We start from the raw sequence: 51,954 nt of genomic DNA, 5'->3' as shown, positions 1-51,954 counted from the left end.
CAGGGTGACGCCCTGGGGGACCGCCAACTGCGCCTGGGGTGCTATTGAAATTGTGGCTCTTTGCGCATACATGGCAAGGGTGAGCGCGGATTTTTCCTCGGCATTGGCCACACACAGGGCCTGCAAGGCGGATTGACGTAATTCCATCCCTACAATTATGAGGCTGGTACGCATGTGGCGGCGTGCTGCCCGGCGGGGCGTCTCTGATGCCTGTGAGGCCTTGGCCCGGAACCATAAACCGATGGAGACATGATGGCAAAGTATGAACTCGATGGCGTGCAGCCGCAGGTTGCAGCGTCGGCTTGGATTGCAGACAGCGCGCAGGTGATCGGCCGGGTGGAGATGGCTGCAGACAGCAGTGTGTGGTTCGGCGCCATCCTGCGCGGGGACAATGACCCGATCCGCATCGGCGAGGGCAGCAATATCCAGGACGGCAGCGTGCTGCACACCGACAAGGGCAAGCCCTTGGACATCGGCAAGCATGTCACTATCGGCCATAACGTCATCTTGCATGGCTGCACGATCGGTGATGAATCGCTGATCGGCATGGGGGCCATTGTGCTCAACGGCGCCAAAATCGGGCGCCACTGCCTCGTAGGTGCTGGTGCGGTCGTGACCGAGAACAAGGAGTTTCCGGAAGGCAGCTTGATTGTGGGCAGCCCTGCCAAGGTGGTGCGCACGTTGAGCCCGGAACAGATCGATGGGCTGCGGCGCAGTGCAGAGGGCTATATGGCCAACGCCCGGCGTTTCAAGGCGGGTCTGCGAAAATTGCCCGATTGAGGCGCTGTTGCGCCGGGCAGCATGCCCGGGCGCTGCCGGCCTGCATGTATTGAATGGGAAGAATCACAGTGTCTGAACTGCATAAATTTTTGTTTGATGGGCTGCCCGTGCGGGGCGCCATTGTCCGACTGACCGATGCCTGGCAAGAGATCTTGCAGCGCCGCGCAGTCAATACCAGTACCGGCCCGTACCCACTGCCGGTGCAGGAGATGCTCGGCGAGATGACCGCCGCCGGCGTGCTGATGCAGTCCAACATCAAATTCAATGGCGCGCTGGTGTTCCAGATTTCGGGCGATGGCCCGGTGAAGCTGGCCGTCACCGAGGTGCTGACCAACCTGAGCGTGCGCTCCACCGTCACGATGATCGGTGATCTGCCAGCTGACGCGACCCTGACCGACATGGTCAATGTGCATGGCAAGGGCCGCTGCGCGATCACGCTGGACCCCAAGGACAAGCAACCCGGCCAGCAACCCTACCAGGGCGTGGTGCCGCTGGTCGATGTGGATGGCCAGCCGCTGGAGAGCATGGCCGCGATCCTGCAGCAGTACATGCGCCAGTCCGAACAGCTCGACACCGTGCTGGTGCTGGCGGCCAACGACAAGGTGGCTGCTGGCCTGATCGTGCAGCGCATGCCGATCAAGGGCGAGGCCAACCTGGCAGCCGGGGCCCAGAATACCGAAGAGGTCGACCAGATCGGCCTGAACGAAGAGTACAACCGCATTGCCCATCTGGCTGCCAGCCTGACCCGCGATGAGCTGCTGAACCTCGATGTCGAGACCATCCTGCACCGCCTGTTCTGGGAGGAAAAGCTGCTGCGCTTTGTGCCCGAAGACGGCGAAGGCGGCCCGCACTTTGCCTGCACCTGCAGCCGCGAGCGCGTCGGCAACATGCTGCGCAGCCTGGGCCAGGAAGAGTCCGACAGCATTCTGGAAGAGCAGGGCATGATCGAGGTCGGTTGCGAATTCTGTGGCCAGCAATACCGCTTCGATGCCGTTGATGTGGCGCACCTGTTTACCGAACGCGGCAATGACCCGCCAGCCTCCAACCTGGTGCAGTGACGCCGGGCGCCCTGGCGGCGCCTAGCTGGCCGAGGGGGTGATCAGGCCCTGGAACAGGCGCAGCTCGCAATCGGGATCGCTGCATTTTTCGCAGTTCCAGCGTGCACGCGCGCCGGGGTTGGCCTGGCGCAAAGCCGTGCGCAAGGCCTGCAGGCCCGGCGCCTCCGGGAACCAGTTGCACAGTGCCGCCAGCGCCTCTTGCTCCAGCCGGTGCCCCTGGCTGAACAACAATTGAAACGCCTGCCCCTGGGTCACCAGGTGCAGGCGTGCCTGCATCAGCAGGGTCTGGGCGGGATCGGCTCCGCTTGCACTGTCACGCATCGGTGGCGCCAGCAGCAGCACCGCGTCATGCCGGGCCAGGAACGCGGCTGGCAGCTCTGCCATGGGCGAGGCGGTGAGTTGCGCAAGGCTGCAGGCCTGCAGCACAAATGCGGGTGGCGATGCCCTATTGCACTGCGCCAGGTAATGCGCCAGTTGCTGCGCGAGCTGCTCTGCATCCGCGCAGGCTGCCGAGGCCAGGTAGACCGCCGGTGGCGAGCCCATGGGGCGGGGTGTGATGGCGGAGAAGGGCAGCGCAGGCATGGCGGCGATGATACGGCCTAAGGCAGGCCAGGGCGAAAAAAAAGCGCCTCCTGGGAGGCGCTTACTGGGGCTGGGGGCCGCGCTGTCTTATTTGCGCGTGTACTGCACAAACACTTCATTGGGCTTGACCATGCCGAGCTCATTGCGGGCCTTGCCCTCAACCATGTCCATGCCCTGCTTGAGGTCGTTGACCTCGGTCTCCAGGCGCACGTTCTCACGCGTGGCCGCTTCGTTCTCCGTTTTCTGGGTGGCAATTTGCTGCTTCATGTCCTTGACGTAGGGCACGCTGCCGCGCCCACTCCAGAGCTGGGCATGGATGCTGACCAGGATGGCCAGCAGCACAAAAGGAACAATGCGAGAAATCATGGCAAACAGAAGTCCGGGAGGCAGTCAGGACACGGCTGTCAGCCATGCCCCGAGACAAGCTTAGCGCAGATTGTAGAAGGCGGCGCGGCCTGGATACACTGCCACTTCGCCCAGGTCTTCCTCGATGCGCAGCAGTTGGTTGTACTTGGCCATGCGGTCCGAGCGGCTCAGCGAACCGGTCTTGATCTGGCCGGCGTTCAAGCCCACGGCGATGTCGGCGATGGTGCTGTCTTCGGTTTCGCCCGAGCGGTGCGAGATCACGGCGGTGTAGCCGGCGCGCTTGGCCATCTCGATGGCGGCAAAGGTTTCGCTCAAGGTGCCGATCTGGTTGATCTTGATCAGGATCGAGTTGGCGATGCCCTTGTCGATGCCTTCCTTGAGGATCTTGGTGTTGGTCACGAACAGGTCGTCACCGACCAGCTGCACCTTCTTGCCCAGGCGCTCGGTCAGCACCTTCCAGCCATCCCAGTCGCCTTCGTGCATGCCGTCTTCGATGGAGATGATCGGGTACTTGTCGCACCAGGCGGCCAGCATGTCGGTCCACTGCTCGGCCGTCAGGCTAATGCCGCCTTCGCCTTCGAGCACGTACTTGCCGTCCTTGTAGAACTCGGAGGCAGCGCAGTCCAGCGCCAGCGCGATCTGGTCGCCAGCGGTATAGCCCGCCTGGTCGATGGCTTCGAGGATCAGCTGAATGGCCGCTTCATGGTTCTCGACCGATGGCGCGAAACCGCCTTCGTCGCCCACGGCGGTGGGCATGCCACGGCTGTCGATGATCTTCTTCAGCGCGTGGAACACTTCGGCACCCCAGCGCAGCGCTTCACGGAAGCTCGGCGCACCGACGGGCACGATCATGAACTCTTGCAGGTCCAGCGAGTTGTTGGCGTGTGCGCCACCGTTGATGACGTTCATCATCGGCACTGGCAGTTGCACACCGCCCATGCCGCCAAAGTAGCGGTACAGCGGCAGGCCGGCTTCTTCGGCAGCGGCGCGGGCCACGGCCATCGACACGGCCAGCATGGCGTTGGCGCCCAGGCGGCTCTTGTTGTCGGTGTTGTCCAGGTCGATCAGGGTCTTGTCCAGGAAGGCCTGCTCGGCGGCATCCAGGCCCAGGATGGCTTCGGAGATTTCGGTATTGATGTGCTCGACGGCCTTGAGCACGCCCTTGCCCAGGTAGCGGCTCTTGTCGCCATCGCGCAGCTCGATGGCTTCACGCGAACCGGTGGAGGCGCCCGATGGGACGGCCGCGCGGCCCATCACACCCGATTCCAGCAATACATCACATTCCACAGTGGGGTTGCCACGCGAATCCAGAATTTCGCGGCCAACGATATCAACAATTGCACTCACTTTAGAGCCTTTCAGAGATTGAGAAACGGGATGGTGCGCTGCAAACGGGTGGACTGCAACTGCACGGAATCAAAAGGGGTGGGCAGGGCGAGGCAGCGCTTAAACGCCTTCGACCAGTACCATGCGCATGATGGCGGCACCGGCACGCGCTTCGCGCGCCTTGCTGTACTCGGGGGAGTCGTAGAAACGGCGGGCCTGCTCGCTGTCCTTGAACTTCAGGATCACGGTGCGGCCGGGGTTCCAGTCGCCCTCGATCACCTCGACCTTGCCACCGCGCACGCAGACTTCGGCATCATAGGCCTGCATGGCGATGGTGCTGAACTTGCGGTACTCCTCGTACTGCTCCGGGTCGGTGACGGTGACCGATGCAATGATGTATGCGCTTGGCATTTAAGCTCCAAAATTGTTTTCCAGGAAACCGTTCTTCTTGGTGATGCCGTCGAGCGCCACCATGGTTTCGAGCAAGGCCTTCATGTGCTTGAGCGGTACCGCATTGGGGCCATCGCTCAGCGCATTGCAGGGGTCAGGATGGGTTTCCATGAACACGCCGGCGACGCCTACGGCAATTGCTGCGCGGGCCAGCACGGGAACCATCTCGCGCATGCCGCCGCTGGAGGTGCCATTGCCGCCGGGCAGCTGCACGCTGTGGGTGGCATCGAACACCACCGGCGCATGGGTCTCGCGCATAATGGCGAGCGAGCGCATGTCGCTCACCAGGTTGTTGTAGCCAAAGCTGGCGCCGCGTTCGCAGGCCATGAAGCTGTCCTCGGGCAGGCCCACTTCCTTGGCGGCAGCGCGGGCCTTGTCGATGACATTCTTCATGTCATGCGGGGCCAGAAACTGGCCCTTCTTGATGTTGACTGGCTTGCCGGATTGGGCGACCGCACGGATGAAGTCGGTCTGGCGGCACAGGAAGGCCGGTGTCTGCAGCACATCGACGATGCTGGCGACGTAGGGCACTTCGGCTTCGGTGTGCACATCGGTGAGGATGGGTACATTCAGCTCTTTTTTCACCTTGGCCAGAATCTCCAGGCCTTTTTCCATGCCAGGGCCGCGAAAGCTCGTGCCCGAGCTGCGGTTGGCCTTGTCAAAGCTGCTCTTGAAGATAAAGGGGATGCCCAGGCTGGACGTCATTTCCTTGAGCTGTCCGGCCACATCCATCTGCAGCTGCTCGGACTCGACCACGCAGGGGCCGGCGATCAGGAAAAACGGTTTATCAAGCCCGATATCAAATCCGCACAATTGCATGGACGGTGTTCCTTAAGGATGGGGTGAAAGCAAAGACGCCATGAGAAACGCAGCGTTGGTGGGTGCTTTGTTTGTCATGGCTTCAGTATGTGCCGCAGCGTGGCCGCAATTTTACTTGGCTGCCTGCTTCTTGCGATCGACTGCTGCCTTGATGAAGGCATTGAACAGCGGATGGCCGGCCCAGGGGGTGGACTTGAACTCGGGGTGGAACTGCACGCCGATGAACCAGGGGTGTACCGCCTTGGGCAGCTCGACGATCTCGGTCAGGTGCTCGCGCTGGGTCAGCGCGGAGATCACCAGGCCCGCGTTGCGCAGCTGGTCCAGGTACTGGGTGTTGGCTTCGTAGCGGTGGCGGTGGCGTTCGGTCACCACATCGCCGTAGATGCTGTGGGCCAGCGTGTCCTTTTGCACATCGGACGATTGCGCGCCCAGGCGCATCGTGCCGCCCAGGTCCGAGTTCTCGTCGCGGGTCTTGATCGTGCCGTCGGCATCCTTCCACTCGGTGATCAGCGCGATCACGGGGTGGGGGGTCTGGCGGTCGAACTCGGTGGAGTTGGCATTGTCCAGCCCTGCCACATGGCGGGCGTATTCAATGGTGGCCACCTGCATGCCCAGGCAGATGCCCAGGTAGGGCACCTTGCCTTCACGGGCAAACTTGGCCGTGGAGATCTTGCCTTCCACGCCGCGCGAGCCAAAGCCGCCGGGCACCAGGATGCCGTCATAGCTCTTGAGCAGCTCGGCTGCATCGCTGTCATGGATGGTTTCCGAATCCACGTGCGTGATCTTGACGCGCACATGGTTTTGCATGCCGGCGTGCTTGAGCGCTTCGTTGACGGACTTGTAGGCATCCGACAGCTCGACATACTTGCCCACCATCGCAATGGCCACTTCGCCCTTGGGGTGCTCGGTCTCATAGACCAGGTCATCCCAGCGCTTGAGGTTGGCCGGAGGTGTGTTCAGGCGCAGCTTGTCGCAGATGAGGCCGTCCAGGCCCTGCTCGTGCAGCATGCGGGGCACCTTGTAGATGGTGTCCACATCCCACATGCTGATGACGCCCCAGGATTGCACATTGGTGAACAAGGAGATCTTGTCACGCTCTTCCTCGGGGACGGCATGCTGGGCGCGGCACAGCAGCGCATCGGGCTGGATACCAATTTCGCGCAGCTTCTGCACCGTGTGCTGGGTGGGCTTGGTCTTGAGCTCGCCGGCCGCTGCGATGTAGGGCAGGTAGGTCAGGTGCACAAAGGCCGAGTTGTTGGGGCCGAGCTTGAGCGACAGCTGGCGCACCGCTTCGAGGAAGGGCAGCGACTCGATATCGCCGACCGTACCACCGATTTCGCAGATGGCGACATCGACAGCGTGGTCGGTGCCGATGCCGGCGCCGCGCTTGACGTACTCCTGGATCTCGTTGGTGATGTGGGGAATGACCTGCACGGTCTTGCCCAGGTAGTCACCACGGCGTTCTTTTTCAAGAACACTTTGGTAGATGCGGCCGGTCGTGAAGTTGTTGGACTGGCGCATGCGCGTTTCGATGAAACGCTCATAGTGGCCCAGGTCCAGGTCGGTCTCGGCGCCATCGTCCGTCACAAACACTTCGCCGTGCTGGAAGGGGGACATGGTGCCTGGATCCACGTTGATGTAGGGATCCAGCTTGATCAGGGTGACTTTGAGTCCGCGCGATTCCAAAATCGCTGCAAGGGAGGCTGAGGCGATTCCCTTGCCCAGGGAAGACACCACACCGCCAGTAACGAAGACAAATTTGGTCATGTCTTTTAGGGAGGTGGGAAATTCTGATTATAAAGGCGTATGCCAGCCCTTGCGGACAGCTGCGACAAATGGGCTTCAACGGCCACGGGTTTGCGTGCGATGGCGCGCGGCAAAGATAGCCGTTCTGGCGCTGCTCTCTTGTCTGCTGCAGTGCAGCGGTGGCGCTGTGCCTCTGCTACATTGGCGGGCATGAACCAGCTCCACGGAAAACATATTGTCCTCGGCATGTCGGGCGGCGTTGCTGCCTTCAAATCGGCCGAGCTGTGCCGCCGATTGATCAAGGCCGGAGCGACCGTGCAAGTGGTCATGACCGAGTCGGCCACCCAGTTCATGACCCCGGTCACGATGCAGGCGCTCTCCAACCGCCCGGTCTATACCTCGCAGTGGGATCCGCGCGAGCCCAACAACATGCCGCACATCAACCTGAGCCGCGAGGCCGATGCGGTGGTAGTGGCGCCTTGCAGCGCCGACTTTATCGCCCGCCTGGTGCAGGGCCGGGCCGATGAGCTGCTGAGCCTGTTGTGCCTGGCGCGTCCCATCGACCGCGTGCCCCTGATCCTGGCCCCCGCGATGAACCGTGAGATGTGGGCCCACCCTGCGACGCAGCGCAACCTGCGCCAGGTGCAGGCCGATGGCGCCGTGGTGCTGGGCGTGGGCAATGGCGACCAGGCCTGTGGCGAGACCGGGGACGGCCGCATGTTGGAAGCCGCCGAGATCGAGGAGGAGCTGCAGTACTTTTTCAGCGCCAAGGCACTGGCAGGCAAAAGGCTGTTGATCACCGCAGGCCCCACGTTCGAAGCGATTGACCCGGTGCGGGGCATCACCAACCTGTCCAGCGGCAAGATGGGCTTTGCGATTGCGCGTGCGGCGCAGGCGGCGGGCGCCGAGGTCACCCTGGTCGCCGGTCCGGTGCATCTGCCCACGCCGCGTGGCGTGCGCCGCATCGATGTGCAATCGGCGCAAGACATGCTGCAAGCGGTGCTGGCCAGCGTGGAAGGCGCCGATGTGTTTGTAGCCACCGCTGCGGTGGCCGACTGGCGCCCCGCCCGTGCGGCGGACCAGAAGATCAAGAAGGACGGCAGTGGCGAGGTGCCCCATCTGGCTTTTGTCGAAAACCCGGACATTCTGGCCACCGTCGCGCAGCTGCCGCGTGCCAAAAGCGGCGATCTGTACTGCGTGGGCTTTGCCGCAGAAAGCGAAAACCTGCTGGCCAACGCCCAGGCCAAGCGCCTGCGCAAGCAGATTCCGCTCCTGGTCGGCAATATTGGCCCCGCCACCTTTGGCAAGGACGACAACGCCTTGCTGCTGGTGGACGCGCAGGGCCACCAGGAACTGCCCCATGCCAGCAAGGCGGTCTTGGGCGAGCAACTGGTGGCCGAGATCGCCAAGCGCATCGCGCGCTAGTTCGCAAACGCCGCGCCCTGCAGCCGTCAGCATCGGCGGCTGTTTGCCTGGCGTCAGTCCAGCAAGGCCAGGATTTCGTCGTGCAGCTGGCGTGGCAGGCGGATGCCTTGCTGCGCACTCAGCGCCCGCGCCGCATAGCGCCGCTCGGACGGCAATCGTGCACCCTGGCCTTTGATGGCAGCAAACATCGCCTCGGCACGCGCCTGGTGGCCAGGCCAGTCTTCACCGGCAAAACGCTGCGGATCAAAAGCCAGCACCAGATGGCCATGGCAGGGCATGCCGCCTGCACCGGCGTCCAGCGCCATCGATTCCTGGCTGCCCAGATCGCCAATCAGCATGCCGGCCATCAACTCCACCATGGTAGCCAGCGCCGAGCCCTTGTGGCCGCCAAAGGTGCGCATCGCGCCCAGGGCGACGGCTTCCGGGTCGGTCGATGGCTGGCCTTGCGCATCAATGCCCACGCCTTCGGGCAAGGGGGTGCCGGCGCGCCGGTGCAGGTCCAGATCGCCGCGCGCTATGGCGCTGGTGGCAAAGTCAAACACATAGGGGAAGGGCCCGGGCCGGGGCCAGCCAAAGGCGATCGGGTTGGTGCCAAACACCCCCTTGGTGCCGCCGGCCGGCGCCACCCAGGCATGGCTGGGTGTCATCACCAAGGCGGCCAGGCCCTGGTCGGTGAGCATCTCCACCTCCGGCCACAGCGCCGTGAAGTGGACGCAGTGGTTGATCACCAAGGCGCCCATGCCCAGCTGGCGGGTGGTTGCCACCAGCGGCGGCAGGCCCATTTCCAAAGCCCAGGGCGAGAAGCCGCGCTGGGCGTCGACCCGGGTGATCGCGCCTTGCGTAGGCTGCAGCAGTGGCCGGGCTTGCAGATCCACCATCCCGGTGCGGATGGTGTGGGCTGCGCTCAGGATGCGGTAGGCGCCATGCGATTGGCAGGCATCGCGCTGCCCAGCGACGACGATGCGGGCAATGGCCTGGGCATGGGGTTCGCTCAGGCCCAGGTGCTGCAATACCTGCAGCGCCAGGCGCTGCAAGTCGCTTTCGCTGACCAGCAGGCTGTCTTCTGGTGCGTGGTCCATTCTTGACCCGTCTCAGGCCTTGCTGCGGGGGATGCGGCCCATCAGATAAAACTCGTCATTGGGCTGCATGCCGGCAAAGCTGGCCATGCGGTTGCTCAGGCCAAAGAAGGCGGTGATGGCCGCTATGTCCCAGATGTCCTCGTCATCAAACCCATGGGCATGCAAAGTGCTGAAATCGGCTTCTTCAATCTCCTGCGAGCGGGTGCAGACCTTCATCGCAAAATCCAGCATTGCGCGCTGGCGTGCCGAGATGTTGGCCTTGCGGTAGTTGACGGCCAACTGGTCGGCCAGCATCGGGGCCTTGTCGTAGATACGCACCAGCGCGCCATGCGCGACCACGCAGTACAGGCACTCGTTGTGTGCGCTGGTGACGGTGACGATCATCTCGCGCTCGGCCTTGCTCAGGCTGCTTTCCTCGCGCTCCATCAGCGCATCGTGGTAGGCAAAGAAGGCGCGCCATTCCGCTGGGCGGCGCGCAAAGGCCAAAAACACATTGGGGATGAAGCCCGCCTTTTCCTGCACCTGGGCAATGCGGGCCTGGATGTCTTCAGGCAGGCTCTTGAGATCGGGCAGGGGGTAGCGCGCAGTTGCAGCCATGGTCATGTCTCCACAGGGTTGTTCTGCGGGCCATCATAGAGGCAAGCCCTGCGCCGGGCCTGCCTGTTGGTGACTGGCTGCTGATGGCTACGTCCGGGTGTCTACGAAAAGTGATCGCCCTTCAGCGCCCACTCATTGCGCGCTGAAGGGGCGGCCGCGCAGCTTGGTGCCGGCTGCAATGCCTTTTTGCTTGAACCAGCCCTGGTTCATCTCCAGCACATAGCGCACCGGCTTGCTGGAGCAGTGCGAATCCTCCGTCATCGGCTGCATATCGGCCAAGTTGACGATGGTGCCGTCGTCGCTGACAAAGGCGGCGGTCAGCGGCAGGAGGGTGTTCTTCATCCAGAAGCACTGGGTGCCGGGGCGGTCAAACACAAAGAGCATGCCTTCGTTGGCTGGCATGTCCTTGCGGAACATCAGGCCGATTTCCTTCTCGCGCGCCGTCTGGGCCACCTGTGCATGGATGCGGTGCATGCCGGCCGTCAGCTCGGTGCGGGCCAGCTGCATCTGGGGCTCCCCGGTGGGCGCCGCCTGCTGCGCCGCAGCCGGCAAGGCAGCCGCCAGTGCGCAGGCCATGGCCGAGGCGGCGAGGCAGCGTTGAGCGAGGCGGGAAGAACGGGTTACCAAGGGGGTGGGGAACATAGCGGTCAAGACTCTCACAAAGCAGGGCGCACGAGATGTGCAGCAGCGGCGCGGCGCGCCATAGCCGGTTTTATACACCATGCCAGCGCAGCTGGGGGGCCGTTGTACCCTGCCCGGGGCCGGGTTCAGATGTCACAGTTTGTGCAGTCAGGCCGGGCCGGTATTTGTCGATAGAATCGTTGGCGGTAACACATGCGCCTGGTGCCTGGTGTGGGGCTGGGCGAAGAACCAGATTGGGAGATTTGTGACGATGCGTGCTCAACCTATCCAGCAGCCCGAAGGCGGACAGGCCATCACGGCCAATGCGGACCACAGCCTGTGCGTGCCAGACCGGCCCATCATCCCCTTCATCGAAGGCGATGGCGTGGGCCGGGACATCACCCCGGTGATGCGCAAGGTGGTGGATGCGGCAGTGGCCCAGGCCTATGGCCCGTCGCGCCGCATTGCCTGGATGGAAGTGTTTGCCGGTGACAAGGCGCTGGGTCTGTATGGCGAGGGCCAGAGCCTGCCGCAGGAAACCATGGACGCCATCGGCCAGTACCTGGTCGCCATCAAGGGCCCGTTGAACACGCCGGTGGGCGGCGGCATTCGCTCGCTCAACGTGACCTTGCGCCAGACCCTGGACCTGTACGTCTGTCTGCGCCCCGTGCGCTACTTTGAAGGCGTGCCATCGCCAGTGCGTGAGCCGCACAAGACGCACATGGTGATCTTCCGCGAGAATTCAGAAGACATCTATGCCGGGATCGAGTTTGCGGCGGGCTCGGACCTGGCGGTCAAGCTGATCGCTTTCTTGCAGCAGGAGATCGGCTCGCAGAAGATCCGTTTTCCGCTCAGCTCGGGCATCGGCATCAAGCCGGTATCGCGCGAAGGCACCGAGCGCCTGGTGCGCCAGGCCATCCAGTATGCGATCGACCATGACAAGCCCAGCGTGACCTTGGTGCACAAGGGCAACATCATGAAGTTCACCGAAGGCGCGTTCCGCGACTGGGGCTATGCGCTGGCAAAGCAGGAGTTCGGTGCCGAGGTTATCGACGGCGGGCCCTGGATGCGCCTCAAGAGCCCCAAGGATGGCTCCGAGATCATCATCAAGGATGTGATTGCCGATGCCTTCCTGCAGCAGGTGCTGCTGCGCCCGGCCGATTACTCGGTGATCGCCACGCTCAATTTGAATGGTGACTACATCTCGGACGCGGTGGCCGCGCAGGTGGGCGGTATCGGCATTGCGCCGGGCGCCAATCTGTCGGACCGGGTGGCGGTGTTCGAGGCCACACATGGCACGGCGCCCAAGTACGCCGGCAAGGACTATGTCAACCCCGGCTCGCTGATCCTGTCGGCCGAGATGATGCTGCGCCACATTGGCTGGACCGAAGCCGCTGACCTGATCATTGCCGCGATGGAGGCCACGATTGCCTCCAAGCGCGTCACTTACGACTTTGCGCGGCTGATGGAGGGGGCCACGCAGGTCAGCACCTCGCGCTTTGGCGACGAGATGATCAGCAACATGCAATCGGTTGCCTGACCTTCCAACGGCGGGGCTGCGGCTGAAGCCGCATCCCGGCCCTTACCTTGCTGCCCATGGCCATGGACACACCGCACATCATCGACACTGCGCGCCAGGTGCTGGAGATCGCGGCGACGATTGCATTTGCGCTGTCCGGCGTGATCAAGGCGGCGCACAAGAAACTGGATGTCGTCGGTGTCTGTGTGGTGGCCTTTGTGGCTGCTTTTGGCGGCGGCACCTTGCGTGATCTGCTGCTGGACCAGCGGCCGTTTTTCTGGGTGCGGCAGGAGACCTTTGTCTGGGTGATCCTAGGCATCAGCCTGCTGGCCATCGTATTTTTGCGGCAGCGCCACTTTGCTTTGACCGAGCGGGCCATGCTCTGGCCCGATATGCTGGGCCTGGGCCTGTTTGCTGCGGTGGGGGTGGACATGGCCGCCGAGCAGGGCCTGCCCGCACTCATCTGCGTGATGATGGGCGTGATCACCGGGGTGTTTGGCGGGGTGCTCCGCGATGTGATGTGCGGCGAGATTCCGCAGGCCTTCCGTGACCACCAGCCCTATGCTGTCTGTGCCTTCGTCGGCGGTTGGGTGGATCTGCTGCTGCGCAGCTCGCCCGTGCCCGAGATGGCGCCGATGCTCGGCTGTGTGCTGGTCACCGCAGGCTTGCGGGCGATTGCGCTGTGGCGGCATTGGCGGCTGCCCAGTTGGCGGGTGGAGTGAGCGAGATGGAAGCAACAGAAGGGATGCAGGCATGGGGAAAAAATGGACATGGTCACTGCTGGTGCTGCTGGCCTTGGTGGGCAGCGCGGTCATCTGGTACTTGGCGGGTAAAACCTACGAGATACGCATCAGCCAGGCGCAGTTGGAGCAGAAGCTGGCCGAGCGCCTGCCGCTGACGCAGCGCTATCCGCTGGTCTCTGTCACCATGGCACAGCCCCGGGTGCATTTGAAGGAAGACAGCGAGCGCGTCGACTTTGGTGTGAACATGACGGTCAACACCCATTCCAGCGGCACGCAGCTGTTGGGTGCGCAGATCGATGTGTCTTCCTCCCTGCGCTATGACGCCGAGCGCGGGGCGATCTTTCTGGACCAGCCGGTGATGGACAAGCTGGTAGTGCAGGGCCTTGATGAGCGGCGCACGGCGATGGCCCAGGTAGCGCTGGAAGCGGCGATGGCCTCGTACCTGGCCCAGCAGCCGATCTACACGCTCAATGCTTCCGACACGCGCCAGCGCCTGGCGCGCATGGCGGTGCGCGATATCAAGGTGGACAAGGGCGTGCTGGTAGTCATCCTGGGGCTGTGAGCCCGCCAGGTTCTGCACCATTGGCTGCACCGGGCTGAGCGCGGTGCCGGCGGATGGCGCGCAGGCCGCCTGGAGACCGGCGGCAAGACGCTTGCCTGATTTCTTTATTCTCAAAACACCATAAATTAACAATAATATATTCGTTTGAGTTTTAAGTACAAAAGTCCACAATTTGCAACATCACTTCATACGAACGGGTAGCAGAACATGAAACTGGGTGGATTGAAATCTTTGGTGGTTGCCGCAGCGGTGGTGGCCAGTGGCTCGGTGCTGGCACAAAACCAGCTGCTCAATGTTTCGTACGACGTCGCCCGCGAGTTCTACAAGGACTACAACGCGGCCTTTATCGCCCACTATAAGAAGACCAAGGGCGTGGATATCAAAGTGGACCAGTCCCATGGCGGCTCCAGCGCCCAGGCGCGTGCCGTGTCCGAAGGTCTTGCCGCCGATGTGGTGACCTTCAACACCACGACCGACGTCGAGTTCCTGGCCGAAAAGGGCGTGGTCGCCAAGGATTGGACCAAGAAGTTTCCCAACGATGCATCGCCCACCACATCGACCATGCTTTTTCTGGTGCGCAACGGCAACCCCAAGGGTATCAAGGACTGGGATGACCTGATCAAGCCCGGTGTGCAGGTGGTGGTGGTGAACCCCAAGCTGGGTGGCAATGGCCGCTACGCCTATCTGGCCGCCTGGGGCCAGGCCCGTGAAAAGGGTGGCTCGGATGCTGATGCCCAAGCCTACATCAGCAAGTTGTACAAGAATGTGCCGGTGCTGGCCAAGGGCGGGCGCGATGCGACCGCTGCCTTCCTGCAGCGCAATGTGGGCGATGTGCTGATCACCTTTGAATCCGAGGTGGTTTCCATTGACCGCGAGTTTGGCAAAGGCAAGGTGGATCCGGTCTACCCATCGGTGAGCATCACTGCGGAAAACCCGGTGGCCGTGGTGGAACGCACGGTCGAGAAAAAGGGTACGGCCGAGCTGGCCAAGGCCTATCTGGATTACCTCTACTCGGATGAAGGGCAGGAAATCGCTGCCAACCATGCCATCCGCCCCCGCAGCGAAGCGGTGCTGAAGAAGCACGCCGACGTGTTCAAGCCGATCAAGCAGTTCACCGTGGCCAAGTACTTTGGCAGCCTGGGTGAGGCGCAGAAGACCCACTTTGGAGATGGCGGCTACTTCGACAAGCTGTTTACCGAACCCAAGAAGTGATGAGCCAGCAGCAGCGCCCGCCAGCCGGGCGCTGACTGCGCATTTCCCGTAGATTTTTGCCGATCGGAATCCATGTCAGCTGCCATCACTGCTCCGGCGAATGCCGTGCCCAGTGCCAAACGCCGTAGTGCCAAACGCGTACTGCCAGGCTTTGGGCTCACTCTGGGCTACACCATTTTCTACCTCAGCATCATCGTGCTGATCCCGCTGGCCACTTTGTTGTTCAAGACCTTCGAGCTCAGCTGGGACCAATTCTGGACAACGATCTCCGCCCCCATTGCCGTGGCCGCCTACAAGGTCACCTTCGGCGCATCGCTGATCGCGGCGCTGGTGAACCTGGTGTTCGGCATGCTGATCGCATGGGTGCTGGTGCGCTACCAGTTTCCCGGCAAGAAGATCGTGGATGCGCTGGTCGACCTGCCGTTCGCGCTGCCCACCGCTGTGGCAGGTATCTCGCTGACGGCATTGCTGGCGGACAACGGCTGGATTGGCCAGTACTTTGCGCCCCTGGGTATCCAGCTGGTGTTCAACCGCGTAGGTATCGTGTTTGCGCTGATCTTCATCGGCCTGCCGTTCGTGGTGCGCACGGTGCAGCCGGTGCTGGAAGATTTTGAGAAAGAGCTGGAAGAGGCCGCCGGCAGCCTGGGTGCGTCGCGCTGGCAGACCTTCTACAAGGTGATCCTGCCTGCGATCGGCCCGGCTTTGCTGACCGGTTTTGCGATGGCCTTTGCGCGCGCAGTGGGTGAGTATGGCTCGGTCATCTTCGTCTCCAACAACATCCCGATGGAGTCGCAGATCACCCCATTCGTCATCATGGCCAAGCTGGAACTGCACGACTATGCCGGTGCCACTGCGATTGCGATGGTGATGCTGGTGATCTCCTTCGTGCTGCTGCTTCTCATCAACGGCCTGCAAAGCTGGCAGCGCAAGCGTTCGGGGATTTAAGCCATGCCAACCATGTATCTTGTATTGATTGCCATCGTCGTGGTGACACTGGGCACCGTGCTGGCGCGCTACCAGTATGTGGCCCGCCATGTGCCTGAAGTGCAGAGCACCGTGACCGAGCCGCGCTGGGTGCGCTGGACCCTGACCGGTATTGCGCTGGTCTTCATGCTGCTGTTTCTGCTGCTGCCATTGCTGGCGGTGTTCTTTGAGGCGCTGCGCAAGGGTTGGGACGTCTATGTGAGCGCGCTGACCGAGCCTGATGCCTGGTCAGCCATCAAGCTGACCTTGATCACTGCATTGATTGCCGTGCCGCTGAACCTGGTGTTTGGTGTGGCAGCCGCCTGGGCCATAGCCAAGTTCGAGTTCAAGGGCAAGGCCTTGCTGACATCGCTGGTGGACCTGCCTTTCTCGGTGTCCCCCGTCGTGGCGGGCCTCACCTATGTGCTGCTGTTTGGGGCCAATGGCTGGTTTGGGGCATGGCTGGAGGCCCATAACCTGAAGGTGATTTTTGCGGTGCCCGGCATTGTGCTGGCCACTGTGTTCGTCACCTTCCCGTTCATTGCCCGTGAGCTGATTCCGCTGATGCAGGCCCAAGGCAATGACGAAGAGCAGGCAGCCATTGTGCTGGGGGCTTCGGGCTGGCAGACCTTCTGGCGGGTGACCCTGCCCAACATCAAATGGGGTCTGCTGTACGGCGTGATCCTGTGCAATGCGCGCGCCATGGGCGAATTTGGTGCGGTCTCTGTGGTGTCGGGCAGCATCCGCGGCCAGACCAACACCATTCCGCTGCATGTCGAGATTCTGTATGCCGACTTTCAGTCTTCTGCAGCCTTTGCGGTGGCGTCGTTGCTGGCCCTGCTGGCGCTGGTGACCCTGGTGCTCAAGTCGATTGCCGAGTGGCGCGCCGAGAAAGAGCACAAAGAGGCAGCCAGTCTGCCACCCGAGCGTCCGCGTGATGACAGCGCAGCCACGGCATAAACCCGGTATTTTCGAGGTCGGATATGAGCATTGAAATCCAAAACATTTCCAAGTCGTTTGGCAGCTTTAAGGCGCTCAATAACGTTAATCTGGACATCAAATCCGGTGAATTGATTGCGCTGCTGGGCCCGTCGGGCTGCGGCAAGACCACCTTGCTGCGCATCATTGCCGGCCTGGAGTCTGCTGACCAGGGCACCATCCAGTTCAGTGGTGAGGACACCACCGATGTGCACGTGCGCAACCGCAATGTGGGCTTTGTTTTTCAGCACTATGCGCTGTTCCGCCATATGACGGTGTTCGAGAACGTGGCTTTTGGCCTGCGCATCAAGCCCCGCAAGGAGCGCCCGAGCGAAACCCAGATCCGCGAAAAGGTCATGAGCCTGCTCAAGCTCGTGCAGCTGGACTGGATCGCGGACCGCTATCCCTCGCAGCTGTCGGGTGGCCAGCGCCAGCGGATCGCGCTGGCCCGGGCGTTGGCGGTGGAGCCCAAGGTGCTGCTGCTCGACGAGCCCTTTGGCGCACTCGATGCCAAGGTGCGCAAGGAGCTGCGCCGCTGGTTGCGCCGTCTGCACGATGAGCTGCACGTGACCAGCATCTTCGTGACCCATGACCAGGAAGAAGCGCTGGAAGTGGCGGATCGTGTGGTCGTCATCAACAAGGGCCAGATCGAGCAGGCGGGCACGCCGCAGGAAGTCTGGGACAGCCCGGCCAGCCCCTTTGTTTATGGCTTCCTGGGTGACGTCAACCTGTTCCGAGGCCGTGCTACCGGTGGCCATACCGTGGTTGAAGGTGGCGTGCAGATCGATTCGCCCGAGCTGGCATCGGCCAACAATGCCCAGGCACTGGCCTATGTGCGGCCCCACGAGCTGGACGTGGAGCGCTACTCGCCCGGCCAGGAAAAGGACGCCGATGGCCGCCAGCGCGGCATCGTGGCCCAGCTTGACCGCGCGATTGTTGTCGGCCCCATCGCCCGTCTGGAACTTATTGCCGTTGGCGGGCACCAAGCCCCAGGTGCCGAGGCTTCGGACAGCGACAAGCTCATTGAGGCGCAGATTTCTGCGCAACAGTTCAAAGCCATGGGCCTGAAGGAAGGCGAGACGCTGGTGGTGACACCGCGGCAAGCCCGAGTTTTTCTCGATCAAGCGGCCAATATCTAGCGCCTGACGCTCGCGCCTGCGCCTGAAGCTGTGAGACCCGGTTCTGCCCTGTGGGCGGGCCGGTTTTCTGGTTTTGGGCTCCTGCAGGTCTGTACGCGTAAGATGGCGGGATTGGCAGCATAAGGACATGACTTGAACTGGATCTGGAACGCACCGCGCCGCACCTTGGCGCTGATTTTTGTGGCCTGCGCGGCCATGATGGCTTTTGGCATGTATTTGCAGCACGTGGTAGGGCTGGAGCCTTGTCCGATGTGCATCGTGCAGCGCTACTGCCTCATTGCGGTCGGTGTATTTGCGCTGCTGGGCAGCCTCAAGCCGTCGACGGCCGGTTGGTGGAAGAGTTTCGGTGGCCTGGCGCTGCTGTTTTCCGCCTTCGGCGCATTCACTGCAGCGCGCCAGAGCTGGCTGCAATGGAACCCGCCAGAGTTCGCGACCTGCGGGCGCGACTTCTACGGCATGATCGAGAACTACCCGATCAGCCGTTCGCTGCCGATGATTTTCCGTGGCTCGGGCGATTGCACCGCGATCGACTGGACCTTCCTGGGTCTGTCGATTGCCAACTGGTCCTTTATCGCCTTTGCAGGCTTTAGCATCGTCCTGCTGCTGGCCCTGTTCAAAGCCAAGCGCTAAGCGCCAGTCAACCGCATGCGAACGCCCCTTTTGAGGGGCGTTTTTCATGGCTGCCTGGAGCAGGCGATGGCCCGCCAGACCTATATCGCCAATGCGACTGGTGTTCGTGATAGCCAGCTTGTGCAGAAACCACGCGGCACTAATATGCTGATCTGTTAGGCATCGAAAGGGACAGCCAGTCCCGGCCCAGTACAAGCAACAAGCAACAAGCAATAAGGAGATCGCATGATCAGCTATGACGTCACAGGCTTTGGTGAACCCCTGGTGCGCAGCGAGCGCCCCACCCCCGTACCGACCGGAGACCAGGTGCTGGTGCGTGTCGAGGCTGCGGGTGTCTGCCACTCTGACCTGCACATCTGGCATGGCGAGTACGACTTGGGCAATGGCAAAAAGCTGTCCATGGCCGACCGTGGCATGAAGCTGCCGTTGACCCTGGGCCACGAAATTGCCGGTGAGGTAGTCGCCATGGGCCCGGACGCCAAGGGCGTCGAGATCGGCAAGCGCTATGTGGTCTTCCCCTGGCACGGTTGCGGCGAATGCAAGGTCTGCAAGCGCGGTGATGAGAACCTCTGCCTGGCCGGCAAATCGATGGGTGTCTACCAGAACGGTGGCTACGCCGACCATGTGCTGGTCAACCATGCCTACTACCTGGTGGATATCGGCGATATGCCCGCCGAGCGCGCCGCCCCTTATGCCTGCTCGGGCCTGACCACCTACAGCGCGATCAAGAAGATTGATCCCCAGGTCTTCAAGGATGAGAAGATCGTGCTGTTTGGCGCCGGCGGTCTGGGGCTGATGGCCATCCTGCTGATGAAGGCCATGGGTGGGGCCGGCGTGGTGGTCGTCGAGCCCGATGCCAGCAAACACGCAGCAGCGTTGAGCGCAGGCGCCGACGTGGTCATTGATCCCAAGTCGCCCGACTTTATCGCCCAGGTCAAGCAGGCCGCTGGCGGCGCAGTCTGGGCCATCATCGACTGCGTGGGCTCCAGCCAGACCGTGCAGCAAGGTATCGATATGCTGACCAAGGGCGGCCATCTGGTGCAGATCGGTCTGTTTGGCGGCCATGTGGATCTGCCCACCCCCACGCATGCGATCCGTGCCATCACCTACCAGGGCACCTATGTGGGCAACCTGGGTGATCTGCGTGAACTGATCGCGCTGGTGCGCGACAAGAAACTGAACCCCGTGCCGACCACCTGCATGCATTTCAGCAAGGCCTTCTCCGCGCTGGTGGCGCTGGAGCAGGGCAAGGCGGTAGGCCGTCTGATGCTGACCCCCAACGAGGAAGCGGTGGCCTGACCCGCTGGCCACTGAATCGGGCGGACGGAGTCCAAGCCGTCAGCCGCCATGCAAAAAGTCCGCACATGCGGACTTTTTTTCGCTCGGTGGCAGGCAGTCAGTCTTGTGTTTCCAAGCTGGGCACGGAGCCGGACTTCACCACGATGTCGAAATTGCCGACAGACACCTGGTCTCCGGCATACAGCACCTGGCGCTTGACCCTGCGGCCATTGACAAAGATGCCATTGGTGCTGTCATGGTCCTCCACCATCAACAGACCGATGTAGTAGCTGAAGGCGCCGTGGTCGCGGCTGATGCTCGGGTCGCTCAGGAACAGACCGCTGCTCGGACCTCGGCCGATGGCCGTGCAACCGCGCTCCAGTTGGATAGCGCGGGGAGGGGATTGCAGATCAGAACGAACAAGGATTTCCGGCAACATGGTGAGCTCCTGAAGGAACTGGCTATTGAAAAGTCTGAACGGATTATGCATCTATTATTGGTTCAGATTCGATACACATTGCCAATCATTGTCATAGCTGTGCGTATTTTGCAGAAACTATGAAAAAAACCAAAGAAAAACAAAAAATCTAAAAGATGGGTGGGCGATTGTAGGGGTGCTACTCATCTGGTGTGCCGGGTGTGTGTCAATCCCCACTGATTTGCTCGGCAGCGTCGGCTGATCGTGGGACGCGTTGGCCTGCCGCCGACCTGCGGTGCGCCTCATGGTGTTACGGCACCCAGTGGATCAAGCCAGTTAACAAAGGCCTGCCGCTGAATGCGCATGAGGTAGTGCGCGAGTGTTGAGGATGAAGCGCATGCAGCGCCTTCCGGACGGGCGCTTGAAGGCCCGCATTTCGAGCAACTCCAGCGAGGCCTGTAAGCCTAACCCCACTGTCTAACAAGTTGTGCACCTAACTTCTTCCATCGTGTTGCGCGCTATCGTTGACCCATCCCAACGTTGCGCTGCAACACCACTGAAGGAAAACGCATGAACAAGAACCAAGTCGCGGGTGCCGTAAAAGATGCTGCTGGCAAGGTGCAGCAGAAGGTCGGCGAAGCAGTCAACAGCCCTGAGCAGCAGGCCAAGGGCATTGCCAAGCAGGTCGAAGGCAACACCCAAAAGGCAGCGGGCCATGTGCAAGAAGCGGTCCAAGACACTAACAAGTAACAAGGAGTTGATGATGCAATCCAAATCTATGTTGATGCTCGGCGCTTTTGCCATCACGATGGCTGCCGGCACTGCTTTCGCGCAGACGCAAGTGCCAGTCGCAGGCGGCGTCAAGCTGGGTGTGGAGCAGACTGAAATCCAGGCGGTCGCCACCGGTTGGAGCCTGAAGAAGTCGGTGCTCGGCAAGAACGTCTACAACGAAGAAGGCAAGTCTGTCGGCAAGGTCGACGACGTGATCGTTGCACCTGACAAGGCCGTCTCTTATGCCATCATCGGTGCCGGCGGCTTCCTGGGCGTGGGCAAGCATGATGTCGCCATCCCTGTGGGCCAGTTCCGTGTGCAAAATGACAAGATCACTTTGCCCGGTGCAACCAAGGATGCCCTCAAGGCGCTGCCCAAGTTTGAGTACGCGAAGAAGTGATAGCTGCCCGGAGGCAGATATCCTGGAAAGCCCCGCAAGGGGCTTTTTGCGTTGTAAGCCTTCAGCCATTTTGCGCAAAGGTTCCGCAGTGGCAGCCGTGCGATCCATCTTTTGCCTTGACCACGCCTGCGCTGAAGTTGGAGCCGATGATTCAGTGCATAATGACGCCCAGTCATAAAAAAACAAAAACGGCCCTTGCGGAGCGCTCCGCAAAACCAGGGTCTCAGGTTGCGCCCTTCACGGCAAAATACCTTCATAAATCAAGCATCTGCCCGTAGCTCAGTTGGATAGAGCAACAGCCTTCTAAGCTGGTCTAGGTTTCTAGGTTTCATGCGGGTTCCCAGGCGATTTCCGCTCCGCAAAGTTGTATTTTTATACAGCTTTTTAGCCCACTGTTTAGGTAATTCGTGGGCGTTTTGCGGAGCGGGTTCACCCCTCATTTCGTCGCGTTTACCTTCGATCCACGACGCAAATAGTGACGTTTGGTGGTCTGGACGGATGCGTGCCCAAGCTGTTTGGAGGCCGCCACTTCCCCTCGCTCATCGGCCACATCATCAGCAGCTTTTGCCCGCAGGTCATAAAACCAGAACACCTTTATCTCGCCTGCGAGTTCTGCATCGCCGCTGTCCTCAGCCTTCTTGGCAGCGGCCAGGCGAGCTGCTTCAAAAGCGTCGCGCATCATCTGCTTGGACATCGGCTTTCCGTACTGGCTCACCAGCAGGCTTGATGTGTGCGTTTTAAACCCTTCCTTTCTAAGAGCGATGCGGTCCAGTAGCGCCTTCAACTCACCCTCGATGATGAATCGGAGGGGAGCAGAGGTCTTGTTTTGTTTGATGATGAGGTGGCCATCTTGAATGTTCCGGTCGGTCAAGGCTCGGGTATCTCCGGGCCGTTGGCCAGTCAGGTACGCCAGATCCATGGCATCTCTCAAAGCATCGTTTCCTTGCTCATACACAGCACGGTAAACGCGATCTGTGATGTAAACCTCTCGTTTTTCGAGAGAAAAGCCTTCAATGCCTGCGCAAGGGTTCTCGCGCTCAGTCCAGCCCCAGGCACGCGCCATGTTGAACATGTGGGAAAACGTCCGCTTGAGCCGGTTGGCGGTGGTGGGTTTGTCTTTTGACCACTGCAACAGCTGGAAGATGTGTTTTGGTTTGATGGCATCGATGGGCGCTGGCTTGGGCTCACAGAAAAACTGACGAAGCTTCTTCAGATCACCGCGATTTGTGCCCTGGGTCGAGGTCGCTTTGAGCGGAATGACCTCGGTTTCGTATTTGACTGCCAGTTCTTCAAAGTTGTATTCGGAAGGCTCGGCAGGTAGGGCAGACAGTTCAAGCCACTTTTTTACGGCCTCCCGATAATCCGACCCAAAGGCGATTTCCTTCCGGGGTTTGGTCTGGGTGTCGAAGTAGTAATAGGTCTTCCCTGACTTTTGCTTTCTGGCCCTGAAGTGCGGCATTGACTTAACCATGTGCGAAAGCAGGCTCCCATGAAGGCGCTGCTTCCTCCTTTTTATCTGATCCTTCGATAATTGCACGAACCACGATGGGGCGGCCGACAGCGTTAATGTAAAAAGGAATCCGCATGGCGCGCAGGGCGGCCGCTTGCAGCACCTCACGTGACTTGCCGCGTTTGCCCTGTTTAACACCGGTGAGCTCCTTAATTTCTTCGGGTGTGAGAAACGAACTCATGATTGAAGCTCCAAAAAAATAAACCCCGCTCAATGGCGGGGTCAGGATGTGGTTTGGTTGAGGCTCAGGTCTTGAAGTAGGCCAGGCCTGCGGCTGTTGGTTGGTGGTCTGTTCCTTGCAGCATGCCGGCGCGGTGCAAGGCCTGCACAGTGCTGTGCGTGCGGTGGGTGAAGCTGTTGCGGGTGAGCCCGAGCAACAGGGGCCGGCCGCTGACGGCGTTGTGCAGCATGGTGCGCTGGGCAGGAGAGAGCTTGGGTGTCATGTGTCTGTCCATATTTTTCTCACTGGGCGGCTTCCTGGCCGAATAATTTCCATCAGCTTGCGAGCGATCATTCGCCCTGCCTCCTCCTGTATCCGGCGCTCCAGCTCCAGGGGCGGCAAGGTTCTCAGCGCAGATTCCGAGATGGCGTAGTCCACTTCACCGGATGCAAGGGCTATCCGAAAGTGCATGCGTCCATCAAGCAGCCTTGTATCCTCAAACCGTGCGAGAAGCGTGTACATCCTCTCGACTTGGAGCATCCCAGGTGGGGCTTTGAGGTCATCTGCCTCCAGTAGATCTAGCGGCTGTGGCACATGCATTAGAAACTCACCTGAGAGCGCGAAGGGTTCAAAGGCGCTGCGACATTCAATTTGTGGTGGCAGCGCTACAGAGTAGGTGCCCAAGATCTCGGTTGCTCGCTGTAGAAGCTGCTCAAGGTTGCGATGTTGACTTCTCACCTGCAACAGCTGGTGGCGGTCTTGCTCCTGGGCTGTTTCCAAGCTTGCGATCTGCTCGCGCAAGCGCCGCTTTTGATTGCGGCCGAATCGTCTTCCCATGGGGATCTCCAAAATGAAGAACCCCGCTCAATGGCGGGGTTCGATCTGATCTGTCGGGTTCTCGGGGTCATCAGGCGGTGCGAATTCCCAAGGGCATTGCCTGGGAGGCTTATTGCCGGAGGCCCAAATGGCGACACCAGCCAGAGCAGACTTTGAAAGTCGTCCGTGCGGCGCGCGAAATAGCGGAGAAACGGCGCCTTTAGGCTACAACCGCAAACCCCCTGCCACCACAGCTGATCCTGCAACCACCAAAACGGGTGATACTCGACCAAAAATCAGCAGTCCGAAGGCAGCGAGCGCAAGGCCGAAGTCCTCTTTATTGTGTATTGAGCTGGTCCAAACCGGGTCATACAGCGCGGCTACGAGGACTCCGACCACCGCCGCATTCACGCCCGCCATGGCCTGCTGGACTGAGCCACGCTGCCGGAGCGTCTCCCAAAAGGGCAGGGCGCCGGCCACCAGCAGGAAGGCTGGCAGGAACATCGCCAGGAGCAGCGTCATGCCACCGACCCAGCCGCCTAGCGGCGCCGGCATGGCCGCGCCCAGGTAGGCGGCGATTGTGAATAGAGGCCCGGGAACCGCTTGCGCGGCCCCGTAGCCGGCCAGAAAGGTGTCGTTGCTCACCCAGCCAGGGGGGACCACACCGGATTGGATCAGGGGCAGCACAACATGGCCACCGCCGAACACCAGTGCGCCGGCCTTGTAGAACACAGCCACCGCCGAAGCTACCGTGGAGCCAGTGCCAGCGGCCAAGGCTGGAAGACCAATCAGAAGCAGGCCGAACAGGATCAACAGCGTTGCGCCGATGCGCTTGGATATGCCGTAGTCCCTGTGCATGGCAGGTTGCAGTTGCTCAACCCTCACCGCGAAGCGTCCTACAAGGCCGCCCAATGCGATCACCGCAACTTGTCCAAGCGCGCTTGGCACCGCTAGCACAGCAAGCGCCGCCACAACGGCCAGGCCGGCGCGCAGGCGGTCGGGGCATAGCGACTTGGCCATCCCCATGACTGCCTGTGCAACCACGGCGACCGCAACGACCTTCAATCCGTGGACCACGCTGGATGACGCCAAACCAGCCCACTCAGCTATGCCGAAAGCAAACAGGATCAAAGCGATTGCCGATGGCATCGTAAAGCCGATCCAGGCCGCCAATGCGCCTAGCCAACCAGCGCGACCGAGGCCCAAAGCCATCCCTACTTGGCTGCTCGCAGGACCTGGCAAAAACTGACAAAGTGCGACCAGGTCGGAATAGCTCCGGTCATCAAGCCATCGGCGCTGCTCAACGAACTCTGTGCGAAAGTAGCCTAGGTGAGCAACCGGTCCGCCAAAGGAAGTTAGTCCGAGCTTGAGAAAGGCGCCGAGCACTTCTAGCGCGGATCCTCTATGGCTGGTGTCGAGAGCTGCTGGGTGTGGTTTTGAGTCCATCGTTAGGTGCTTTGTGTAATGTTTCGTCCGTCAGCTCTGCGAGCTTGGGCCGCAGCGCCTCAAGTGCCTTGCGCCCCTTTGCAGTCGCCACGTAGTACCTGCGTTGTTTGCCGTGGACGACTGTTACCGAGCTTTTTAGCAATCCATCCTCTTCAAGCCTGTGTAGCAGTGGGTACAGGGTGCCGGGGCTGAGTTGGTAGCCGTGACGGGCCAGTTCCTCAGCCATGCCCGCGCCATAGACGCGCTCAGACACCGCGTGGTAAAGCACATGGACGCGTACGAAGGCAAGCAGTATGTCGCGGACGGTATCGGTCATCGTTATCGGAGTTGGATTTCATGCTAACAGATGCCTGTGAAGCTTGCCATCGATTCACCCGTTAGACGCCGGCGACAGCATCTGTCGGTATCGCGGCGCGCAGTTGGGCCTGCAGTGCCGGGATACGCTCGTCGCGCAGCTTCTGGAAGCGCAGGTACACATCCGCCGGCATTGCCTTGCCCATGTACTCCATGTGCAGCCGCTCTCTGCTGCATTCCAGTTGCACCAGCTGTTCGATCAGGTCCCAGGTGGCCGGGCCCGCTTGTGTAGCCATCGCCTGGGCTGCATAGTCGGCACCGGCGCTGAATGCGCTGGCCCATGCGCCACCCACATCGGGCACGATGGCATTTTTCCTGCAGGTGGTCAGATACGCATCGAGTGCTGCTGCACCAGCTGCGGTGAGGTCGCTTTTAGGTTGTGACTGGTCTGGGTTGTGATAGTGGCTGGTCATGTTTCTTCCCGTTCACGGGTTGCTTCTATTGCGGAATCGAGCACGGCGCGCAGGTGGTCGAGCGCCGACTCGTAGTGCTGGCCACGGCCGCCAAAGGCGTCCATGGCCCGCTGGAATGTTTCGTCGTTGAAGTGCGCGGCCTCGGCAAACGCGCGCAGGCGCTGGGCGTCCTGGGCATTGGTGTCGTGGACCTGGTCGGCTGTGTCCTGGGCAATCTCGTCTGCGGAGCGCCGTTTGTGCTGAACCAGGCCCGATGGCCCAGGGGCCAGCACTTCATTGATTTCGGCCTGAGAAAAGAAAATGCCCGCTTCTGCGGGCACTGTCACCAGAACGGAGTCGCCCGGCGGGCCGCCCCTGTTGACGGCGTACTCTTCGATGATGGGGCTGGTGAGCTTCAGGATGGCCTTGGCCAGCGCGCGCGCCTCGGGCTGCTTCCTGGCGTGCGCATGCTGGCCCACCCAGCGCGCGGCGGCGATCAGCTGCAGGGCGATGCCCACCACGTCGCAGGGCGCTTTGCCGCCTTCCGGGATGGCCTGGTGCAGCAAGATGCTGCCGCTCTCCGGATAGTCGGCCAGCCAGCAGTGGATGCTCTCCACGCCTTCAATGGGTGCGGCACCGGTGGGCGAGAGGCTCAGGCACACACGGTCGCTAAGCTGCTTCTCTGTGCGCTCTGGTGCTATGGCATTCAGCGCATCCAGCAGCTGGTGACCGTTGAGGGTCAAAGTGGCGGAGCTCGACATGACTATCCCCGGATGCGGTGGACGCGAGCACTCATCTTGCGCCATGGATGGTTTGGCCCGGGCCCGCTTGCGAGCACTGCTTCCTCTTTTTCTGCTGCAGTGATTGGGGCTGGCAATGGGCTGGCAGGAGCGGGGGCAGGCTTGGGTTCAGAGTAAGGACGCTCTTGACACCCTTCTTGGCTTTCGATGAATGGGATTGAGAGCGCTCCTTTCATAACCTTGGCCGCTTCCACTTCAACCTTGGCGCTGTTAATGATGGTCTGGGCAGTCTCATTCACCATGCCAGCTAGTGCCAGGTCAACTGTTTTGGTTGGATCTACCAAGTTCCGCAACTGGTCGAAAAGAATATCTCGCAAGTCCTGAACATTGTTGTTCATACGATCACCTCTTAAAAAAGTCAGTGGTTAGGTTTTGCTGCATTGCGGCTGCTTCCAATCGTGCGGTGCTTACAACGAGGGAAACGCTCGACATGACGGCGTTTTTTCTGTTCTTTGGAAATTCCCCCTGCTTTATGGATTGAAGCGTCTTTAGGAGCATTTGTTTTGTTGATTCAAAACTTTCGATATTTTTGCTTTGAGTCGTATCAGCTCCTGCACTTCCGGGGGTAGCGTCCATCCGCTCATTATTTTCCATTGCTCATTCCTTTTGATTAGAAGGAGGTTGTCAAGAGTGCGAGGTAAATTTTTATTAATAACAACTAAATAGTGATCGGCTGGTATTGGGCCATGGATCGATTCCCACTCAATAACATCTACTCGTTTCCAATCGATCCTTTGTTTGCCTGTGTTGGAAACTTTACGTACCCTTATCCCATGACTATCTACTGTCTCAACCCCAATTGCGGCATGGTGACCGCGTCCGACACGATTTTCGCTACGGGTAGTCAAACCATGATTGAATTGAGCAATATAAATTGCTGAAAGACTTCTGCCCAGCTTTGCTGCAATGTCGGCTCGTCTGCACTCACTTTTAGTCATAGTGTGCAGTATTTCTACCTCGCTTTGGCTCCATGGTCTTCTGGGTCCAATCGATCCTTTCAGTGGCTTATTTGAAAGGCCAATAACTTTGGCTCTTTTCCGGATCGCATTTTCTGATCGATCAAGTATTTCGCCGATTTGCTTATATGTATTTCTTTCATACAAGCGCCTGATTGTTTCATCCTCCGAATGTGTCCATTTTTCTATTGGAGAATGTTGATTTTTAAAGCCCTGTTTTTTAATTTGCTGAAAAATGGCCGGTTTAGTTCTCCCCAACTGTTTGGCAATATGTTCGGGAGATTTTTTCTCTGTAGTAAGTAACAGCAGAGTTTCAATGTCGGATGCCGTCCATGGACGGGCAATGCGAGGTTTTTTCACTTTGCTGTTTGTCTTCATGTCTTAATGTCCACAGGGCAGGCCTTCGCCTGGAGCAGGTTCGCGCTCTACAGGTGCACCGCAGCTGCCGCAGCGCTTGGGTGGGCTGGGTGGGGTTGCTTGCTGGGTTATCCGATGACCTTTCGCGCGCCAGAGCCATCCATCCTGGACACGATGCCTTGGTGCTCCATGGCTTCGAGCAGGCTGGCGGCGCGGTTGTAGCCGATCCGGAGACGGCGCTGCACCATGGAAATGCTGGGCTTGATCGCGGTGCGGACGGCTTCCACGGCCTGCTCGTAAAACGGGTCCTGCGATCCGTCGCTTGAGCCAACAGCGGCCAGGGCGCTGGCCTGCGGCATAGCGCCCAGCTCGGTACGGCCTTCGCCGCCCAGCGCGTCGATCAGATCGGGGATCAGCTTCGACAGCTCGCCGGTGGCGATGGCCACATCAGCATCGAACCCGTTCTCGTCGGGCTTATCTTCCAGCACCACGCCCAGCAGCTCTACCTTTTTGAGCTGCAGGCCTTCGGTGAGCACAAAGCTCACCCGGTCATCCCAGGTCAAGGCCAGCTTGGTGGGCAGCTTGCCTTGGTCGATGTGCTCGCGGACCTCGTCAATGCCCAGTGGGTGGCGGCCGTAGCGCACGACCGCTTTGGCTTCGTCTGTGCCCTTGAGCTCGCACTCTCGGTCGATGCTGAAGCCCGCCGGCGCGTCGTAGCTGTGCAGCCAAGCGGCCATTGCGCCTTGCGGGCTGGCCTTGGTGTCCAGCAGTGCCACGGCAAAACCGGGCGAGGCCTCCACCAGCATGGTCACTACAGTGTCGGCCCGGCCCTGTGCGCTGGCGTCGATCACCAGCAGGCGCGCGGCAGGGTCGATCCATACCCAGGTGCCCGCCTGCTTGGTGAAGGCAATAGGCAGCAGATCTAATTTGCACTCTTCCTTCAGCTCTTGGCGCTCTTTCCGGCCAGGCTTGCGGCCTTCGGCTTCCTCGATGTTGGCCAGCTTCTCATCGAGCTTGCGGTTGAGCACGCTGGCGGGTAGCATCTTGCTCTCGCTCATCAGCCGGAGGATCCAGTGGCCGCCCACGGATTCAACCATGGCGCCGTGCTCTTCGCCGCGCGGCGGCACCCAGCCGGTGGACTGCTCTTGCGTGGCGCCGCACACCTCAAATTGCTGCTTGGCCAGCGCCCGGTCGAGTTGCGCTAGGTCGGCCTGCCAGGATTCGGAAACGCGATAGATGATCAGGTTTTTAAACATATGGTTAAAAAAGCTGCTCCTAGGCAGCTGATTTGAATAGAAAGATGCGCCTTTTGGCAGCGGCTAGAATGCGCAGCGTTAATGCGAGCTTCGAAAGACATGAATTCGCCAAAAGGTCTAGATCCAAGGCTTAAGCAAGCCTTAGCCAAAATGGCTGAAAGAAAGGGGCTGAGATATGTTCAAACTTACTTGGACAGCGGAGCCTTTGACGGTCCAAATCGAGAAGCGGTACAGAGATGGATTGACATCCAAAGACGCGCGCTATTTCTCGCGCGCTTAGGGCCGGTGTTGGTGGGAATTGCATCCGTCGTGGCCGCCCTCGCAGCAGTTATTGCCTTGTTCAAGGACTAGGCTCTTTTGCTGCGTTTATTGGAGTTCGATCATCTCAAGATGCTCGATCATGGCAATGCGAATGGCAGCCAGATCGCAAGCTCGGTAGAGGCGCGCGGCCTTCTCTGTGGCCACATGTGGAAAACCCAGCTGGGCCAGGCCGGCGGCGTCGATGCTCAGCGGCGCCATCAGGGTCTTGATCTGGCCCAGCGACACGCGCGCATCTGGATCCACCTCGGCGGCCGGCGCGGCGCCGGCGGCGGCACGCGCGGCAGGTTGCGGCATGGCGGCGGATGCTGGCCGCGCAGCAGCGGCGGCGGGCGCCGGGGCAGGTGCCGCTGCAGGTGCTGCTGGTTCTGCAGCTGGTGCCGCTTGCGGCGCGGGCGCCAGGGCCTCACGCTGGCGGGCCAGCTCGGCGGCCTGCTCATCCAGCTTGCGCTGCTGCGCGGCCAGCTCGGCCGCTACGCGCTCGTTTTCCTGCCGCTGGGCTTCGGCCGCGTCAGCAGAGCGGCGGTCGGCCGCCAGCTGCTCCAGGCGGGCGATGGTTGCGGCCTTCTCGCCGGCGGCGCGCTCGGCGAATTCCTCGAACACCGCAGCGCTCACGTCGATGCCGCGCACGTATGTAATGCCCGCCTCGATGCGCTCTACCGCCAGGCCGCGCGCCTTGTCCGAGTAGCCGGCGATGGTGGCGATGGCATCGGTGTGTTTCTGCACGCGTGCGGCCTCGGCCTTTTCCTTGGCGGCTTTCTCGTCGGCCAGCTTCTGCTCATGGGCCTTGATCTGCTTGTCGATCGCAACCTCTGCGGGCTCCACGATGGCGATCAGGCGGGTAGCCTCAGTTTCGATCACTGTCTTGCAGTCGTTCAGCTGCCCCTTGGTCTGGTCGCGCAGGCGCTGGATGGCGAAGCGGCCAGACTCGCGCAGCTCCAACCGCGCATCGCGCGCAGCCTTGGCTCCCTTGGTGGTGGTCATGTCGTAGGCCACGTTGCGGTATTTGGCGGCCAGCGCCGTCATGTCCGCCTCCAAAGGCGTGAACAGCGCCAGGGCGGCGTCGTTGATGCTGGGGGTGCCCAGGGCGGTGGTGGTGGTCAATTCGTTGCTCATGGTGTCCTCATGCTGCAAATGGGTCGGCGATCACGGCATTGCCCATGGCCTGGACGACGGCGGCCTGGGCCTGCGGGTAGGCTGCGGCCATGTCGGTGTGGTGGGAGTGGGTCTGGTCGAACTCGGTCAGTGCCTGACGGAAATATTCCTGCGCGGCTTCCAGGCGCTGCTGGATCAGTGCTTCCTTGGCAAGGTCGCGCTTGATGTTCCAGCTGGTGACGCGGTGGTGCTCGGCGATGTGGTCCACGATGTGCATCGTTGGGGGCTCGTAGCCGATCAGCTTGTCCGGGGTGTTGACCAGGCAGTAATCGACCTGCCATTCGTCTGCGTCCCAAAGCATCATGTAGGCGCGCATCTGCCACTCGTAGATGGGGTCCATGCAGTCATTGAGCCAGCCGGGGAAGGTCTTGGCCGACCAGGACGCTTTGATGTCGTGGCCGCGCCGGTTGGCCGCGTCGAACAGGTCGCACTCTCCGCTCAGCCAGGTGTTGGTTCGGCGCTCGGTGTTCTTCACCAGGAACAGGCCGCGCACCCGGTTGAGTAGCTCGATGCATTCCTGCTCGACCTCCAGGCCCTTCTGGGTTTCCTTGCTGGAAAACTCGAAGTCGATGCCGAAGATTTCCTGCTGGGCCAGGCTGCGGATGTAGGTCTTTGCTCCCACCGACAGGATGCCCTCGGCCTTGGTCTTGGGCTCGGTCATAATGCGGCTCAGGCTGTGGCACCGGAAGAGAGTGTTATGCATTGGCAACCCCCATTGCTGCGTTAAAGTCCTTGAGGCCCTGGATGTCGCGGGCCTTGCTGATTTCGGCGCGCGCTTGCTTGCAGGCGGCCTGGAACTCTGGCGTTCCCTTGACGCTGAGCGCGTAGTCGATCCAGCCCTGCGTAAATTCCGACACAGGCTTTGCCGGGACCGTGCCCGGCGGGCTGGCGGCGTTGCCGTCGTCGTCGTCTTCGCCCACAGCCACGTTGAAGATGTCCTTGAGCAGATAGCGCTTGCCGTAGCTCTTGCCCGAGCCCACGGCGTGCGTGCGGGTCATGACATCGCCGCCCTTGGCGCCCTTGCCGTCGGCTGGGATGTCGCAGTGGTAGGTGCGGGTGTGGCCGCCGATGTGGGCCACGTAGCAGACCACGCGCACAAAGCCTTCCGCTGCGCCTTCGCCCTCGTCAAAGCTGAGCGAAAACCCCGAGGCCGTGTACAGGGGGCGCAGGTAGCGGTCCAGCTGCGCATAGCTGGCGTACTGGCTGCGCGTCTGCGGGTTCACAGCGTCTGCAGCGATCCGGCCCATCTGCGCCTGCGCGCTCACCATGGCCTTGTTGAATTGCTGCTCGGCGTCCTTGGCCGTGATGCGCTCGTGCAGGTCCAGCAGGCGCTCCATCTTGTCCATCTGGATTTCTGGGTTCTTCGCCGCGGCGATGATGGCGCGGGTCAGCTTCGCAGCTTCGGTGTTGTCGACGTGCACGGGCAGAGCAGGGGCAGGGGGGCGGGTGGTGACTTCGTTCATGGCGTTACAGGAATGCGATGTTGGTCTTGGCGATGAGGTGCACGGCCGCGATGGCCGTCACGTTCACCGCGATATAGAGCAGGACCCAGAGGGGGAGCTTCATTGGTCGGTACCTTTCTTGGTGCTCAGTGCCACCTGCTGGGCGGCGTGCACGGCGTCCTGCACATCGGCGGCCGTGGCTTGTTCGACGGCCAGGTCGGTACCGGGGTCGGAAAAGAAGATCACCGCCAGCAGGGCGGCCAGCATCCAAGCTGTGTGGATTGCGTTTTTACGCATAGCGGCTCCAGAAAAATGCGATCAGGACCAGCGCGGCGGCCAGGCCCAGCCAAAAGAAAAGCCGCTGGTGCAGCGGCTTGGTGTAGTGCTCAAAGGGGTGGAAATACTCGGGCCGGTGCCCGCAGGCCTCGTCCAGGGTTCTTGGCGTCTTGAGTTGGAGAGGCCTCTCACGCAGCATCGTCGGCCCCATCGATCTTGAATTGCCAGGCCCCGGGGTTGACGATGGTTGAGGGGCGCAAAAGCACTGCCATTGCCGTGCTGGAGGCATCGAACAGCGGCACAAACTCATCGTCGTCGGGCGGCTTTACCCGCAGCTGTAGGCCAGCTGCAAGGGCCCGCAGGTAGGTGGCGTTGACGTGCTCCATTACCAAACCTCCGCTGCTTCTTGATCCAGCACCTCATCAACGCCGTCTTCGCAAACCTCCAAGAGATAGTTCCGGAGGATCTCGCCAGCGGCGGCATCGTTGCCAGCCTGCAGCTGATAGCACAGCTTGGCCATCGTGGTGGGGTCGAAGTTGCCGAATGCCTCCTGCACCACGCCATTGAACCTGGGCAGGAAGGGCGAGTTCGTCGCCCAGGTCTGCTCCAGCCAATTGGCTCGAGCGTCTTGGCGATCTGTGGCCGCTTGGTGGGTAGAGGCCAGGCGGGCATGGTGGGCGTCAGAAAATCCGTTCATTTCGAGTCCCCGAATAAAAAGGCCCGCTGGAAGCGGGCAAGGCGCTGAAAGGGAACAGCGCGGAGTGTACGAGGAAGAAGTTTGCTTATTTCAGCGATACTTTCCTATACTGACATCAGGACAGATGCACGATGTGTCTTTCCGATGTCATAACAACTAACGAGGTATTTTTCAATGCTTTATTTCTACGTGTACCAAGATGAGCGCCAGCAGTGGCGGTGGAGGTTCACGAGTTCAAACGGTGAGATCATTGCTATAGGCTCGGAGAGCTATCACAACCTTGGTGATTGTGAACATGCCATTGATTTGCTGAAGAAAAATGCTTCCAACGCTGTGATTCTGGGTGATGTCACATACAAGAAAAATCGCCCATAGTTGATCTTCAACGGGAAAGCAGCTTTTCCGCTGCCTCTCTTAGGGCTCTGAGGTCTTCGGCAATTCGTTCAAGTACCGAGGGCGCCTCGCAACCTTTCAAAGCGAATTCTTCACCGAACGATGCAATCACTCGGTGCAAGATTCCCGCGTGCAGGCTCCGGCCTGATCTGTCGGCTTCTTCTCGAACTCGTTCATACACATCAGGCGGGAACCGGATGGTGTTCTGAATGAACGGTGAACCGCCATTGCCGTTACGGCGTACCTTGATGTCTTTGATATCCATGATCGCTCCATAAAGCAAAAAGCACCTCGGGTGAAGTGCTTTTTGATATGCCCCTGTTTCCAAGGGCGCGATGCGTTTTCACGCTGGGCTTTTCGAGCATCGCTCGGAGGGCATCCCTGTTTGCCTCAACAGTCTCTTTTCTTGGCTAACTGTCAGCCTCACCCCGTACACACCCAGGGACCGGTGCCGCAGCTGCCATCTCGTTCGTTTGTTTCCCCGTATCCACGGTCCTATCTGGTTTCTCACCAGCCTACTAGCCTTAGCTGCGTGATCCTTTCGCCCCCCTGCGGGTTCTTGCCCGTCTCTTGGAAACCCGGGCGATCCCCCCGGGGTCTTCGGGGGCTGGTGATCCTGGCTCCCTTCGATGCATTGTTTGCCTCGATGGGATGGACTATACAAAATGTGTAGTGGTGTGTCAAACAAAAAGTGTAGATGTGGCAAATATTTTGTGTAGACCCTAATTTGTGACTCTCACATCAAAGTAGGCTTCATCCACAGCGATGTCTCTGAAGCCTGCTTGTCTTGCCTTATCAAACGCTTTGGTCCAGGTGGTGGCCACCTTTTCTTCTGTCTTGGTGAGCACTCCACCCTCGGATGCATCGCTGAAAAGCTTGTATGCCTGTTGCAAAGCTTTCACGTCGGAAAAGCTCTTGAGCAGCTCTCGCAAAAAGCGCTGTTCTGCTTTGCCCTTCAGATCAGGCGAGAGATCGGCGGGGCAGTCTTGCAGACGAACATCTATGGTGAGGTGTGTGTACATCAATGGCTCCATTTGTGCTGTATGAAAACACAGTATATGAAAAAACTGTATGGATGAACAGTGTTTTTGCGGAAAAAATACCCGCAATTGCGGGCTTGGCTTCATCGGTCGTTGTGACGGCGATATCGGCGCCGATGTTCAGTCATTGTCCCTATGACCAACAAGTGATGTTCATCGCTACGCAGGATCGGATAGTCCGGATTCAGAGGGACGAGTTCAAAAATTTCCTGGCCTCTCTCATCGATACCTCTTACCCGATATTTTTTGAAAGTTGCCTCTTGCTTTGTATTGCGTGCTGCAACAAAGTCACCCGGACGCGGGCTCACTTCGGGATCGATCCGCACTCGATCACCGGGCCTGAAGTCCGGCAGCATCGAGTCGCCCTCGATCTCTAAGAAGACTGCCCATGCAGAGGCGTCGTTGTCCCCATACTCAATGTCAAACCCGTCTCCAGGGGAATAGGGGTCTGAAATCTCTTTAAGCAGACCTGCTTGAATGAACGAAATCACCGGATAGCTTCTTACACCCTCAGGCACCATCCGCACATTGCTGTCAAAGGTTGGTTTTACCCACTGCTCACCCGTGCCGTAGGTGATCCACTGGGCTGACACACCCCACATCTTTTCAGCCTTCAGGGCTTGAGAGGATGGCACCCCTCGCTCCTTCCAGTTGTTCACGGTCTGATCGGAGGCACCAAGCGCCCGAGCCAACGCCGCAGCGCCGGCCACACCTTTTTGGTTTGCTGCTTCCAACAGGCGCGGCAAGGATTGCTTTTTCTGATCTTCCATTGTGTGAATTGTCGCCTAACTAAACAAAGCGTTGCTACACTTAAAGTTTGAGTTTCCTAAACTTTATGTGTAGAATCGCCGCCATGACCGATGCTGAACTCATCACCTTCCATGGCGGCCCAGCGAAGCTGGCTTTGAAACTCGGGTGGAGCGAGGGCCGTGCAGTCCAGCGCATCCATAACTGGCGCACTCGCGGCATTCCTGCCGCAGTGAAGCTCCAGTACCCAAAGCTTTTCCTGTCCAAGCGAGTCCGTGCCGCTAAGCCAGAACAAGCGAATAACGAGGCTTGCCATGCCTGAGGCACAGGCGTGCGTTCGACCGCGTGCCTCTTATCCCTTTTCTACCGTCCGCATCCGTCGAGACATAGCTCTGCGGGCGGCTCCGCTTACTGAAGCGGCACTTTCACTGAATTCAAACCTGTACGCAGGGCGGGCTACGCCTGCGCTGTCGACAAGGATCACGCTATGACAGACGATTTCACCCCGATACCCTTCTCGCGCTCCCTCATCGGCGGCAAGAAAACTGAGAAGCTGGAGTCTCGGATTTCCGACGAGCTCAAGGAGCTTGCGCGCCGCAAATGGATGGACGATGGTTTCCAGTCCGAGTCCGAGTACCTCGAATTCGTCGTGGCTGTTGATGTGTGTGGTGTTGACCATGTACGCAGTTTGATCCAGCAACGCTACGGCCGGGTCTTCTCTTTGTCTGACAAGCGCCAGACCGGTGAGGGGAGCGGCCAACGATGATCGAAACCCCGTACCAAAAACACAGCGACACCTTCCGCTCAGCGGCCGAGGCTATCGCTGATGTCGCGCATACCTTCAAGGCCAAGGTGCTGGACGCCATCCAGAAGGCCGGCGTGCACGGCATGACCGACGAAGAGTGCGCGCGCACGCTGCTGCTCGACCCCAACACCCAGCGCCCGCGCCGCGTGAAGCTGGTGGAAGAGAAGCTGGTGGTGGACAGCGGCCAGCGCCGCAAGACACTGGGCGGCCGCAATGCAATCGTGTGGGTGGCTGCGCCCTTGGAGCAGGCCAAACAATGAGCACGATCATCATGGCGGCCTGCTGGCCGCTGCAGGGCATGTCACCGGCTCAGAAAGCGGTGCTGATTTCGCTTGCCGACCAGGCTAGCGACGACGGCGTGTGCTGGCCAGCAGTAGGAACCATTGCCAAGCGCACCTGCCTGTCTGAGCGTGCAGTGCGTGATGCGCTGGCCTGGCTGCAGGCATCGGGAGCCGTGTTCCGCGAATACCGGCCCAACACCAGCACCAGTTACACCATCAACCCTAAGCGTTACGACCCGGCCAAGGCTCCGGAGGGAAGCAAGCGCGCAAACAGTCGCAAAAAGGCTGTACCGGCAGATGCCGCCCCTGGGGCAAATGCCGCCCCCCCGGCAGATGCCGCATCCCCGGCAAATGCCGCATCCCCTGGGGCAGATGCCGCCCCAGCTCCGGCAAATGCCGCCCCTCTAGGGGGGCAGATGCCGCCCCCAAATCATCAGTTGAACCATCACTTAACCATCAGTGAATCACTACCGGCCGCTTCGCCGCCGGTCGAGAAGCTGGTTGCCACCCCGGTGGATGCAGTGGAGACACAGCTGCAGGCAGCTTGCAAGGCGACTTGGCAAGCCTACAGCGATGCCTACTTCCGTCGCTACGGCGCCAAGCCGGTGCGTAACCAGACCGTGAACAGCAAGGTCAAGCAGTTCGTGCAGCGCCTGGGTCACACGGAATCGCCCGAGGTCGCGGCGTTTTACGTGGACCGCGTGAGCGAACGCTTCGTTATCCAGCGCATGCACGACATCGGCCTGCTGCTCTCCGGAGCAGAGGGCTATCGCACGCAATGGGTAGCGGGCACTGCCATGACCGAAACCCGTGCCAAGCGGGCCGACCAATCGCAATCGAACTTCGACGCTGCTGATGAGGCCATGGCCATCATCCGCGCGAACCGGGAAAAGAAGGGAGCATGACCATGACCGAGCAAGAGATGCAATGGCTTGTGAAGCAGCTGATCGGCACCGCCGAGGTGCTGGGCCAAGCTTTGAGCCCCACCGCTGCTGCACTGATGGCTGAAGACCTGAGCAGCTTTCCTCAGCTGGTCCTGGCCCGCGCATTGAGCCGGGTGAGAAACGAGCACGCGGGGCGATTGACGCCCAAGGCGATTCTGGACCGCATCGATGAGGCTGTCGGCCGGCCTGCCGCAAATGAGGCATGGGCCATTGCATCGACTGCTCTGGACGAACGGGCCACCGTCGTGTGGACCAACGAAATGGCCGCCGCCTGGAGCCTGGCCCGCCCGGTGGCCGAGGCTGGTGACATGGTGGGCGCGCGCATGGCGTTCATCACCGCCTACGAGCGGGTCGTGCGCGGCGCGCGTGAGGCCAAGGCCATGCCCACCGTCACCGTTTCCATCGGCTGGGATGCCGAAGGGCGCAACCCGGCAATCGAGAAGGCCCTGCAGCTGGGCTACATCACGCCCGAGCGCGCTGCGCAGGAAATGACCATCACGCTGCCGCCGCCCGTCTTCAACCCCGTTGCCCTGCTGACAGGCCGTGTGGAAGAGACGCCGGGAGCAGGCCTGACGCCGGAGCTGCGCGCCCGCCTCAAATCTTTGCGCGATGACCTGGCCAACCGCCGCAGCCGCACCGGCGCGGTAGAGCGCCTGGAGCGCATCAAGCAGGCCCGCTACAAGCGCGAGCTGAACCAGCGCGTGCAGCAGCGCCTGGCAGAGGAAGGCAAGGCATGAAGACGATTCCACCCCGCCAGCTGGAGGTGCTGACCTTCATGCAGGCCTTTTTTAAGGACAACGACCAAACCCCGCCAATGGCGTTGATTGCCAAGCACTTTGGCTTTCGCTCCCCCAACGCCGCGCAGTACCACATCGATTGGCTGCTGCGTCACGGCTATCTGGAGCGCAACAGCCTGGGCAACCTGAAATTTTCGCGTGGCATGACTCCGCAGATGGACGCAGCAGATGCATAAGAAAAATGACCGAATTCCAGAAAACACGCGACTGGCTGGTGACGCTGGCCATGACGCCGGGATGGTGGCACTACAGCAGGGAGCAGGCCGCCGAGCTGGAGAACGACGCGCAAGCGGCCGGGGCCTGGGCGGGAATGCGGCAGGCAGTGCGGGCCGAGCTCAAGGCCAAGGGCTTCCGGCCGCCGCCGGCGGAGCTGGAGCCTCTCGCGTGATCCTGGGCATCGATCCAGGCGCCAACACGGGGGTGGCTACCTTTGTGGCCGGTCAGCTGGTGGGCCTCGACACGATAGAGCCGCTGCACATCGAGCGCTTCATTCGGGAGAAAGGGCCCATGCGGGTGGTGTTTGAAGACAGCCGCCTGCAGTCACACACCTGGACAAAGGTGCCCAGCCGCGCTGCCGCCGCCAAGATGGCGCGCAATGTGGGCCAGGTCGATGCCTGGTCCAGCCTCATCAATGCCGTCTGCGCCGAGCTTGGCATACCTGCACACGGCATCAGCCCGGCCGGCAAGGGCGGCAAGCTGGATGCAGAGGCATTCAAACGCAAGACCGGTTGGCCCGGTAAGTCAAACGAGCACGCCCGGGACGCCGCCATGGTGGCCTGGCCATATCGAGGAGCAACCAATGCCTGAAATCACGATTGTTCGTCAGGAAGCTGTGCAGATCAGCGAGCAGGACGCCGCTGTGGCGCGCCGGGTCATCTTCGGCATCGTGGACGGCCTGGGCGAACGTGGCCGCAGCCAGTGGCGCCGCCTATGGAACCGCCTGATGCGCCTGGAGCCCGGTGAAATGGTCGAAATCAAGACCGTTCAGCCGCGGCTGGGCTGGTATCACCGCAAGCACATGGCCATGGAGCAGGCGGTCTTCGAGACGCAGGAGCGCTTCGAGGACTTCGAGAGCTTCCGCACCTGGTTGAAGGTGGGCGCAAGCTTTGTCGACTGGTATCCGGGGCCCAAGGGCGGCGTGATTCCGGTGCCGCGCTCCATCAGCTACGCAAACCTGGAGCAGGGTGACATGGAGCAGTTCCACGCGGACGCCGTCCATTTCCTGCGAAGCGAGCACGCCGGCGCAACCCTGTGGAAGCACCTGGGGCCCGCGCAGCGCATCGAGATGATCGAAACCATCCTGAGGAGCTTCGGGGAATGAGCCGGATGAAGGAATGGAACGACGCGCAGCTGTACGAGCTGGCCGGCTGCGTAGAGCGGCGCATGACCTGGGCCCAGATCGCCGCCGAATACCAGGTGAGCATCCCATGGGCCAAGCAGGTCTACAAACAGTACCTGCACCGCCAGACCAAGGGCACCTTTTGCCACTGGACACCCATGAAGACCATGAATATGTACCTGGGCCGTCAGCGCGGCGCGAGCGTGAGCACGCTGGCCCACAACTACCGGTGCAGCGTACTGGTGGTGATGCAGAAGCTGGGGTATGCCCGGCGCCTGGTGAAAGGCGAGCTATGACGCGCAGCGTGGTGAAGATCTGGACAACCCAGCTCCACGGCAGGACCGTGGTGGTGACCGAAAGATATGGCCCAGCGCCACGAAAGCGCTGGGAGGGTGTGCCCGGCCCGAATGACGTGGACTATTGCGTGGTGCGTGAGGCACCTGTGGCCGAAGAGTCGCAATGCTTAGCCAGCGGGCTGGCGGGCGTCCTTTTGCTGGCTCTGCTGATGACGGCCGCTGTGATGGTCGCGTCAGCTGCAGTGAGGTGCGCAGCATGAAGCGCGGCGGATTCAGGCAAAACGCCTGGGCCCCTGCGCCCAAGACCGTGCACCAGCCCCTGGCCAGCGCCCCGAACTATGCAAGCGCGGCCGGCGCCACGGTGCCACCGATCAAAAAAGGCGAGCATCTGCGCAATGAGGACTACCGCCGTGCCGTGGCAAGCCTGCCATGCTGTGCGTGCGGCATCGTGGGGTACAGCCAGGCGGCCCACGCCAACCACGGCAAGGGCGCAGGCCTCAAGACAGACGACCGCACCTGCTTTGCACTCTGCTGTGACCGGCCGGGCGTGAAGGGGTGCCACCCGAAGTTCGACCAATACGAGCTGTACCCCAAGGCAGCCGCTGCCCTGGTGGCGGAGGCCTGGGGGGCGGACACACGCCGCAAGATTCAAATGATGGGCCTGTGGCCGGAGGGATTGCCAAGCTATGATTGAACGTATACGGATCGCTGCCAAGTCGAACAAGACGATGGCGCGGCGCCACTGGGAGGCACAGGTGAAAGCGTGGGGGGAATCCCATGTGCTGCCCTGGGCAGAGTTTCGTGCACGCTGGGCAGAGCTGCACGGCACACATACACCAGAGCGCAGGCCATGCGCAGAGTCCAAGGCATGGAATGGCAGCGATAGTTATACAGCTACCCGAGAACGAATCTTAACCTCATCCAGCAGTTCCTTTCCAAGCAATTTGACTAGCTCTGGAGAGTAATTGATCTCCGACAAACCGATCAATGCTGATTCGATTGAAATCCTTTGCATGACAGGGAACGTGCTTGACAGCGGGCTTGGCTTATCTTTGACGATTGGTCCAGAAAAGTCATCGAACTGGTGGGCAGTAGCATCGACCACAAATTCATCAATTTCTACCCAGAAATGACCACCAGCACCATTGCTTGAGTAAGCCTTGACCACAAGAATTTCGGAGTCGGGAAAACGATTTGCTAGTGCTATAGCAAGAATTGCACTCGAAGGCTCACAGCTTGAAATTGGGAATCGGCTCATGAAAGGCAGGCCCGACACTCGCATTCTTTCAAAGAATGGAAGCGACTGAAGAAGGAAGTGGGCAAGCATTTCTTTTGTCATAAAGAATTATCGCAGGGCATCACAGCCACTCTTGTACGACTTACACCCGAAAGGCTCTTGACAATCTTAAAAGTCCTGATGGTCTAACGCCGTTATCAACAACGCGCACGAAGCGCAGGCGCTAGACGTGACCACCACACAGAGAGCGGGCAAGGCTGCAACGGCCAAGGTAAAGAAGCCCGCTCGCAAATCCACCCCCAAGCCAAAGACTAAAGCAGCACTCCAAAGGGAGTGGTTCGCCCGTGCGGGTGCGCTCGATGAGTTCATGGCCTATGTCTGTGCTGGTGGACACCTGAACGGCTTTTGCAAGCTGCATGGCTTTTCGTACACGGGGATGCTGGAATTTATCCACGCCGACTCGTCACGCTCCGAGATGTACGCGCGCGCGAGGCAAGAGCGGGCCGACCTGCTGGCCGATGAGATTGTGGACATCGCCGATGAGGACTGCACCGTGGTTGAGGTGGAGGATGGTGTAACCACCGTGGGCATCAGCACAGCGCTGGTGAACCGCAACAAGCTGCGTGTCGATGCCCGCAAATGGGTAGCCTCCAAGCTCAAGCCCCGCGTCTATGGCGACAAGCTGGAGCTGTCTGGAGAGATCGGCACTCCCACCAAACTGAGCGACGACCAGCTGCTCGAGCGCCTGCAGCGCTTTGGCGTGAACCTACCTGGCATCGTGCCCAAGGCGGAGGGTGCCCAGTGAGCTCGAGCGATCAGTTTGACCTGGCAGCACTCTCCTCGCAGCAGCGCCTGGAGCTGGAGAGCCTGCTGCTCGAGCTGGAGCGCCGCCAGAACACGCGCCTGCTGCAAACCATGTTCCCCGACAAGGGGCCTTTGCGCCGCGAGCTGTATCCCAAGCACCAAGAGTTCTTCAAGTCGCGCGCACCAGGCACGCCACCTGGCGATCTGACAGAGATTGCCCGCGCCTCTGAGCGCGTTTTCATGGCAGGCAACCGGGTCGGCAAGACAGTGGCGGCCGGCACCGAGATTGCCTACCACCTCACTGGCGAGTATCCGGATTGGTGGGAGGGCCACCGCTTTGACAAGGCCTGTCGCTGGCTGGCCAGCGGTGACACGCACGAAACCACCCGGGACATCATCCAACTCAAGATGCTGGGCTCGACCACGGACAAGCCCGAGAAGTACGGCACCGGCCTCATTCCTGGGGATGCAATCGTGGGCGTGGTGCCGCGCTCGCACGTCAAGGGCGCGGTGGAGAAGATCATCGTGCGCCACAAGTCCGGCGGCGAGTCCGAGCTTTGGCTGCGCAGCTACGTGCAGGGCCGGGAAATCTTCCAGGGCTTCGAGCTGGACGGCTTCTGGGCTGACGAAGAGTGCCCGGCCGACGTGTACGAGGAGGGTCTGGTGCGGCTGATGACCCGCGACGGCATCAGCATCCTGACCTTCACCCCGCTCAACGGCCTCACACCCCTGGTGCAGGACCTCATCAAGCCCGTCGAGGCCTTCACGGATGAGGAAGACCCGGACGGCCTCAAGCGCCGGGCAGCTGCTGACCGTCTCATCGTGCGATGCGGCTGGGATGACGTGCCCCACCTGTCCGAACAGGCCAAGGCCAAGCTGCTGTCCAAGCTGCAGCCTTACCAACGCCAGGCCCGTACCAAGGGCGTGCCCGCTCTGGGCGCTGGTGCCATCTACCCGGTGGACGAAGACGACATCAAGGTCGATGACTTCCAGATCCCAGACTTTTGGCCACGGTCCTACGGTCTGGACGTGGGCTGGAACCGGACAGCAGCCATTTGGGGCGCCTTCGACCGCGAAAACGACATCGTCTACCTCTACTCGCAGCACTATCGCGGCCAGGCCGAGCCATCCATCCATGCGACGGGCATCAAGGCGCGTGGCGAGTGGATCCCGGGCGCCATCGACCCGGCCGCCCGTGGCCGGAGCCAGAAGGATGGCGAGCAGCTGATGGTGGTCTACACCGACCTGGGCCTGGACATCCACCCGGCAGACAACGGGGTCGAGAGCGGCATCTACGACGTGTGGGAACGCCTCTCTACCGGCCGGCTGAAGGTCTTCAAGTCCTGCCTGGACTGGTTCAACGAATACCGCATCTACCGCCGTGACGAACAGGGCCGAGTCGTGAAAAGCAACGACCACCTTATGGACGCCACGCGCTACCTCGTAAAGACCGGGCTGGATCTGGCCCGCGTGAAACCCCGCGCGAGCAAGCCGCCGCGCTCAACCTCCTGGAGAACAGCATGAGCAAGTCCACTTTTTCCCTCCCAGAGTCTCGCATTGCGCGCCGGCTGGTTGTCACGCTGTCGGTGACAGTCAATGCTGAGCGTGAATCAGAGCAGTTGCATAAATATGTCGGCCAAGCCCTGCTTGAAGCAGCGAACCGTGTTGATGTCCAAGTTGGAACAGCTTCCTCTGGAAAGTTGCTCAGCCATAGCTACGACTACGGATCGGTAGAGGTCCATGTTGGATATTCGGAGACTAATACCTGCCCTAAAGCTGGTTTTTTCAAGGGTAAAGGAGACGCTCCGGACAGCAATCTGGGAAATGTCGAGGCTGCCTGTGAGAAGGTGGACGGCAAAGCAACGGAAGTCCTAATCTCTGCGGGAACGTACCGCCAACCCTCACAGCGAGAAATCCTGGAGCAATCCCTTGTGCACGGAGCTGCTGCAGAACTGGCGAGCCAACCTGCCAAGGCTGCTGCCCTTGCGGATGGCATCAAGGCTTTGCTGGATACGCTGCATCCGAAAACTTCCGCATGTGGTGCTGAAGCATCGATGCTCAATTCCCTGAGCAAGCACGTCCATCAGAAGATGGACGAAGGCTTGGCGCACCATATGAGCGGCGCTGGTGTGGCCGTGTCCGGCGGCCTTGCAGCGCCGAAAGCGGAGAGCATGGCAAAGGCGAGCACCGGCCCGCGCGTGACGCCGGCGGACGTGGAGGCCGAGATCGTCAGCGAGCACTACCTAAATGCCGGTGATGCAGTCCTGTTCACCAATGACGGCTTCAAGCTGGAGAAAGACCAGGAGCAGGCGCTGAGCTCCATCACCATCTGCGTTCTGATCCTGAAGAACGGCACGAAGTTGGCCGGCATCAACTACGGCGCCATCGATCCGAAGCAGCAAAGCGCCGAGATCGGCCGCCAGGAGGCACGCGCCCAGGCCGTGGAGAGGGTCTGGGAACTGCTGGGCTTCCGACTGCGCGACAAGCTGGCCGGGAGCTGCGCATGAGCGCCGTCAGCCTGCTTTCGCCCTCCGGCACCCCGTTCGTTGAGCTGGGCGGCGAGCGTTGCTGGCGGCAGCGCACCATCCGCGACGTTGTGTGCTCCTACCAGTGGGTCGAGCTCTACAAGCTGGGCGACGAGTCGGCCCCGCGCGAGCCCGAGCCATGCATGTGCCTGTTCCCGGCCCACCGCCGCATGGATACCGGTGCCTACTGCATCCCCCAGCGCCTGGCCTACCTGTATGTCACATCGGAAGGCAAGCCGACCGAGCACCTGCTGCGCAAGGCCTTCGAGGCGGCCGAGGCCATGGGCTACACCGCGCACGACCGGTCGACCATCCACCGCATCATCGACATCATCGTGGAAGGCCTGCCGGATCTCATCATCATGCCCACGGACCAGCCTGCAGCACTGGCCACCAAGCGCCGCTTGATCGGTGTGGAGCTGGCCGTCAAGGCCCACGGGCAAGAGCTGCATTCGGAGGTCATCTGATGTTTGAGGTAAACGACGAAGACGACAAGAAGCGACGCGAAGTCATCAAGGACCTGGAGGCCTCCGAGGTTGAGGACACCGAAGGCGGTGTGGCTGACACCGGCGAGCACTCCCAGGCCGCCGGCCGTCACCAGCGCCTGATGCAGTTGATGGACTATGAGTCGCGGCGCCAGGCCGGCGAGCGGCAGCAAATGTCCATCGATGAGGACTACCACGACCACCTGCAATGGCGCGCCGAAGATGCCCAGGTGCTGCTGGAGCGCGGCCAGGCGCCCTTGGTCTACAACCAGGGCCGTCAGTCGCTGGAGTGGATCGCGGGCACCGAGAAGCGCATGCGCAAGGACTACAAGGTGCTTCCGCGTGAGCAGAACGACGAGGCCATGGCTGAGGTCAAGACCAAGCTCATCAAGTACACCGATGACGTGAATCTGACCGTTTGGCACCGCTCCCGCGCCTTCAAGCAGGCTGCCATTGGCGGGCTGAGCTGGATTGAGGAGAACCTGAACCCGGATCCAGAGCAAGAAATCATCTACTCGGGCTCCGAGGACTGGCGTAATGTGCTGCGCGACAGCCACAGCCGCAATGTCGACTACAACGCCGACGCCCGGTATCTGTTCCGCCGGCGCGTGCTGGATCTGGACTACGCCTGCGCGCTGCTGCCCAACAGCCGCAAACACTTGATCGCCATGGCTGGCCAGAACCTGGACGATACCCAGGATGAGCCCTGGTACATGGGCGAGCGCCTGACCAACTCCACCGAAACGGAGTGGGGCCGCGACTATGGGATGGAGCACAGCATCTTCCCAGGGGTGAGCGAGTCGTTCCGGCTGAATGCACCACGCCAGTCCGTGGAGCTGATCGAGGTGGCCTACAAGGTGCCCGAGACTGTCAAGGTCTTTGCCGATGGCGAGTTTGCCGGCCAGGTGGTCAATCCCTCTATCGACCCACGCCATAAAGAGATGGTGGACAAGGCCAACGTGTATGAGACGGTCAAGATGCGCATGCGCCTCATGCTCGCCACCCGCGCGGCGCCGTGCCTGGACCTGTCCAGCCCATTCCGGCACCAGCGATTCACGCTTATCCCGGTGTGGGGCTACCGCCGGGCACGCGATGGCTCACCCTACGGCGTGTGGCGCGGCATGCGCGACATTCAGGACGACCTGAACAAGCGCCACAGCAAGGCGCAGTGGGCATTGTCCAATAACCGCATCATCATGGATGAGGGCGCAGTAGACGACATCGAGGATGTGCGCCGGGAAGCAGCCCTGCCCAATGGCGTCATCGTCAAGCGCAAGGACAAGCAGCTGGTTTTCGATCAGAACCAGACCGATCTGGCTTCAAACCTGATGATGGCCGACCGCAACTCGCAGATGCTGCGGGATGTGGGCGGCGTCACCAATGAAAACCTGGGCCGGGACACCAATGCCAGCAGTGGCCGTGCCATCCTGGCAAAGCAGGACCAGGGCTCGCTGACCACTTCGGAGCTTTTCGACAACCTGCTGTTGGCCATCAAGCAGGCCGGCCGCCTGCGCCTGAGCCACATCGAGCAGTTCTATACCGCTGAAAAGGTCATCCGGATCACCGGTGAAAGCCGGCCGATCGAATGGCTGGAAATCAACAAATTCGACCCGGCAACCGGCCGCATCCTCAACGATGTGACAGCGCGCGAGGCTGATTTTGTGGTCGACACCCAGGACTACCGCAGCAGCCTGGCCCAGGCCGCCATGGAACAGATTTTCGACCTGCTGGGCAAGATCGCCACCTTTGCGCCGCAGGTGGTGATGAACGTGCTGGACCTGGTGGTGCAGTCTGTTGACATCAAGGACAAAGACGAGTGGATCGCTCGCATCCGGAAGATCAATGGCCAGCGCGATCCATCCAAGCCGATGACCCCCGAGGAAGAGCAGGCCCAGCTGGCCGCAGCACAAGCGCAGCAGAAGCAGCAGCAGATCCAGGACGAGACGGCCGAGGCCATGCTGGCCAAGCTGCACAAGGAAATCGACAAGCTCGATGCCGACACCAAGCTCAAGCTGGCCGATTCCATCCACAAGAACGTGTCCACGATGAATGTGGCGACTGATACCGCTGAGCGCATCGCCAACGCTTATGAGCCCGGCGGCCTGGCTGAAGCCGCTGACGAGATTGCTACGGCTGGAGGCCTGACAGACCAGGGCGCGCCCCAGGTGCCCGAGGCGGCCCAGCTCCCCACCATTCCACCCAACCAACCCTAATAGGAGTTCACCATGACCATTGAAAAATCCAACGATCCCGATCTGCACGGCCTCACCGACGATGACCTGGAGGGCCTGAGCGAAGCAGAGCGCGAGGCGCTTCTGGCCGACGACGGCGGTGCCGAAGGCAACAACCAGAGCAACGACAACGATGACGATGACTCTGACGACGAAAACCAGAACCAGGGCGATGCAGTTGACGGCGGTGCCGCTGCTGCTGCTGCTGCTGAGGACGCTGGCAACGGCAAGTCCAAAACCAATGAGCAGGAGCAGGACCAGCAGCAGGACCTGCAGGAGGACGAGCAACCTGCGCCCGCCAGTGCGCCCAAGACGGTCGCTCCGGATGACATCAAGGACCAGCGGGCCCAGCTGCGCAAAGAGCGCGCGGAAGCGCAGCGCAAGGTGTTCGACGGCCTGATGGAGCCCGAGGAATTCGAGACCATCGAGAACGACATCCAGGACAAGCTGGACGCCCTGGTGCGCGCCGAAGCGGTGGACCAGACGCGCGGCCAGATTGCGCTCGAGCGCATGACCGATGACTACAACAGCGAGCTGGCCCAGTACCAGAAGGCAGCCAAGGCAGCAGGCCTGGACATCAGCCAAGGCGATCTGAAAAAGGAATTCGAGCGCATGGTCGCGCTGTGTGCCCAGGATGCTGTCGAGCGCGGTCTGACCGACGCACCTGGCAACATCGCGGCCAGCAAGGCCGGCCTCAAGGATGCCATGGTGCTGCTGCAGGCCCGGCACGGCAAGACTGTCACGCTGCCCAGCGGCAAGCAAACGGCGCCGGCGCAAAAGCCGCGCCCCAAGGTGGATGACCGCTCGAAGATCCCGCCATCCCTGGCCAACGTGCCTGCAGCTGCCGAGGCCAACGTGGGCGACGATGAATTCGCGCACCTCGAAGGCATGGACATCGCCGACCAAGAACGCGCCGTAGCGCGCATGACCCCCGAGCAACAGGAGCGCTGGGCCAACCAATGACCTCACATTTCAAGACCAGACTGGTTCGCACCCTGAAGCCGGGCGACAGCATCACTTTGGACAACGGACGCATTCGCTTGGAGGCCATCCAGGTCCCGGGCCGGCGAGTCAGCCTGATGCTGAACTGCCAGCAGAGGTGGTTATCGACACGCCGAAACCTAAAAAGGACTTGACAACAGAAAAAGTCCTCTTAGGTTAACTGCTACAACTTTTCATTGTTCGCGCAAGAGGCGCTTTTATCCCATTTGGGGGAGCGTTTCTATGCGTACTCTAGTCGGGGTCAACGACCCCCAAGCAGTAAAAAAATGGTCGACGCTGATGGCCGTGGCCATCAACAAGACCAGCTATTGGGCACAGCGCTACATCGGTGAGGGCAAGAAGTCCCGCACCCCGGTGCAGCGCATTGACGACCTGCAGTCAGGTGCTGGTGACGAGGTGCTGGTTGATCTGCTGATGCCGATCAACATGGAGCCCGTCATCGCCGATGACACGCTGGACGGCAACGAAGCCCCTCTGCGCTACTACACCGACCGACTGCGCATCGACCAGGTGCGTGGTGGCGTGAACCTCGGTTCGCGCATGACCAAGAAGCGTACCCTGCGCGATCTGCGCGCTGATGCGAAGCAGGCCAGCGCCGACTGGTGGGCACGTCTGATGGACGAGCTGCTGTTCATCTACGCCTCGGGCACGCTGGGCTCGGGTGAAGGTTTCGTGTGGAAATCGAACTCCAAGATGTTCGATGTCAACCCGCTGACCGCTCCCGATTCCATGCACCAGATGTATGGCGGCTCGGCCACCAGCCTGGCATCCCTCACCACTGCTGACGGGTTCAGCCTGCGCTTGATCGACAAGGCTGTGTCAAAGGCTGAAACCATGGGCGGCGACGGCACCGACGAGCTGTCGATGGTGCCCGTGCGTATCGATGGTGGTGAGCACTACATCGCGCTGATGCACACCTGGCAAGCAGACAAGCTGCGCACCGAAGCCGGTGAAGGCAAGTGGATGGACATCCAGAAGGCTGCAGCTGCTGCCCAAGGCTCCAAAAACCCGATTTTCACGGGCGCTATGGGCCTCTACAACAACGTCGTGCTGCAGAAGCACCGCAACGTGATCCGCGACAAGACGGCAGGCGCCGGCGGCAATCTGCCTTGGGCACGCTCGCTGTTCATGGGTGCGCAGGGCCTGATGGTCGCTTACGGCGATACCGAGTCCGGCACCCGCTACCAGTGGACCGAGGAGAAGAAGGACCACGGCAACTATGTTGCCATCGGCACCCACGCCGTCCTCGGCGCCAAGAAGGCCACCTACAAGTCCAAGGACGGTGGTGTGCAGCGTGACTTTGGCCTTTTCGCCATGGACACGTACTGCGTGGACCCCAACGCTGCCTAAGCGCCAACCCCGGAGGGCTGCTTAGGCAGCCTTTTCCTCATCCTTTGGAGAAATCCCATGTCTCTCATCAAATCCGAGAATGCTTTGCGCCGCCGTGGTGGTGTGACGCCAACCACTGCCGCTGTGGCCCACGCAGTGATCCAGACCCTGCTGACCAAGCCTCTGGCCGTCGGCGACATCATTGAGCTGGACGAGCTGGATCCAGGCGTTCGCCTGGTGGATGCGCAGCTGACCGGCGCCGGCCTGGACACCAACGCCACGCCCACCCTGGCATTTGCCATTGGTGAAATCAACGCCGCAGGTACTGACCTGGCTGTGACCTATGACACCGGCCTGAAGTGCGGTGGAGGCGTCAACGGCACTACCTCCCGCCTGGCTACCGCTGGTGGCTTGTCGCAGCCGGCGAAGCTCTCTCGCAAGTTGGGCCTGAAGGTGACGGCTGCTGCCGCCACTGACGGCGCCACGGGCAACCGCCTGGTGGTGATCGCAGGCCTGGCCAGCCTGTAAGGAGCGTGCCATGAAGCTCATTCACGCCCACCGCCGCTCTGCCCCCATCGAGGTGGAGCTCTTCGGCGAAGTCATCCAGTTCCATCCCGACGCGCGCGGCCGCATGGTGGCCGAGGTGGAGGATGGGCCCGTGGCCGCTCGCTTGCTGCAGATCAAGGAAGCGTATGTGCTGCTGAAGGACCTGGATGCAGAAGCGCAAGCCCAGGCCCAGGCCCAGGCTGACGCGCAGGCGAAGGAAGCTGCCGAAGCCAAGGCCCGCGCTCTGGCCCAGGCTGAAGCCGATGCAGCGGCCAAGGAGCAGGCAGCTGAGGCCGAGAAAGCCAAGGCCGATGCTGAAGCTGCAGCCGCCCAGAAAGCTCAAGCCGAGGCGGATGCCTCCAAACCTGCGGCCGGCCGCAAGAAGGCTGCCTGATGACCCCGTGGGAAGCTCTCTACCCTGATGTGATGCCTTGGATCGGCCCAGGCCGGGCAGAGCCGATGGTCGACCATCAGCTGCTGCGCAGTGCGCAGGCTTTCTGCCGTGCTACTCGCGCATGGTGTGTCGACCTTGACCCCGTGCGCACCACTGGTAGCGAGCTTTCCTACGACATCGAGTTTCCAGGCGCTGCTGACCTGGTCCGCCTCGAATCGGCCACCTTGGATGGTGACGAGCTGGAGGTGTGGCGCGCCGGCGGCGCCAAGAACAGCTTGTACGTGTTCACGCCTGAGCGCAAGACTGTCGAGCTGAGCCGCCCCGTGGGTGCCAACCGCACGCTGGTCCTGCGCGTGAGCGTGATGCCCTCCAACAAGGCCTATGGCATCGAGGACGAGATTTTTGCCTCCTATGCCGAGGTGATTGCCCGTGGTGCGGTCGCACGCATCAACAGCGATGCCGTCATGGGCCAGTGGTTCGATGACGAGTGCGAGCGCATCAAGATCAAGACTTGGCGCGGCAACTCGTCCGCGCGGCCACGCGCTGTGGGGGTGGCATTCTGATGGCACTCAACGGCGCAACCCTGATCCAGAAGCTACGCGCGGAGCTGCAGGATGTGGACATGGACCGCTGGTCCCTGTCTGAGCTTGCTGACGCCCTGAACCAGGCGGCCGACGAGATCGCCATTCAGCGGCATGACCTCTTTGCTCGCACGGTAGAGCACAAGCTCCAGGCCGGCCCCCGTCAGGTGCTGCCTGAAGGCTGCTTTCGGCTTGTGGAGGCTATCGGCAATACCAATGGCGGCCCCATTTCGCTGGTGGAAAGCCGCCGCGAGCTGGATGTTTCGGCGCCTGGCTGGATGACAGCCCCTGGCCGCGAGCGCATCCGGCACTACATCTACGACCTGCGCGATCCGACTCATTTCTTTGTGTGGCCACCTGCCGATGGCGTTAAGGCCAGCCTTGACCTGGTGGTGGTGGCCTATCCCCAGCGCATCGCCGCTGATGGCACGGGCGCCATTGACCTGGCCGACGTGTACGAATCTGCGCTGTTGAAGGGCGGCATTTGGAAGGCGTACGCCAAGGATGCTGAATACGCCGGCAACGCCCAGATCATGCAGCTGGCATACAGCGCCTTCGCTTCCACCTTGACGGGTGACATCCGCGCCTCCGTCGTTTCTTCCCCCAATGGCACCGGTGTTGGCAACAAGGCCGACATCAGTGCCAGCACCCGATAACCAAAGGAGCCGACCATGTTTTCCTCTGCCTTTGCCAACGACCTGGCCAAGCTCATTTTTCAGGCCACCGCCATTGCAGGCCTGGCGGACAACGCTGCCTCGGGCGCCTTGACCAGCCTCTATCT

General features: G+C 61.0%; 71 protein-coding genes (2 of these 71 running past the window's edge). 38 read left to right on the top strand and 33 right to left on the bottom strand.

What is annotated here, in order from left to right:
• A protein-coding gene (locus tag ACCQ08_RS04900; protein ID WP_373449071.1) for a ferritin-like domain-containing protein crosses the window boundary here: on the bottom strand, window positions 1-147 show its start. 660 nt of this gene lie to the left of the window's left edge; the window shows 147 of its 807 coding nt (coding positions 1-147); the start codon lies at window positions 145-147; its stop codon lies off the left edge, out of view.
• A 105-nt stretch (window positions 148-252) separates the two neighbouring features.
• On the opposite strand from ACCQ08_RS04900, the gene ACCQ08_RS04895 reads away from it, so the two are divergent.
• Together ACCQ08_RS04895 and ACCQ08_RS04890 are read left to right on the top strand one after the other, a co-directional pair.
• Window positions 253-780, top strand: a complete 528-nt coding sequence (locus ACCQ08_RS04895; RefSeq protein WP_239812220.1) for a gamma carbonic anhydrase family protein — start codon at window positions 253-255, stop codon at window positions 778-780.
• A gap of 68 nt (window positions 781-848) precedes the next feature.
• Window positions 849-1,838 (top strand): Hsp33 family molecular chaperone HslO, encoded by a 990-nt coding sequence (locus ACCQ08_RS04890; protein ID WP_230778097.1) that lies wholly within the window; start codon window positions 849-851, stop codon window positions 1,836-1,838.
• Window positions 1,839-1,859: 21 nt separating this feature from the next.
• On the opposite strand, the gene ACCQ08_RS04885 is transcribed toward ACCQ08_RS04890, so the two are convergent.
• The 6 genes from ACCQ08_RS04885 to ACCQ08_RS04860 form a co-directional block, all read right to left on the bottom strand.
• Complete coding sequence (locus tag ACCQ08_RS04885) at window positions 1,860-2,420, bottom strand: hypothetical protein (protein ID WP_373449070.1); 561 nt, start codon at window positions 2,418-2,420, stop codon at window positions 1,860-1,862.
• An 87-nt stretch (window positions 2,421-2,507) separates the two neighbouring features.
• On the bottom strand, window positions 2,508-2,786 hold the full coding sequence (locus ACCQ08_RS04880) for a septum formation initiator family protein (RefSeq protein WP_021028246.1): 279 nt from the start codon (window positions 2,784-2,786) through the stop codon (window positions 2,508-2,510).
• Window positions 2,787-2,846: 60 nt separating this feature from the next.
• Window positions 2,847-4,133 carry a phosphopyruvate hydratase gene (gene eno, locus ACCQ08_RS04875; RefSeq protein WP_239812217.1) on the bottom strand — a complete coding sequence of 429 codons (1,287 nt, stop codon included), beginning with the start codon at window positions 4,131-4,133 and terminating at the stop codon, window positions 2,847-2,849.
• Between the two features lie 99 nt (window positions 4,134-4,232).
• Window positions 4,233-4,523, bottom strand: coding sequence for a DUF1330 domain-containing protein (locus ACCQ08_RS04870; protein ID WP_312409229.1), 291 nt, complete (start codon window positions 4,521-4,523; stop codon window positions 4,233-4,235).
• The gene (gene kdsA, locus ACCQ08_RS04865; RefSeq protein ID WP_369459132.1) at window positions 4,524-5,381 is read right to left on the bottom strand and encodes a 3-deoxy-8-phosphooctulonate synthase; all 858 of its coding nucleotides are present in this window, start codon (window positions 5,379-5,381) and stop codon (window positions 4,524-4,526) included.
• A 111-nt stretch (window positions 5,382-5,492) separates the two neighbouring features.
• On the bottom strand, window positions 5,493-7,148 hold the full coding sequence (locus ACCQ08_RS04860; RefSeq protein WP_230778111.1) for a CTP synthase: 1,656 nt from the start codon (window positions 7,146-7,148) through the stop codon (window positions 5,493-5,495).
• A gap of 189 nt (window positions 7,149-7,337) precedes the next feature.
• Here ACCQ08_RS04860 and coaBC point away from each other — a divergent pair, with 189 nt between their 5' ends.
• Window positions 7,338-8,552 (top strand): bifunctional phosphopantothenoylcysteine decarboxylase/phosphopantothenate--cysteine ligase CoaBC, encoded by a 1,215-nt coding sequence (coaBC, locus tag ACCQ08_RS04855; protein WP_373449069.1) that lies wholly within the window; start codon window positions 7,338-7,340, stop codon window positions 8,550-8,552.
• 53 nt (window positions 8,553-8,605) lie between these two features.
• Here the strand turns inward: coaBC and ACCQ08_RS04850 are convergent, their stop codons facing one another.
• From ACCQ08_RS04850 to ACCQ08_RS04840, 3 genes are all read right to left on the bottom strand, one after another.
• The gene (locus tag ACCQ08_RS04850; protein ID WP_373449068.1) at window positions 8,606-9,631 is read right to left on the bottom strand and encodes an Ldh family oxidoreductase; all 1,026 of its coding nucleotides are present in this window, start codon (window positions 9,629-9,631) and stop codon (window positions 8,606-8,608) included.
• A 12-nt stretch (window positions 9,632-9,643) separates the two neighbouring features.
• A complete protein-coding gene (locus ACCQ08_RS04845; protein ID WP_239812212.1) occupies window positions 9,644-10,228 on the bottom strand; it encodes a peroxidase-related enzyme in 585 nt (194 codons plus the stop codon).
• Between the two features lie 132 nt (window positions 10,229-10,360).
• The gene (locus ACCQ08_RS04840; protein WP_369459516.1) at window positions 10,361-10,804 is read right to left on the bottom strand and encodes a DUF192 domain-containing protein; all 444 of its coding nucleotides are present in this window, start codon (window positions 10,802-10,804) and stop codon (window positions 10,361-10,363) included.
• Between the two features lie 316 nt (window positions 10,805-11,120).
• Between ACCQ08_RS04840 and icd the strand changes: the two genes are divergently transcribed.
• The 9 genes from icd (at window position 11,121) to ACCQ08_RS04795 (ending at window position 19,894) form a co-directional block, all read left to right on the top strand.
• A complete protein-coding gene (icd, locus tag ACCQ08_RS04835; RefSeq protein WP_312409225.1) occupies window positions 11,121-12,389 on the top strand; it encodes an NADP-dependent isocitrate dehydrogenase in 1,269 nt (422 codons plus the stop codon).
• A gap of 62 nt (window positions 12,390-12,451) precedes the next feature.
• Window positions 12,452-13,090 carry a trimeric intracellular cation channel family protein gene (locus ACCQ08_RS04830; protein ID WP_239812210.1) on the top strand — a complete coding sequence of 213 codons (639 nt, stop codon included), beginning with the start codon at window positions 12,452-12,454 and terminating at the stop codon, window positions 13,088-13,090.
• Between the two features lie 31 nt (window positions 13,091-13,121).
• Entirely contained in the window at window positions 13,122-13,673 is a 552-nt protein-coding gene (locus tag ACCQ08_RS04825; protein ID WP_239812209.1) for a DUF1439 domain-containing protein, read from the top strand.
• A 207-nt stretch (window positions 13,674-13,880) separates the two neighbouring features.
• On the top strand, window positions 13,881-14,885 hold the full coding sequence (locus ACCQ08_RS04820; protein WP_312409223.1) for a sulfate ABC transporter substrate-binding protein: 1,005 nt from the start codon (window positions 13,881-13,883) through the stop codon (window positions 14,883-14,885).
• Window positions 14,886-14,957: 72 nt separating this feature from the next.
• Window positions 14,958-15,830, top strand: coding sequence for a sulfate ABC transporter permease subunit CysT (gene cysT, locus ACCQ08_RS04815; protein ID WP_373449067.1), 873 nt, complete (start codon window positions 14,958-14,960; stop codon window positions 15,828-15,830).
• 12 nt (window positions 15,831-15,842) lie between these two features.
• The gene (gene cysW, locus ACCQ08_RS04810) at window positions 15,843-16,808 is read left to right on the top strand and encodes a sulfate ABC transporter permease subunit CysW (RefSeq protein ID WP_373449066.1); all 966 of its coding nucleotides are present in this window, start codon (window positions 15,843-15,845) and stop codon (window positions 16,806-16,808) included.
• A 23-nt stretch (window positions 16,809-16,831) separates the two neighbouring features.
• Entirely contained in the window at window positions 16,832-17,965 is a 1,134-nt protein-coding gene (locus ACCQ08_RS04805; RefSeq protein WP_312409221.1) for a sulfate ABC transporter ATP-binding protein, read from the top strand.
• Window positions 17,966-18,097: 132 nt separating this feature from the next.
• Complete coding sequence (locus ACCQ08_RS04800; RefSeq protein ID WP_239812204.1) at window positions 18,098-18,595, top strand: disulfide bond formation protein B; 498 nt, start codon at window positions 18,098-18,100, stop codon at window positions 18,593-18,595.
• A 225-nt stretch (window positions 18,596-18,820) separates the two neighbouring features.
• Window positions 18,821-19,894 carry an alcohol dehydrogenase gene (locus ACCQ08_RS04795; RefSeq protein ID WP_239812203.1) on the top strand — a complete coding sequence of 358 codons (1,074 nt, stop codon included), beginning with the start codon at window positions 18,821-18,823 and terminating at the stop codon, window positions 19,892-19,894.
• 97 nt (window positions 19,895-19,991) lie between these two features.
• Here ACCQ08_RS04795 and ACCQ08_RS04790 read toward each other — a convergent pair whose 3' ends face one another.
• Window positions 19,992-20,312, bottom strand: a complete 321-nt coding sequence (locus tag ACCQ08_RS04790) for an FHA domain-containing protein (protein ID WP_239812202.1) — start codon at window positions 20,310-20,312, stop codon at window positions 19,992-19,994.
• A 549-nt stretch (window positions 20,313-20,861) separates the two neighbouring features.
• Here ACCQ08_RS04790 and ACCQ08_RS04785 point away from each other — a divergent pair.
• Window positions 20,862-21,041 carry a CsbD family protein gene (locus ACCQ08_RS04785; RefSeq protein ID WP_373449065.1) on the top strand — a complete coding sequence of 60 codons (180 nt, stop codon included), beginning with the start codon at window positions 20,862-20,864 and terminating at the stop codon, window positions 21,039-21,041.
• 34 nt (window positions 21,042-21,075) lie between these two features.
• The gene (locus ACCQ08_RS04780) at window positions 21,076-21,462 is read left to right on the top strand and encodes a PRC-barrel domain-containing protein (RefSeq protein WP_373449083.1); all 387 of its coding nucleotides are present in this window, start codon (window positions 21,076-21,078) and stop codon (window positions 21,460-21,462) included.
• 436 nt (window positions 21,463-21,898) lie between these two features.
• Here ACCQ08_RS04780 and ACCQ08_RS04775 read toward each other — a convergent pair whose 3' ends face one another.
• From ACCQ08_RS04775 to ACCQ08_RS04690, 18 genes are all read right to left on the bottom strand, one after another.
• A complete protein-coding gene (locus tag ACCQ08_RS04775; protein WP_373449064.1) occupies window positions 21,899-22,933 on the bottom strand; it encodes a tyrosine-type recombinase/integrase in 1,035 nt (344 codons plus the stop codon).
• Window positions 22,926-23,153 carry a DUF4224 domain-containing protein gene (locus ACCQ08_RS04770; RefSeq protein WP_373449063.1) on the bottom strand — a complete coding sequence of 76 codons (228 nt, stop codon included), beginning with the start codon at window positions 23,151-23,153 and terminating at the stop codon, window positions 22,926-22,928. Before ACCQ08_RS04770 ends, ACCQ08_RS04775 begins: the two co-directional genes overlap by 8 nt.
• A 64-nt stretch (window positions 23,154-23,217) precedes the next feature.
• Window positions 23,218-23,415, bottom strand: a complete 198-nt coding sequence (locus tag ACCQ08_RS04765; protein ID WP_373449062.1) for a hypothetical protein — start codon at window positions 23,413-23,415, stop codon at window positions 23,218-23,220.
• Window positions 23,412-23,969, bottom strand: a complete 558-nt coding sequence (locus ACCQ08_RS04760; RefSeq protein WP_373449061.1) for a hypothetical protein — start codon at window positions 23,967-23,969, stop codon at window positions 23,412-23,414. Before ACCQ08_RS04760 ends, ACCQ08_RS04765 begins: the two co-directional genes overlap by 4 nt.
• Window positions 23,970-24,173: 204 nt before the next feature.
• On the bottom strand, window positions 24,174-25,394 hold the full coding sequence (chrA, locus tag ACCQ08_RS04755; protein WP_373449060.1) for a chromate efflux transporter: 1,221 nt from the start codon (window positions 25,392-25,394) through the stop codon (window positions 24,174-24,176).
• A complete protein-coding gene (locus tag ACCQ08_RS04750; protein ID WP_373449059.1) occupies window positions 25,351-25,710 on the bottom strand; it encodes a PadR family transcriptional regulator in 360 nt (119 codons plus the stop codon). The genes chrA and ACCQ08_RS04750 overlap by 44 nt, the downstream gene beginning before the upstream one ends.
• A gap of 61 nt (window positions 25,711-25,771) precedes the next feature.
• Window positions 25,772-26,161: a hypothetical protein gene (locus tag ACCQ08_RS04745; RefSeq protein ID WP_373449058.1), complete on the bottom strand. Its 390-nt coding sequence runs from the start codon at window positions 26,159-26,161 to the stop codon at window positions 25,772-25,774.
• On the bottom strand, window positions 26,158-26,901 hold the full coding sequence (locus tag ACCQ08_RS04740) for a hypothetical protein (RefSeq protein ID WP_373449057.1): 744 nt from the start codon (window positions 26,899-26,901) through the stop codon (window positions 26,158-26,160). Before ACCQ08_RS04740 ends, ACCQ08_RS04745 begins: the two co-directional genes overlap by 4 nt.
• A gap of 2 nt (window positions 26,902-26,903) precedes the next feature.
• Window positions 26,904-27,278 (bottom strand): hypothetical protein, encoded by a 375-nt coding sequence (locus tag ACCQ08_RS04735; protein WP_373449056.1) that lies wholly within the window; start codon window positions 27,276-27,278, stop codon window positions 26,904-26,906.
• A gap of 150 nt (window positions 27,279-27,428) precedes the next feature.
• Window positions 27,429-28,274, bottom strand: coding sequence for a hypothetical protein (locus ACCQ08_RS04730; protein WP_373449055.1), 846 nt, complete (start codon window positions 28,272-28,274; stop codon window positions 27,429-27,431).
• 107 nt (window positions 28,275-28,381) lie between these two features.
• Window positions 28,382-29,509, bottom strand: coding sequence for a recombination-associated protein RdgC (gene rdgC, locus ACCQ08_RS04725; protein ID WP_373449054.1), 1,128 nt, complete (start codon window positions 29,507-29,509; stop codon window positions 28,382-28,384).
• A 366-nt stretch (window positions 29,510-29,875) separates the two neighbouring features.
• On the bottom strand, window positions 29,876-30,943 hold the full coding sequence (locus ACCQ08_RS04720; RefSeq protein ID WP_373449053.1) for a hypothetical protein: 1,068 nt from the start codon (window positions 30,941-30,943) through the stop codon (window positions 29,876-29,878).
• Window positions 30,944-30,950: 7 nt separating this feature from the next.
• Complete coding sequence (locus ACCQ08_RS04715; protein ID WP_373449052.1) at window positions 30,951-31,643, bottom strand: hypothetical protein; 693 nt, start codon at window positions 31,641-31,643, stop codon at window positions 30,951-30,953.
• A 34-nt stretch (window positions 31,644-31,677) separates the two neighbouring features.
• On the bottom strand, window positions 31,678-32,445 hold the full coding sequence (locus ACCQ08_RS04710) for an ERF family protein (RefSeq protein ID WP_373449051.1): 768 nt from the start codon (window positions 32,443-32,445) through the stop codon (window positions 31,678-31,680).
• Window positions 32,446-32,544: 99 nt separating this feature from the next.
• Complete coding sequence (locus ACCQ08_RS04705) at window positions 32,545-32,721, bottom strand: hypothetical protein (RefSeq protein WP_239812132.1); 177 nt, start codon at window positions 32,719-32,721, stop codon at window positions 32,545-32,547.
• Window positions 32,714-32,899, bottom strand: a complete 186-nt coding sequence (locus tag ACCQ08_RS04700) for a hypothetical protein (protein WP_373449050.1) — start codon at window positions 32,897-32,899, stop codon at window positions 32,714-32,716. Before ACCQ08_RS04700 ends, ACCQ08_RS04705 begins: the two co-directional genes overlap by 8 nt.
• Complete coding sequence (locus tag ACCQ08_RS04695; RefSeq protein ID WP_312531732.1) at window positions 32,889-33,086, bottom strand: hypothetical protein; 198 nt, start codon at window positions 33,084-33,086, stop codon at window positions 32,889-32,891. The genes ACCQ08_RS04700 and ACCQ08_RS04695 overlap by 11 nt, the downstream gene beginning before the upstream one ends.
• Window positions 33,086-33,397 carry a hypothetical protein gene (locus ACCQ08_RS04690; protein WP_373449049.1) on the bottom strand — a complete coding sequence of 104 codons (312 nt, stop codon included), beginning with the start codon at window positions 33,395-33,397 and terminating at the stop codon, window positions 33,086-33,088. The genes ACCQ08_RS04695 and ACCQ08_RS04690 overlap by 1 nt, the downstream gene beginning before the upstream one ends.
• A gap of 174 nt (window positions 33,398-33,571) precedes the next feature.
• Here ACCQ08_RS04690 and ACCQ08_RS04685 point away from each other — a divergent pair, with 174 nt between their 5' ends.
• Window positions 33,572-33,772, top strand: a complete 201-nt coding sequence (locus ACCQ08_RS04685; RefSeq protein WP_313331329.1) for a DUF1508 domain-containing protein — start codon at window positions 33,572-33,574, stop codon at window positions 33,770-33,772.
• A gap of 7 nt (window positions 33,773-33,779) precedes the next feature.
• Here ACCQ08_RS04685 and ACCQ08_RS04680 read toward each other — a convergent pair whose 3' ends face one another.
• From ACCQ08_RS04680 to ACCQ08_RS04670, 3 genes are all read right to left on the bottom strand, one after another.
• Window positions 33,780-34,055, bottom strand: a complete 276-nt coding sequence (locus tag ACCQ08_RS04680) for an Arc family DNA-binding protein (RefSeq protein WP_373449048.1) — start codon at window positions 34,053-34,055, stop codon at window positions 33,780-33,782.
• Window positions 34,056-34,512: 457 nt separating this feature from the next.
• The gene (locus tag ACCQ08_RS04675; RefSeq protein ID WP_373449047.1) at window positions 34,513-34,812 is read right to left on the bottom strand and encodes a hypothetical protein; all 300 of its coding nucleotides are present in this window, start codon (window positions 34,810-34,812) and stop codon (window positions 34,513-34,515) included.
• 101 nt (window positions 34,813-34,913) lie between these two features.
• Entirely contained in the window at window positions 34,914-35,600 is a 687-nt protein-coding gene (locus ACCQ08_RS04670; RefSeq protein WP_373449046.1) for a LexA family protein, read from the bottom strand.
• An 83-nt stretch (window positions 35,601-35,683) separates the two neighbouring features.
• Here ACCQ08_RS04670 and ACCQ08_RS04665 point away from each other — a divergent pair, with 83 nt between their 5' ends.
• The 11 genes from ACCQ08_RS04665 to ACCQ08_RS04615 all read left to right on the top strand — a co-directional run bounded on the left by ACCQ08_RS04665 (window position 35,684) and on the right by ACCQ08_RS04615 (window position 40,733).
• Window positions 35,684-35,899 (top strand): hypothetical protein, encoded by a 216-nt coding sequence (locus tag ACCQ08_RS04665; protein WP_312463592.1) that lies wholly within the window; start codon window positions 35,684-35,686, stop codon window positions 35,897-35,899.
• Between the two features lie 165 nt (window positions 35,900-36,064).
• Window positions 36,065-36,343 (top strand): hypothetical protein, encoded by a 279-nt coding sequence (locus ACCQ08_RS04660; protein WP_373449045.1) that lies wholly within the window; start codon window positions 36,065-36,067, stop codon window positions 36,341-36,343.
• Window positions 36,340-36,642, top strand: coding sequence for a hypothetical protein (locus ACCQ08_RS04655; RefSeq protein ID WP_373449044.1), 303 nt, complete (start codon window positions 36,340-36,342; stop codon window positions 36,640-36,642). Before ACCQ08_RS04660 ends, ACCQ08_RS04655 begins: the two co-directional genes overlap by 4 nt.
• Window positions 36,639-37,568, top strand: a complete 930-nt coding sequence (locus ACCQ08_RS04650) for a helix-turn-helix domain-containing protein (protein WP_373449043.1) — start codon at window positions 36,639-36,641, stop codon at window positions 37,566-37,568. Before ACCQ08_RS04655 ends, ACCQ08_RS04650 begins: the two co-directional genes overlap by 4 nt.
• A complete protein-coding gene (locus ACCQ08_RS04645) occupies window positions 37,565-38,344 on the top strand; it encodes a hypothetical protein (protein WP_373449042.1) in 780 nt (259 codons plus the stop codon). The genes ACCQ08_RS04650 and ACCQ08_RS04645 overlap by 4 nt, the downstream gene beginning before the upstream one ends.
• The gene (locus ACCQ08_RS04640; protein WP_312530455.1) at window positions 38,341-38,580 is read left to right on the top strand and encodes a hypothetical protein; all 240 of its coding nucleotides are present in this window, start codon (window positions 38,341-38,343) and stop codon (window positions 38,578-38,580) included. Before ACCQ08_RS04645 ends, ACCQ08_RS04640 begins: the two co-directional genes overlap by 4 nt.
• 5 nt (window positions 38,581-38,585) lie before the next feature.
• Window positions 38,586-38,792 (top strand): hypothetical protein, encoded by a 207-nt coding sequence (locus ACCQ08_RS04635; RefSeq protein ID WP_373449041.1) that lies wholly within the window; start codon window positions 38,586-38,588, stop codon window positions 38,790-38,792.
• On the top strand, window positions 38,789-39,211 hold the full coding sequence (locus ACCQ08_RS04630) for a hypothetical protein (protein ID WP_373449040.1): 423 nt from the start codon (window positions 38,789-38,791) through the stop codon (window positions 39,209-39,211). Before ACCQ08_RS04635 ends, ACCQ08_RS04630 begins: the two co-directional genes overlap by 4 nt.
• Window positions 39,204-39,725 (top strand): DUF1367 family protein, encoded by a 522-nt coding sequence (locus tag ACCQ08_RS04625; RefSeq protein ID WP_373449039.1) that lies wholly within the window; start codon window positions 39,204-39,206, stop codon window positions 39,723-39,725. The genes ACCQ08_RS04630 and ACCQ08_RS04625 overlap by 8 nt, the downstream gene beginning before the upstream one ends.
• Window positions 39,722-40,039 carry a hypothetical protein gene (locus ACCQ08_RS04620; protein WP_373449038.1) on the top strand — a complete coding sequence of 106 codons (318 nt, stop codon included), beginning with the start codon at window positions 39,722-39,724 and terminating at the stop codon, window positions 40,037-40,039. Before ACCQ08_RS04625 ends, ACCQ08_RS04620 begins: the two co-directional genes overlap by 4 nt.
• Window positions 40,040-40,295: 256 nt before the next feature.
• Window positions 40,296-40,733 carry a hypothetical protein gene (locus ACCQ08_RS04615; protein WP_373449037.1) on the top strand — a complete coding sequence of 146 codons (438 nt, stop codon included), beginning with the start codon at window positions 40,296-40,298 and terminating at the stop codon, window positions 40,731-40,733.
• Between the two features lie 192 nt (window positions 40,734-40,925).
• Here the strand turns inward: ACCQ08_RS04615 and ACCQ08_RS04610 are convergent, their stop codons facing one another.
• Window positions 40,926-41,378: a hypothetical protein gene (locus ACCQ08_RS04610; RefSeq protein WP_312530467.1), complete on the bottom strand. Its 453-nt coding sequence runs from the start codon at window positions 41,376-41,378 to the stop codon at window positions 40,926-40,928.
• A 127-nt stretch (window positions 41,379-41,505) separates the two neighbouring features.
• Here ACCQ08_RS04610 and ACCQ08_RS04605 point away from each other — a divergent pair, with 127 nt between their 5' ends.
• The 12 genes from ACCQ08_RS04605 to ACCQ08_RS04550 form a co-directional block, all read left to right on the top strand.
• The gene (locus ACCQ08_RS04605; RefSeq protein WP_313331361.1) at window positions 41,506-42,081 is read left to right on the top strand and encodes a hypothetical protein; all 576 of its coding nucleotides are present in this window, start codon (window positions 41,506-41,508) and stop codon (window positions 42,079-42,081) included.
• Window positions 42,078-43,604: a terminase large subunit domain-containing protein gene (locus ACCQ08_RS04600; protein WP_373449036.1), complete on the top strand. Its 1,527-nt coding sequence runs from the start codon at window positions 42,078-42,080 to the stop codon at window positions 43,602-43,604. The genes ACCQ08_RS04605 and ACCQ08_RS04600 overlap by 4 nt, the downstream gene beginning before the upstream one ends.
• Complete coding sequence (locus ACCQ08_RS04595; protein ID WP_373449035.1) at window positions 43,601-44,587, top strand: Gp49 family protein; 987 nt, start codon at window positions 43,601-43,603, stop codon at window positions 44,585-44,587. The genes ACCQ08_RS04600 and ACCQ08_RS04595 overlap by 4 nt, the downstream gene beginning before the upstream one ends.
• Window positions 44,584-45,072 carry a hypothetical protein gene (locus tag ACCQ08_RS04590; protein WP_373449034.1) on the top strand — a complete coding sequence of 163 codons (489 nt, stop codon included), beginning with the start codon at window positions 44,584-44,586 and terminating at the stop codon, window positions 45,070-45,072. The genes ACCQ08_RS04595 and ACCQ08_RS04590 overlap by 4 nt, the downstream gene beginning before the upstream one ends.
• Complete coding sequence (locus tag ACCQ08_RS04585; RefSeq protein WP_373449033.1) at window positions 45,072-47,303, top strand: portal protein; 2,232 nt, start codon at window positions 45,072-45,074, stop codon at window positions 47,301-47,303. Before ACCQ08_RS04590 ends, ACCQ08_RS04585 begins: the two co-directional genes overlap by 1 nt.
• A 12-nt stretch (window positions 47,304-47,315) precedes the next feature.
• Window positions 47,316-48,284 (top strand): hypothetical protein, encoded by a 969-nt coding sequence (locus ACCQ08_RS04580; RefSeq protein WP_373449032.1) that lies wholly within the window; start codon window positions 47,316-47,318, stop codon window positions 48,282-48,284.
• 261 nt (window positions 48,285-48,545) lie between these two features.
• Window positions 48,546-49,673: a N4-gp56 family major capsid protein gene (locus ACCQ08_RS04575; protein ID WP_313331374.1), complete on the top strand. Its 1,128-nt coding sequence runs from the start codon at window positions 48,546-48,548 to the stop codon at window positions 49,671-49,673.
• A gap of 57 nt (window positions 49,674-49,730) precedes the next feature.
• The gene (locus ACCQ08_RS04570) at window positions 49,731-50,180 is read left to right on the top strand and encodes a hypothetical protein (RefSeq protein WP_373449031.1); all 450 of its coding nucleotides are present in this window, start codon (window positions 49,731-49,733) and stop codon (window positions 50,178-50,180) included.
• A 10-nt stretch (window positions 50,181-50,190) separates the two neighbouring features.
• Window positions 50,191-50,592: a hypothetical protein gene (locus ACCQ08_RS04565; protein WP_373449030.1), complete on the top strand. Its 402-nt coding sequence runs from the start codon at window positions 50,191-50,193 to the stop codon at window positions 50,590-50,592.
• Window positions 50,592-51,155 carry a hypothetical protein gene (locus ACCQ08_RS04560; protein ID WP_373449029.1) on the top strand — a complete coding sequence of 188 codons (564 nt, stop codon included), beginning with the start codon at window positions 50,592-50,594 and terminating at the stop codon, window positions 51,153-51,155. Before ACCQ08_RS04565 ends, ACCQ08_RS04560 begins: the two co-directional genes overlap by 1 nt.
• Entirely contained in the window at window positions 51,155-51,829 is a 675-nt protein-coding gene (locus ACCQ08_RS04555) for a DUF6682 family protein (protein WP_312530488.1), read from the top strand. Before ACCQ08_RS04560 ends, ACCQ08_RS04555 begins: the two co-directional genes overlap by 1 nt.
• 15 nt (window positions 51,830-51,844) lie before the next feature.
• A protein-coding gene (locus ACCQ08_RS04550) for a hypothetical protein (protein WP_312530490.1) crosses the window boundary here: on the top strand, window positions 51,845-51,954 show its beginning. The gene runs 325 nt beyond the window's last position; the window shows 110 of its 435 coding nt (coding positions 1-110); it begins with the start codon at window positions 51,845-51,847; its stop codon lies off the right edge, out of view.

The organism is Comamonas sp. SY3 (assembly GCF_041730275.1).
Classification (GTDB): Bacteria; Pseudomonadota; Gammaproteobacteria; order Burkholderiales; family Burkholderiaceae_C; genus Comamonas; species Comamonas sediminis.
This window is presented reverse-complemented; position numbering and strand designations above follow the sequence as displayed.

Coding starts and splice junctions, on each gene's coding strand:
- kdsA (WP_369459132.1), bottom strand. CDS start 5,381: ATGCAATTGTGCGGATTTGATATCGGGCTTGATAAACCGTTTTTCCTG.
- ACCQ08_RS04560 (WP_373449029.1), top strand. CDS start 50,592: ATGACCCCGTGGGAAGCTCTCTACCCTGATGTGATGCCTTGGATCGGC.
- ACCQ08_RS04585 (WP_373449033.1), top strand. CDS start 45,072: ATGTTTGAGGTAAACGACGAAGACGACAAGAAGCGACGCGAAGTCATC.
- ACCQ08_RS04575 (WP_313331374.1), top strand. CDS start 48,546: ATGCGTACTCTAGTCGGGGTCAACGACCCCCAAGCAGTAAAAAAATGG.
- ACCQ08_RS04640 (WP_312530455.1), top strand. CDS start 38,341: ATGAAGACGATTCCACCCCGCCAGCTGGAGGTGCTGACCTTCATGCAG.
- ACCQ08_RS04645 (WP_373449042.1), top strand. CDS start 37,565: ATGACCATGACCGAGCAAGAGATGCAATGGCTTGTGAAGCAGCTGATC.
- ACCQ08_RS04570 (WP_373449031.1), top strand. CDS start 49,731: ATGTCTCTCATCAAATCCGAGAATGCTTTGCGCCGCCGTGGTGGTGTG.
- ACCQ08_RS04750 (WP_373449059.1), bottom strand. CDS start 25,710: ATGACCGATACCGTCCGCGACATACTGCTTGCCTTCGTACGCGTCCAT.
- ACCQ08_RS04710 (WP_373449051.1), bottom strand. CDS start 32,445: ATGAACGAAGTCACCACCCGCCCCCCTGCCCCTGCTCTGCCCGTGCAC.
- ACCQ08_RS04785 (WP_373449065.1), top strand. CDS start 20,862: ATGAACAAGAACCAAGTCGCGGGTGCCGTAAAAGATGCTGCTGGCAAG.
- ACCQ08_RS04760 (WP_373449061.1), bottom strand. CDS start 23,969: ATGGGAAGACGATTCGGCCGCAATCAAAAGCGGCGCTTGCGCGAGCAG.
- ACCQ08_RS04650 (WP_373449043.1), top strand. CDS start 36,639: ATGAGCACGATCATCATGGCGGCCTGCTGGCCGCTGCAGGGCATGTCA.
- ACCQ08_RS04870 (WP_312409229.1), bottom strand. CDS start 4,523: ATGCCAAGCGCATACATCATTGCATCGGTCACCGTCACCGACCCGGAG.
- ACCQ08_RS04790 (WP_239812202.1), bottom strand. CDS start 20,312: ATGTTGCCGGAAATCCTTGTTCGTTCTGATCTGCAATCCCCTCCCCGC.
- ACCQ08_RS04775 (WP_373449064.1), bottom strand. CDS start 22,933: ATGGTTAAGTCAATGCCGCACTTCAGGGCCAGAAAGCAAAAGTCAGGG.
- ACCQ08_RS04885 (WP_373449070.1), bottom strand. CDS start 2,420: ATGCCTGCGCTGCCCTTCTCCGCCATCACACCCCGCCCCATGGGCTCG.
- ACCQ08_RS04825 (WP_239812209.1), top strand. CDS start 13,122: ATGGGGAAAAAATGGACATGGTCACTGCTGGTGCTGCTGGCCTTGGTG.
- ACCQ08_RS04735 (WP_373449056.1), bottom strand. CDS start 27,278: ATGAACAACAATGTTCAGGACTTGCGAGATATTCTTTTCGACCAGTTG.
- ACCQ08_RS04695 (WP_312531732.1), bottom strand. CDS start 33,086: ATGGAGCACGTCAACGCCACCTACCTGCGGGCCCTTGCAGCTGGCCTA.
- ACCQ08_RS04675 (WP_373449047.1), bottom strand. CDS start 34,812: ATGTACACACACCTCACCATAGATGTTCGTCTGCAAGACTGCCCCGCC.
- coaBC (WP_373449069.1), top strand. CDS start 7,338: ATGAACCAGCTCCACGGAAAACATATTGTCCTCGGCATGTCGGGCGGC.
- ACCQ08_RS04635 (WP_373449041.1), top strand. CDS start 38,586: ATGACCGAATTCCAGAAAACACGCGACTGGCTGGTGACGCTGGCCATG.
- ACCQ08_RS04830 (WP_239812210.1), top strand. CDS start 12,452: ATGGACACACCGCACATCATCGACACTGCGCGCCAGGTGCTGGAGATC.
- ACCQ08_RS04795 (WP_239812203.1), top strand. CDS start 18,821: ATGATCAGCTATGACGTCACAGGCTTTGGTGAACCCCTGGTGCGCAGC.
- ACCQ08_RS04580 (WP_373449032.1), top strand. CDS start 47,316: ATGACCATTGAAAAATCCAACGATCCCGATCTGCACGGCCTCACCGAC.
- ACCQ08_RS04805 (WP_312409221.1), top strand. CDS start 16,832: ATGAGCATTGAAATCCAAAACATTTCCAAGTCGTTTGGCAGCTTTAAG.
- ACCQ08_RS04555 (WP_312530488.1), top strand. CDS start 51,155: ATGGCACTCAACGGCGCAACCCTGATCCAGAAGCTACGCGCGGAGCTG.
- ACCQ08_RS04565 (WP_373449030.1), top strand. CDS start 50,191: ATGAAGCTCATTCACGCCCACCGCCGCTCTGCCCCCATCGAGGTGGAG.
- ACCQ08_RS04685 (WP_313331329.1), top strand. CDS start 33,572: ATGCTTTATTTCTACGTGTACCAAGATGAGCGCCAGCAGTGGCGGTGG.
- ACCQ08_RS04880 (WP_021028246.1), bottom strand. CDS start 2,786: ATGATTTCTCGCATTGTTCCTTTTGTGCTGCTGGCCATCCTGGTCAGC.
- ACCQ08_RS04715 (WP_373449052.1), bottom strand. CDS start 31,643: ATGACCGAGCCCAAGACCAAGGCCGAGGGCATCCTGTCGGTGGGAGCA.
- ACCQ08_RS04615 (WP_373449037.1), top strand. CDS start 40,296: ATGAAGCGCGGCGGATTCAGGCAAAACGCCTGGGCCCCTGCGCCCAAG.
- icd (WP_312409225.1), top strand. CDS start 11,121: ATGCGTGCTCAACCTATCCAGCAGCCCGAAGGCGGACAGGCCATCACG.
- ACCQ08_RS04690 (WP_373449049.1), bottom strand. CDS start 33,397: ATGAACGGATTTTCTGACGCCCACCATGCCCGCCTGGCCTCTACCCAC.
- ACCQ08_RS04840 (WP_369459516.1), bottom strand. CDS start 10,804: ATGGCCTGCGCACTGGCGGCTGCCTTGCCGGCTGCGGCGCAGCAGGCG.
- ACCQ08_RS04780 (WP_373449083.1), top strand. CDS start 21,076: ATGCTCGGCGCTTTTGCCATCACGATGGCTGCCGGCACTGCTTTCGCG.
- ACCQ08_RS04720 (WP_373449053.1), bottom strand. CDS start 30,943: ATGAGCAACGAATTGACCACCACCACCGCCCTGGGCACCCCCAGCATC.
- ACCQ08_RS04765 (WP_373449062.1), bottom strand. CDS start 23,415: ATGACACCCAAGCTCTCTCCTGCCCAGCGCACCATGCTGCACAACGCC.
- ACCQ08_RS04850 (WP_373449068.1), bottom strand. CDS start 9,631: ATGGACCACGCACCAGAAGACAGCCTGCTGGTCAGCGAAAGCGACTTG.
- cysT (WP_373449067.1), top strand. CDS start 14,958: ATGTCAGCTGCCATCACTGCTCCGGCGAATGCCGTGCCCAGTGCCAAA.
- ACCQ08_RS04625 (WP_373449039.1), top strand. CDS start 39,204: ATGCCTGAAATCACGATTGTTCGTCAGGAAGCTGTGCAGATCAGCGAG.
- ACCQ08_RS04595 (WP_373449035.1), top strand. CDS start 43,601: ATGAGCAAGTCCACTTTTTCCCTCCCAGAGTCTCGCATTGCGCGCCGG.
- ACCQ08_RS04670 (WP_373449046.1), bottom strand. CDS start 35,600: ATGGAAGATCAGAAAAAGCAATCCTTGCCGCGCCTGTTGGAAGCAGCA.
- cysW (WP_373449066.1), top strand. CDS start 15,843: ATGTATCTTGTATTGATTGCCATCGTCGTGGTGACACTGGGCACCGTG.
- ACCQ08_RS04820 (WP_312409223.1), top strand. CDS start 13,881: ATGAAACTGGGTGGATTGAAATCTTTGGTGGTTGCCGCAGCGGTGGTG.
- ACCQ08_RS04730 (WP_373449055.1), bottom strand. CDS start 28,274: ATGAAGACAAACAGCAAAGTGAAAAAACCTCGCATTGCCCGTCCATGG.
- ACCQ08_RS04655 (WP_373449044.1), top strand. CDS start 36,340: ATGATCGAAACCCCGTACCAAAAACACAGCGACACCTTCCGCTCAGCG.
- rdgC (WP_373449054.1), bottom strand. CDS start 29,509: ATGTTTAAAAACCTGATCATCTATCGCGTTTCCGAATCCTGGCAGGCC.
- ACCQ08_RS04770 (WP_373449063.1), bottom strand. CDS start 23,153: ATGAGTTCGTTTCTCACACCCGAAGAAATTAAGGAGCTCACCGGTGTT.
- ACCQ08_RS04860 (WP_230778111.1), bottom strand. CDS start 7,148: ATGACCAAATTTGTCTTCGTTACTGGCGGTGTGGTGTCTTCCCTGGGC.
- chrA (WP_373449060.1), bottom strand. CDS start 25,394: ATGGACTCAAAACCACACCCAGCAGCTCTCGACACCAGCCATAGAGGA.
- ACCQ08_RS04610 (WP_312530467.1), bottom strand. CDS start 41,378: ATGACAAAAGAAATGCTTGCCCACTTCCTTCTTCAGTCGCTTCCATTC.
- ACCQ08_RS04680 (WP_373449048.1), bottom strand. CDS start 34,055: ATGGATATCAAAGACATCAAGGTACGCCGTAACGGCAATGGCGGTTCA.
- ACCQ08_RS04590 (WP_373449034.1), top strand. CDS start 44,584: ATGAGCGCCGTCAGCCTGCTTTCGCCCTCCGGCACCCCGTTCGTTGAG.
- ACCQ08_RS04705 (WP_239812132.1), bottom strand. CDS start 32,721: ATGCGTAAAAACGCAATCCACACAGCTTGGATGCTGGCCGCCCTGCTG.
- ACCQ08_RS04665 (WP_312463592.1), top strand. CDS start 35,684: ATGACCGATGCTGAACTCATCACCTTCCATGGCGGCCCAGCGAAGCTG.
- ACCQ08_RS04700 (WP_373449050.1), bottom strand. CDS start 32,899: ATGCTGCGTGAGAGGCCTCTCCAACTCAAGACGCCAAGAACCCTGGAC.
- ACCQ08_RS04895 (WP_239812220.1), top strand. CDS start 253: ATGGCAAAGTATGAACTCGATGGCGTGCAGCCGCAGGTTGCAGCGTCG.
- ACCQ08_RS04660 (WP_373449045.1), top strand. CDS start 36,065: ATGACAGACGATTTCACCCCGATACCCTTCTCGCGCTCCCTCATCGGC.
- ACCQ08_RS04745 (WP_373449058.1), bottom strand. CDS start 26,161: ATGACCAGCCACTATCACAACCCAGACCAGTCACAACCTAAAAGCGAC.
- ACCQ08_RS04740 (WP_373449057.1), bottom strand. CDS start 26,901: ATGTCGAGCTCCGCCACTTTGACCCTCAACGGTCACCAGCTGCTGGAT.
- ACCQ08_RS04620 (WP_373449038.1), top strand. CDS start 39,722: ATGAGCCGGATGAAGGAATGGAACGACGCGCAGCTGTACGAGCTGGCC.
- ACCQ08_RS04845 (WP_239812212.1), bottom strand. CDS start 10,228: ATGGCTGCAACTGCGCGCTACCCCCTGCCCGATCTCAAGAGCCTGCCT.